We start from the raw sequence: 57,671 nt of genomic DNA, 5'->3' as shown, positions 1-57,671 counted from the left end.
GACATTTTTGCTACGAATTCCTTATCATGCAGTATAATGCTTGTTTGTGCACCTTTTTTAGGAGCGATTTCAATCCATCTCATTTGACCATTATCTTCTTCAGCAATAATTGTAAAGCCTAGTTTTTCTGTCCAAAAACTCACTGCCTCATCCTGATTATTGACATATAACATAACCTGACCCAATTGACTAAACATACGTTTTTCACTCCTTTAAGTTACCCTCAATAAACTAATTTACCCTAGTTTAAATCGTTATAAACTTTCGTTACATGGTGACCTTAACGAATTTCGGTGTCTAAACTCTACATAAATCATCCCAAGTACCTAAGTATATGGTCTTTAATTCTTCTTCTACAATTTGATTATGTGTCCTTCTAACAAAATATGACTTTGCATTTGGTCGGGAACTAACCGATTTAGAGAGTTTTTCATTTACGAAGTGTAGGGCCACACCATCATCGACACCATAACCTTCTTTTATTTTTCCTTCTAGGATTAATTGGTGATAAAATGGCCTTCTTTTATTTTCACCATCATAATGAGGGCAATTACTTCCTTTTAAAAAGCCTAGACAATCCAGTTTATATAAGGGTGCATTTAAGGGATCGGTTAATCCTTCTTCGAACCAACAGATTGCTCCCGCACTAAGGCCAGCAAGAAGAATTCCATTCTCATATGCTTGTTTCAAGATAGTATTTAATCCCCACTCCTTCCATAAAAGAAGCATATTTCTGGTATTTCCTCCACCCACATATACAACATCCTGCTCCAGAATATATTTTTCTAGATTCTTAAAATTCGGTTCAAATAAAGATAAGTGGGTTGGTTGGCAGGGAAGCGTATTAAACGCCTTATAAAACCGCTCGATATAGTTTGTTTGGTCTCCACTAGCAGTTGGAACAAAACACACCCTGGGGAAATCTTTGTTTACTTGAGCCAAAATATATTGATCTAACAAAAGATTATCCGGCTCCATCGAAAAGCCCCCGCCGCCCATGGCAATAATCTGTCTCATATCAGCTATCCCTCCTAGAATGTCTTTTTATATTAATTCTCCAAACTTATCCAATTACCCTTTTCACTTCAAAATCTATCTGATTTAAATTGGACATTCACCCAGCTGATTTAGCATGAATATCCTAGTAAACATCTACATTTAAAAGGAGTGTTAACATTTGAATCGTTTTTACACACATTCCGTTCAACCTGGGGATAATCTTTGGCAGTTGGCGAGAGCATACAAGACTACTGCAGAAGAGATTTTCTCAGTAAATCCTGGAATTAATCCATATTATTTGCGGGTTGGGGAACATATTAAGGTCCCATATAACCCACTAAAAAAAGATCGTTGCATTAGCCAAGCAGAGCTTGATTATCGTAACGATATGCGTAGCATGTGGGAGGAGCATGTTGCATGGACAAGGATGGCGATTATTAGCCTAACCTTCAATTTGCCCGATTTACAATTTGTCCTTACTCGACTCTTACAAAATGCAACAGACATGGGGAATATGATTCGTCGATTATATGGTGACGAGGCTGCAACCACTTATGGAAATTTAATTAAGGAACATCTTCTGATTGCAGCTGACCTTGTGAAAGCAGCCATTGCCGGTGACCAACAAGCTGCCAGTACAGCAGAAAAAAAGTGGTTTCAAAACGCAGATGAGATTGCAAAGTTCTTAAGTGGTGGGAATCCATATGTATCTGAAGAAGCAGTACGGAAGATGTTTTATCAACACCTAAACTTAACGAAACAAGAAGCCGTCTTTATGATTAATAAGGAATATCAAAAAGACATTGAAGTGTATGATAAGATTGAAAAGCAAGCTCGTGAAATGGCAGACATGATTTCTGACGCCATGGTGCTGCTGTATCCGGATATGTTTTGACGTTTTTCCCTCCTTAAAAGTAGGAGGGTTTATTTGTTTATATTTTAATTTTATCCAAATCTTTTAGCTGACCGAATGCGCGCACGCTCAGCTTCTAGCTCACGGTTACGAGGCTCCGCACTGGTCTCCAACGAGTTCAACAATTTACTCGTAATCAAAGCTATTTCATTGATTGCTTGATTAAATGCCTCTTCATTAATCTTTGATGGCTTGTTAAACCCTGTTATCTTTTTAACGTACTGCACAGATGCAGCGTGAATCTCTTCATCAGTGGCTGGTGGTTCGAAATTAAATAAAGTTTTAATGTTTCTACACATAAGTTATCCCTCTTTTCTTTTACTTTTTCATCAGATTATAAACCTACTATACACGATAGGTCCATGTTGATTAAACTCAGTGTCATTAATTTTATCAAAATCATTCAGTTTAAAAGCAGAATATCATCATAATCGTTTATAATGAAATTTATCTAAATGAAATAGAGATCAGGTAGGTAATTCAATGAAGGTATATCTATTAAAAAAGAAGTTTAAAGGATACAAAAAAGGAACACAGTTTTACCTCGTTGCCGAATCAGAATTTATCGGAGCTAAAGAGTTTGTTTTGAGAACGAAAGATTTAGCGAATCATATATCACTTAGTGAAAATGAATTTCTAACGTATTTTACTTTTATTAAAGATTCTTCGCCGTATTAGCTTAATTCATGTGGGTTCCGCTCTCACTCCAGCTGTTTTTTATCCAGTTTGCCAAGAGGTGTGTAGGGCAATTGTTCAACAATAGTAACCTCTTTTGGAAGTTGAAATCTGGCTACTCTTGGGCGGAGCCACTCCAGTAGTTCTTCCTCTGTCAGGACTTCATTTTTTTCTGGTACCACAAATGCTTTTAAACGCTGGCCAAATTGGACGTCAATTATTCCGATTACAGCCACATCGTGAATTTGCGGGTGCTTGATTAGTACCTGTTCAATTTCAATTGGATAGACATTTTCCCCACCGGAAACGACCATATCGTCTATCCTTCCACATAAAAAATAATATCCGTTTTCGTCTCGATAACCAGCATCACCTGTTTCAATCCAGGTATGCTTTCGAATCGACCAGTCACTCTTCATACAAAGCTGACCAATCGTGCCAGTTTGGACATCCTTTTTGTTTCCATCTAAAATACTTATTTTTAATCCCGTTATCTTCTTGCCAATGGTTGTTGCCGAATACCTTAAGTCCTGTGGGGTGGCGATGAAGTTCAAGCCAGTTTCTGAGGTTCCATATAGATTGTATAGAACAGGACCAAGCTTTTGGAATGTTTCCCGTACGAGCTTTGTCGGGAGCTTTGCTCCACCTGATGCGATACACTTGAGAGATTTTAATTGTGCTGGGTTTGTTTGTAGCATTTTTTGAAGCATTAATGGGACAACCGTGACAACCTCAATTTTATTTTGATTAATTAGTTGGCAAGCTTTATTTGTATCAAACCCGCTTGTAATCACCACTTTTTTCCCTAATGGTATGAATAGTAACAGAACGGCAATACCATATCCGTGATAAATCGGAGTTGCAATGTACGCATTACGATAGTCTAAAATTCGTAGTCGCTTGATAAAAGCAACAAACGGATTTAAATAATGAAAAAGGGATGGTTTGTGTGCTGCATCCTTTGACATTCCAGTCGTGCCACTCGTTTGAAGAACAAGTTTACTCTTTGAGGTTCTTGGTAAGTTTGCCTGATTTGCCTTCGATTTTAGGAAATTACTAATCGCTGGTAAATCAGAATGATAGCTTAGGACCTTTTGGTTAGAATAGTTTTGAATGATTGTGCTCAATTCATAATCATAGATAACTAGATTAAATTTGTGTCGCTTGGCGAAAGCATCAAACTGCTGCTTGCTGATTTCGGTATTTAATAAATAGATGTCTGCTCCAACTCGTGATACAGCAAAAATTGTTTTTACGAGTGAAGCATGGTTTCTACATAATACCCCTACTTTCATTCCGGGTTGAAGTTGAGTTTTTTCGACTAAAGACTGGGCGAGTTTCGTTGATTGTTCTTTAAGCTGTTTGTAGGTTAATGTTTCAATGTCGTCTGCGAGCGCAATTTGGTCGGTAAATTTCTTTTCCGCAAACTGCAAAAGTGTCATCAAATTGATTCCGCAAGTAAAAATAGAACCGATTAAATAATACAGCCCTGTTGGGGAAAGCAGCTTTATTTTATATAAAACATAAAAAAGTCTAATCAGTTTCATTTTGCTTCCCCTTCTTTGAAAAATCTCCTAGATTCGTTAGAAAAACAGAGGCTAGTTGTCCAAAAACTAACCACCATGGTTGGTATTTTTTCCTGCGCGAATACATCGACTTACAGATTATTTTTGCTGCATGCTTCTGTGACATAGCCGGCACGTTTTGATAACCTGGTGTGGGCTCAATCATTGGTGTTCGAACCAGCGGTAAATAGATGGTAGTAGTTGCGATTTTGTGTTTATGCAACTCGGGCAAAACCGATCTGAGCCATACATCAAATGCTGATTTGGATGCCTGATAGGCTGCGAAATATGGAACGGGTGCTAACTTGGCGTTGATAGTCGATACATTAATAATTTGCCCATTGCTATTTTGGAGCATTGGAATTGTTGATAATACTATTTTAACAGGCGCAAAATAGTTAATCGCCATTGTTCGTGTAAAATCATGAAACCGATCAAGAGATTCATAGATGGAGCGTCTGATGGAAAGGCCTGCGTTGTTGACGATGATATCTAAGGTATGGTGATTGTGTAAGAAGGTTAGAAAGTTGGCGAGCTCGTCCTCATTTCTTAGGTCAGCCTGAAAAATGCTCACTTTGGCTTTTTGCGTTTCAATATCGTTTTTGATATTTTCGAGCAAGGCGTCTCTTCTGGCGACTAGGATGAGATGGCATTGGATGTACGCTAATTGGTAAGCTACCTCTTTGCCGATACCTGAACTCGCACCAGTGATGACGATTGTTTTTCCAGTTAGGTGGGCTTGGAGCTTCTCTTTATTTAGGTTAGTAGGGAAAAACAAAAGTGATTTTAGCATTTTTCGCATTTTGGCACCTTTTTCGTTTAGTGTTGTTGGGATGAAGGACTTTTATCGGGATTGGGCAGCTCGTTTGGGTCTTCATCGGGCTTATGAAGAACCTTTCAGCTTGCCGTGAGATTAGTTCGGGCTTTCATTTAGTTTTCGATGATTTATGACCAAGTCTAGTTGCTCATGAAGACCATAATTTTCCTCTTTTTAGGAGGTTGATAGCAATCTAGACTAACTGGAGTATCATCATTTTCCTCTTTTCAGGAGACTGATAGCAATCTAGACGAACTGGAGCATCATCAATTTCCTTTTTTTAGGAGAACGGTAGAACTCTAGACGCCCGCGAGTAACATCAGTTTCCTCTTTTTAGGAGGTTGATAGCACTCTAGACGACCTGGAGTATCATCAATTTCCTTTTTTTAGGGGATTGATAGCACTCTAGACGACCTGGAGTACCATCAGTTTCCTCTTTTTAGGAGGTTGATAACACTCTAGATGCCCTGTAGTATCATCACTTTCCTCTTTTTAGGAGGTTGATAGCACTCTAGACGACCTGGAGTACCATCAGTTTCCTCTTTTTAGGAGGTTGATAGCGCTCAAGACGTCTCTAGACATCTTGATGACCACCGGAATCCTTTTCTAGAAAACTAAAGGACTCTAAGTGGGCAGCACAACAAGAAAACTAGAATTCTTTTATTAAATAAACAACTTCCTTTTCTCGCTCAACTTTGAATGTCAGATCATCTTCTACATATAAGACTGTTGCATACTCGGAGAGTGTTTCTCCTGATAAAGAAATTCCATAACCGACATTAGACGGATATCCATATACGTAGCACACTACTTTTCCATCCTTCAGAAACACGATTTGGTTCATGCCTTCGTTCACGGTTTCCTGGATTCGGTCCCACTTGTAGCCTACTGTTTCATAGATTGTATCCTTCGGTGTGTACGGGCTGAAGGAATAGACCTTGTCCCATTCGAATGGTGTAACCTCTTTTAAATTTATCGTTTCAACCGATTGTTGGATGGATACGACTTCTTCTTGAAGTATATCTTCATTCTTCTCCCATAAGTCCTTTTTAAATATAAGAAATAGTATCACTATGATTCCTAGAAGGACGATTGTCTTTTTGTACTTCATCAAACTTTCACCTCCACACATACTTCCACAAAAAAGGGCATTAATCCTGCAAGGATTAATACCCGAAACTACTCTAAATATCGTTCAATTGTGAACCAGGCATACAAGCGAACTATGGGAACCAAAAGGGCAACTATTCCGACAAACAGAAATGCTCCACCATCTAAAAATAGAATCATAGCTAAGACAAAGGCTAGAATCGCTTTAAGATTACCAGAGAACCCATTGATCGGTTCATTTCCAACAAATAGTGTTTTCCTGCCTTTTAATGTTCTTGAATAACACTGGTCATGGTAATTCGTGATATAGAAGAAATACGTTGCAACTACAAGATTGTTTTTATCTGTGATTTCTGCCGCACATTTTTCACAAAAAATGTTTTTCACCGTATCATCCCCCCGATAAATATGTTACTTTGTTTACGACTATTTCCATAAAAAGGGTTCATTCTATTTAACGTGGGTGGTCTAGTCTAGTTAATCGCTCGTCTAGTATCTCTTTCCACTCATCCGCCAGTTCTTCGACCGCCAAAATCTTGTTGATCCCTTCTATATCTCTTGGCCTCTTATAATAAATCTCATTTGCTTCAAGGATAGAGACTTGATTTGGATTTCGTTCTTCTAACGAAATCGTAGAATCCTTTTGTACGGTACCTTCTTTTAATACTCTCGCCAAGTAACCAGTAAAGCCCGTTTGGACCATCATCTTTAAAAGATAAGGATTGTTCGTCCTTTTTGTAATGGTGCTACACGGTATTCTTCCTTGGGTGATTTGAATAACTGCGTCACCAATTTGATAAATGTCCCCGATACATACATCTTTTTCTTCCATATGCGTTAGGGTTAAATTCTCCCCAAAGGTTGGAAGTGGAAACTGAACTAAAAATTCACTTCCCCATAATGCGTAATGTTCATACGGGTAAAAACATACTGCACGGTCAGGACCACCATGGTGCTTTAAATCAGCTACTCCATCTCCACTGAATCCGTCTTTGGTTAAGAAAGCTTCTTCCACTTTCTTTTTTCGGATTGCCGTTATGACTTCTTCATTTTCTCCGTATTTCATTTTTTCGGGCAGCCCAATTGAAAAATTCTTAATTTCGATTGTCATCACTATTTTCCCCTCACTATTAGTTTCTCTTTATGGATTCCTCCATCAGCCGATTCCGTGGACACTGTTACCTCAAATTCAGAAAACGAATCATATATGGCAAGTAAATATTTTTCTCATAAAAATGCACCCCTTTTTCCTAGAAGTTCCACAAGGTTGAAACATTTCCCTTCTAGGATTCTATTTTAAAAGGAGGTGCTCTTAGAACAATGTTAAATGTTCATATTCTCTATTCCAAGGATAAACGGTAATAGGAAAACAATAATTCCTACGATCATAATGATGGTACCGAAAAATTTGTTTGAGAACACATCATTATAAGCCACGCCTTGTTTTAGGAACAGATCGAGTAAGTTCTGCGCTTTCCCTTTAAATATGAGGACGCCAAAAAATATAAACATTAATCCAATTAACCATACAAAAAATACTTCAACAGGGATTTTTATCATCTCCTAGTAGAAAGATATTTACTGTTTCATACGGCTATCCTTTGTAAAAGTTACAGAATTAATCCATTCCAACTAGTCCTTTAAACACTTCTACCCCGATTTCAATAATTTCATCGCGGAAATCATATTCGTAGGTGTGAATGGATGGATGTTTCTCGCCATTTCCAATATAAAAATAAGCACCTTTTACAAGTTTTAAATAATGGCCATAGTCTTCTGACGCACGGTATGGTGAAGTTAGCTCACGTAAGGGTAGTCCTTTCTCGGTTGCAACACGGCGGACATTAATAACCGATTCCTCATGATTGACGGTTTCTGGAAACTCATCCCGATACTCAAAGCTAACGTTAATGCCATGCTCTTTCCCAAGTTGAGTCGCAAGATTCTCGATACTTTGCTGAAGGATATTTAGTTCCGCCTCTTTTTCCGCACGAATGGTTAACCGTAGAACACCCTTATGGGCTGAAATTCCATAATTCTCCGAGCCGATATCTACTTGAATGATCGTGCATAGAACCAGCCCGTCATATTTTTCAGGTGAAGTTAACCTTGGTAAAGTCTCAATGATTTTAGCGATTGCAAAAGAAGGATTGACTCCATCTTCAGGCTGGCTTGCATGGGCAGGTGAACCAACCATTTCAATGGACATCCCTTTTGAAGCACAGTGGGCTGTCCCATCGATCACATGCACGGCCTTGAATTCGATGCCCGACATATTGTGGTAGCCGTAAATTTCATCGACTCTTTCTTCAATCATTATTTCAGCGCATTCAATACCACCTTGCCCTGTTTCTTCTGCATGCTGAAAAAGGAAAATGATATTTTGATTCGCACCTTTTTGATCAACCTCAAGGGAAAATCCAGCTAGAGTGGCAGAATGACCGTCATGTCCACATTTATGTGATACTCCTGGATTTTTCGATTTCCATGGAAGTTCAATCGTTTCAGGAATTGGGAGGGCATCAAAATCAGCTCTAAATGCAATCGTAGGTCGGTCCTCACCAACTGCATATTTCGCATAAAAATATTTACCCTTGTCGATAATTTCAATGTTTGTTGTATGTTTTTGAAGAAAGTCGATCAAATGCTGTTTCGTCCAAACCTCTTGATAGGACAATTCGGGACGCATATGTAATTCATGACGCAACTGAATCGCCAACTTTAGATTTTTCTTATCCACTGTACTCTCTCCCTATTGGTTTTCCACTTCTCAACATTAGTTATCCTGCATAGCTTCATTAGAGCGGCAGCCGTTATTCATTTTCGTTATCCCGGAGTTTCTCTTTTTGTTCCTTTCGATAAAGAAGTCCTTCGTAAACGGATTGTTGAGGATTGTCCTTATCGTTTACCCAATCGGTAGATATTGAGTTATACAGATTACCCTCATTAAATTTATGTCCCGTAAACTCAAGAGGAATCTCCGCTCGAAATACGTCATAACCGCTACCCCCATCCACTTTTCTCATACTAAACGGATGGATATTCAGGAAGTCTACTAAAGCACCCGTTATTTTTTCGGACATCTCTTCCATATTTTCTTCATTTAGATCTGTAATGATAAAATTGGTTGTTTCTAGATACCCATTGAAATCCCATAAATTTGAATATTGGCCTTTCTCGATAAAAGCAAAATAATCTTTTATTGCTTTTTCCTTATCTATCGAGATACCAAAATGTTTTTTATACAGCTCTGGTGCATAATGAAGAAACGCAACATCCATATAATTACTATTCATTCCAACGACCGGTAATCCTCCTGCATCCCCTTGATAAAGGTAAGCATGAAATTGCAACTCAGGATTTGACTTGGGTGCTACTAGCAAGACATCATATCCTTCATCATTTACACCAACCACTTCAATGAATTCAAATTCTTCTTTATAATCACGCTTTAAATCCCCTAACGTAATCTCTACATTTTTCTTCCCACTTTTTGGTGCACAGGCTGCCAATATAAGGATACACATTAAAATGACAGCCCATCTCCCCTTCTTAAAATTAAACATCATCATTACTCCTTCAATTTATATGAAACTATCAATTTTGTATGTGGTAAATACTCAAAAGAAATATAACGCCCCATATGTTTGCTCTCAATTTTTGTTGATTCAAACCATTCACCGTTAACTTCCACCTCATTGGCCCAGTCTTTTCCAAGGTCATCTACATATTCAATGAATCCTTCTTCAGAAAGATAATCTCTTTGCATGACATGTGGTAAATCTTTAACATACGGAACGCTTACATATCCTAAAAATGCGGCAACAATTGCAAACGCAAATAGCGCCCCCGTTAACTTCATAAAACTCTTAACATCCTCAGACGGCTTACTCTTTTTATTTTTCTTAGGTTTTGTCTTTCGTTCACGAACTGCCTCAATTCCTAATGCCGTTATAATCCAAGGTATGATAATAATGGCCATCAGAACAACAGCCAAACAAAAAATAATCGTGAACCAATAATACCACATTCGATATTCACTCCCTCTGCCTATCCCTGCTAAATACTGTTAATTCCATTCTACTGAAAATTTGGGATTGAATAAATAAAAAATCGACGAGTGAAACACTCGTCGATTACATTCTTTATGGTTTTAAGATAACCTTGATACAGTTGTCTTCCCTGTCGTTGAAAATTTTATAGGCATGGCTTGCTTCATCTAGCCCTACCTTGTGCGTGATGATATCGGTAGGATCGAATTCCTTGTTGACGATTTTTTTGTAGAGCTCTGGCATGAAATGAACGACCGGAGCTTGTCCCATCTTTAATGTGATGTTACGAGAGAAAAATGCACCTAATGGGAACATATTATAGTTCGCTCCGTATACTCCCGTCAACTGCACTGTACCGCCTTTTCGAACAGCCTTTGTAGAAATTTGAATCGGGCCAAGTGTTCCACCTTGTAGCTTTAGCTTTTGCTCAATCAATTCGAGAGGTGATTTTTTACCGTCCATTCCAACACAATCAATTACGACATCAGCCCCGCCACTCGTGATTTCCTTTAAATGCTCACCCATGTCATCGTGCTGCGTAAAATCAAAAATTTCTACTTTGTTCGTAGCTTTTGCGTGTTCCATTCGGTAACCGATATAGTCCACCGCGATAACACGTTTGGCCCCTTTCATCCAGGCAAATTTTTGGGCCATTAAACCAACCGGTCCACATCCTAGAACGATGACGGTATCTCCCTCTTTTACGCCTGCGTTCACCACACTCCAATAGGCGGTTGGTAGAACATCACTTAAAAAGAGTAAAGCCTCATCTTCTAATTCACAGTCTTCTGGAATTTTAAAAGGAGTAAAATTCCCAAATGGAACTCTTAAGTATTCCGCTTGGCCACCTGGGTGATCCCCAAACTTTTCTGAGTAGCCAAAATAGCCACCTGAATCGTAATGAGGATTCGCATTATCACATTGACTTTCTAATTCATGTTCACAGTAATAACACTTTCCACACGCAACTGTAAAAGGAACAACAACACGGTCGCCCTTCTTTACATGAGTGACGTCAGGACCTACCTCTTCAACAATTCCCATTGGCTCGTGCCCTATCACATAGCCGTCTGGTAAAGGGAAATTCCCTTGATAAAGATGGAGGTCAGAGCCGCAAATGGCGGTTGAGGTGATGCGGACAATCACGTCATCGCTTTTTATAATTTTGGGGGCTTCTACTTCTTTAACCTTTACTTTATATGGATTTTGATACGTAACAGCCTTCATATTTACACTCCATTTCTTGATCGGTTTACAGGTTATTTTTTACGTCATGAGGGAAGTTATGCTATAAGCGTTTTGGCATAAAAATCCTGCGTTCGTAAAAGCTAAAAAATGCCGAAATAAAATAATTGACATACTTGTATATACAGGTTAAACTGAAAACGTAATCACAGCTTGTATATACAGGTTGTTTAATGAAAATATCCTTTAGTTTAAGGGGGAAAAAACATGAGTAAGTACACAGATCCTGCGAAGGAACTGCTGGACCATATTGGTGGGAAAGAGAACGTTGCCGCTGTCACACATTGTGCAACAAGAATGCGCTTCGTTTTAAACGATCCGAAAAATGCAGATATAGAAAAAATTGAAGGTATCGGGCTAGTAAAGGGTACTTTTACACAAGCAGGACAATTCCAGGTCATTATTGGAAATGAAGTCTCTACTTTTTATAATGAGTTCGTCAAACACGCTGGTGTTGAAGGAACGAGTAAGGAAGAAGCAAAAGTTGCCGCTAAGCAAAACATGAACTGGCTTCAACGCATGATGGGACATTTAGCGGATATTTTTACACCGCTTATTCCAGCCCTTGTCGTTGGGGGTCTGATTTTAGGTTTCCGAAATGTCATCGGTGAGATTGATTTAGTTGATAACGGTACAAAAACAATCGTGGAAACCTCTCAATTTTGGGCTGGTGTTCACGCATTCCTTTGGTTAATAGGTGAAGCTATCTTCCACTTCTTACCAGTAGGAATCACTTGGTCGATTACGCGTAAAATGGGAACCTCCCAAATCCTTGGAATTGTGCTAGGAATTACGCTTGTATCTCCTCAATTACTGAATGCATACGCAGTTCCAAATGCAGAAGAAATTCCAGTTTGGGATTTTGGATTCACAACCATTGAAATGATCGGATATCAAGCACAGGTTATTCCAGCCATTTTAGCTGCGTTTGTACTTGTTTTCTTAGAGCGTTGGTTACGTAAGATTTCACCAAATGCAATCTCAATGATTATTGTTCCATTTTTTGCACTCGTTCCGACTGTCTTAATTGCTCATACTGTTCTTGGACCAATCGGTTGGACAATTGGTTCTTGGATTTCTGATGTTGTATACACAAGCTTAACTTCAGCCTTTGGTTGGTTATTCGCAGCAATCTTTGGATTTGCCTATGCACCGCTTGTTATCACTGGTTTACACCATATGACAAATGCGATTGACCTTCAATTAATGAGTGAGTTTAATGGAACAAACCTATGGCCAATGATTGCCTTATCTAATATTGCTCAAGGTTCTGCCGTTCTTGCAATGATTTATATTAATCGTAAAAATGAAGAAGAAAAACAAGTTTCCATCCCAGCATGTATCTCTTGTTATCTCGGTGTAACAGAGCCTGCGATGTTTGGTATTAACTTAAAATACGGCTTCCCGTTCCTTGCCGCGATGCTCGGCTCAATGATTGCAGCCATCATCTCAGTAGGTAGTGGAGTTATGGCCAACTCAATCGGAGTTGGTGGAATACCTGGAATTTTATCCATCCAAGCTGGTGACTGGCTAATGTTTGCAATTGCAATGGGTGTTGCGGTTGTCGTGCCATTTATATTAACTGTCATCTTCGCAAAAGCTAATGTTGGTAAAATTTCATTCGGTAAAAAATAATAGTTGTGGGAGGGGAAAATTCCCCTCCCTTTTTTCGCATTAACGCGGTAAAATGAGAATAATTAAATATTTACATCGATTGGGGATTCTTTCATGAATAATAAGTATCTAACAATCTATAGCGATTTAGTAGAAGAAATTAAAAATGGAAACATCAAAGCGAATAGTCTTTTACCTTCTGAAAATGAATTAAAGGAAGTATACAATACCTCTCGCGAAACGATTCGAAAGGCATTGAATCTGCTTTCACAAAATGGCTATATTCAAAAAATGAAAGGCAAAGGCTCTATCGTGATTGACGTGAATAAGTTTGATTTTCCAGTCTCAGGGCTTGTGAGCTTCAGAGAGCTATCGGAAAAGATGGGAGAAAAGCCGATAACGAATGTGCATGAGTTGACGGTCGGTAAGCCAGATACATTCATTAAGCAACAGCTCCAACTCTCTAGTAAGGATCAGGTGTGGAAGATCATCCGTACTAGGGAAATGGGCGGCGAAAAAATTATTTTGGACAAGGATTTTATTTCGCGAAAGTATGTCCCGGAGCTTACGAAGGAGATTTGTGAGGAATCGATTTATGCCTATTTGGAAAATGAACTGAAGATTACCATCAGTTTTGCAAAAAAGGAAATTACGGTCGTGGAGCCAACAGACGAGGACCGCGAGCGACTAGATCTTGATGGGTTTCATAATGTCGTTGTTATCAAAAACTATGTGTATTTGGATAATGCGAGCTTATTTCAATACACAGAATCCCGCCATCGCCCAGACAAATTCCGATTTGTCGATTTTGCAAGGCGGATGCATGTGTAGATCGTAGTTGGTTTTTTTATCTGGGGCTAAGTAGTGTGAATCAAGGCGGTTGTGAAGTTCTCAATGTGGTTTGCTGGTTCGTATATGGATAATACTGGGAGATTGCGTGCTAGTTAAGGCCGTTATCTGGTTCACATATGGATAACTTTAGGCGATTGCATACAAGTTTATCCAGTTACCTAGTTCAGAAATGGATATTACTAGGAGATTGCGAACCTGTTTAGGCAGTTATCTAGTTCGTATATGGATAACTTTAGGAGATTGCGTGCTAGTTAAGGCAGTTACCCGGTTCACAGATGGATAACTTTAGGAGATTTCATACCAGTTTATCCAGTTACCTAGTTCGGAAATGGATATTACTAGGAGATTGCGAACCTGTTTAGGCAGTTATCTAGTTCGTATATGGATAACTTTAGGAGACTGCGTGCTAGTTAAGGCAGTTACCCGGTTCAGAAATGGATAACTTTAGGAGATTTCATACTAGTTTATCCAGTTACCTAGTTCAGAAATGGATATTACTAGGAGATTGCGAACCTGATAAAGCAGTTAGCCGATTTACAATTGGATAATTATAGGATATCGCTTTCCAAAAGGGCTCCAACTGGACCCCTTTTTCAATTTGTCCCACACAAAAAACAGGATGGCCCTTTAAAGGCTCATCCTGTTTTTTCGTTATTAGCGAACTGTTTTTAAAGCTCCGCTCCAAGATACAACTTGGTCTAACATTAAGTTTACGTTGTCTAGGTGTAGATCTTGTGGTTTGAATTCTGAACCATTTTCGAAATCTGTGAATAATGAAAGTGTTGGATGTGTACGAACGTCCGCGATCATTAATTCACCCATGATTCCACGTAGGTGTTCAGCAGCACGTGCTCCACCAGTTGAACCGTAGCTTACGATACCAGCAGCTTTGTTGTTCCAAGCTTCACGAGCTAAGTCTAACGCATTTTTCAATGCACCAGTGATAGAGTGGTTATATTCTTGAACGATGAATACGAATCCATCAAGATTAGCTAATTTTTCATTCCAAGCAGCGATTCCAGGTGCATCAGCCTCACCTAGGAATGGTAATTTGAAGTCTGCGATATCTACGATTTCGTAGTTTGCATCTCCACGCTTATCAGCGATTTCTTTTACCCATGCTCCTACTTGAGGACTTACGCGTCCTTGACGAGTACTACCTAAAATAATACCAATGTTTAATTTTTCGTTTGACATTACTTGTTCCTCCTTTTGTTGATTACCAAAAAGTTTATCTAATAAACCCATGATGTACTCTCCTTTTTATATATTAAAGGATATTTTTGTAAAATACCTTTAATTTATTTATCTCTGAAGTAAATATCTTAACTTCAAGATAAATCTTATAACAAAACAATTTTCTTGTCAACCAAAAGACTTTTAAATAATTCAGGATTTTTTTCAATAAATAAAAAAAGACCAAATCAAATTTGATTTGATCCCAAATGCTATTTATCGAATCGGGTTGCCTGCACGTATTTTTTCTGGAATATGTCTTCTAATCGCAAATATAAGTTCACCAAGAAAATACAAGGCAACTGTAGGCCAGATCAAAGCCCAGAACCCCCCGACAGCGCCATAAAAAGTGACAAGCATTGGATGAACATACGCTAGGCACAAGAGAGAGAGCGCAATCCAACAAATGGAATAGGAGAAGCAAATATGTCCTTGCAGTTGGAGCTTATGGCCTGAGTAGTCCCACCATTTCCGTCCGAAAAACCACTCAAGTAGGAATCCGCTGCAATATTCCACTAACGTTGGGATTAGAAAACAGAGAGTCAACACGAGTAACCAATGCATATCTTTTCCGATTAAAAAAACAAGCAACATAGGTGCGAACCCGTACATGGGCTTAAATGGCCCGAAGAAGAAGTTATCCTTAAAGAACACTCGCTTCCTTGCATAGCTATAGCTATTTTCCAAAAGCCAACCGAAAAATGAATAAATGGTAAAGAAAAAGACAATCGCCATCACTCCATCCCAGGAAAACAGGATCGGCATCTCAAAATCAAAACCACTAACTAAACCCTGAAACATTCACAAATCACCTCAAGGAAAATATTCCTAATTAGGATTAGCACACTCAAATGAAAATATACAAGTGTAATGTGGATTATCAGATCCCTGATAAAACATCATCACCCATCCCCCCAAAAAAATAGCGCCCGGTTCAATTTAATAGTTACCAGGCACTGCTTTTATCGGGTACGTTAGCGTGACGCTTTTGGAGGTTGGCACACGTCACATTTACGTTGATGATTATTTTTAAATTTTGTAAATGTCTTTTCAAAATTGTTCCCACATGCACATTTAAATAATAATTTTTGAGAAAAACCGTGATATTCTGTCGAGAGCAACTTGCTCTCGGAATTTTTCTCAACAAATTCGTTAATTTTACCGATTGTCCATCGTTTATTCATTCTTATACACCTCATATATTAGTTCGCTAGACCAAGTCTTTTCTAAGCATCCGTTCTACTTAGCCTCTAATTATAGCATGTACTGAAAAGGAATTAAATATGGGACGAGGGACCTGTCCCCGCGACCCACCTCAGTTAATCTTCTCTTCTACGTTTTCTATTACGGAATCAATATCCGCATAACCATGATAACGAACATACATGACATTTTTATCTTTTGACGCGAATACTTCTTTCATTTCCTCATCTTCGTGAACAATCAAAAGGTCAAAATCTGGATGCTGCTTTTCAACATACTCTTCAACGGCATTTTCATGCCTATACCAATCTATCAAATCAAACACTAGATTATCCGCAATCGCTGGAATACTGAGTTGATAAAAGTTTGTAGAAATACTTGGTGAATATTCACCGCTTCCGTCCTTCCAAGTCTCCCCTGGAACTACTCCGTTTTCGTCTGTTTCATATTGAACGGGTGCAAACGGACTCCAGTTATATGAAATCCGATTCGACCAGTCCACATTATCGCTCATATATTCAGATTCTCCACGAGCTAAAGCAGGGTTCTGCTCGACATCTGCTAATCTCACAATCGGTAAGTTCGGACTCTCTACTGGCAATGTTTTCACATCCATTTTAACCAGTTGTGTGAAAGGAACGATAGCAGTGTGGCCTGAAACGACCATAAAAAGAAAAGCGATCACCGTATTTATTCGATGGTGCTTCTTCCATGGGGCATGATGATCAATCGGTTTTCCTTCTATTAATTTCTTTCGTAATGCACGAATGGAGATGGCTGCTCGTAGGGAGTTAAAGGCCTGATATCCAATAATAATAGATAAAATTGTTTGTACAAGAACTGTCCCCTCAACCAAATGGTAGATTGGTGCACCACCAAGAAACCAAATTGAAGATGCCATTCCCATGATTAAAAGCACTGCAACAACAACAAAACGAGCAGTTGAGGCTAATTTTTTGTCCAGTGCCTTTAATGTATACGATTGCTCGGCAGGGTCTGTATGTAGCTCTGGTGCCTCACGCTCTACTGGTGATGAGAATACATGGAAACCTTGATAGCCCGTTACATAATCCCATCCACTTTCCGCATACATCTCAATCTGTTCGGGTTTCATATTTCTTTTCATTGAAACATCGATTCTATATCGCATTTGTTTTGGCTCACCTTTAACAAAATGAGCAAGATGAATTCCCATCCTTTTAAAATGGTATCCCTTTGCTGCCATGTCAGCAAACCAACTTTCATGCTCCCCAATTCGCCAATAATCACTAGGACGAAGTTTACGGACGATCTTATTCATGTTCGTCACCCCCCTCTAAAATCTTCCCATCCTGAATCTGGGATTTTAATCGACTGTACTCCATTCGTAATGCTTGCTCCCCTTCTGGCGTAATTTCATAGGTTTTTCGTCGCCCATCATCTTCTGCTAATGAAATCAGGCCGTCCTTCTGCATCCGTGAGAGCACTCCGTATAAAGTTCCTGGGCCCATTTTTACCCTACCATTCGAAACATCCGTAATGGCTTGCATCAGCTGGTACCCATGATTAGGATGCATTAACGCAAGTAAAACATAGTACATCGCTTCCGTCATTGGCCCCCCATTATATGCCATTCCTTCCACCTCTTCTTTCGTGGGACACAGGTCCCCTGTCCCAAATGGGATGATAATCTGTCACCACATCTTACACCGTTATTATGTACCTCGATATTATGTATCGCGATATATCGTATGGCATAATAGTACTTTAAAAAGTATCTCATGTAAACTATAAAAAAAGCGATTGCATTCATTTTGTTGCAATCGCAAAAGTAATTAAGTCTTTTTAGGTTTAGGTAAACAATCTTCCTCAGGCTTTATGTGAACCTGTTTCCAAGGCTCATTTCCTGCTTTTCGAAACTGGGCAATTTCAACATCAGTTCCATTCGTTAATGTAAAAAAGAGAATACAATAATCTGCTCCATCCTTACCATGGAAGCAAATCGTTTTCATGTATCCATTTTTCATCGTTGGGTACAAATGCTGAATCATTTTACACCATTCGCCATATTTTATTCCTACTACCGATTCTGCATCGTGGTCCCAGCCATGATATGGGGCACATAAAAAATCTTCTCCAGTCTTACTTATATCCGAAATGCGAAAGCCTTCTTTTTCGTGTTCCAACTGGATAAATCCATAATAATAGCCAAAATACTCAACCATCAGGTCTTCCCGCAACTCTATCGTTTCAATTTCATAAAAAAATCTGATTTCCCTTTTTCCATCTGGCACTCGACAAAGCTTTAGCAAACTCGTATGCCCGATCCCAGCAAACGAATCTATATATTTTTCATAGCTTAGTTTATTTTGATAGGCTTTGGACAAAAAATTATAGGCAATTGGAAATGGCATCTGACCGTTACCGATGGAGCCGCAACTCCTTTTTCCTACACTTGCTGCCTCTCGTAAAATACTAAAATAGTTGATAAGTGTATCTTCAGGGGTTCTCGTCAATTCTTGTGGTAACCGGATTTGGTCATATGTTTTATCATAATAAGGATCGAAGAACTTCCAATTATTAAATCTTAGATTTAAAGCTTTCAAGCAAGATGGACGAAAATACTTTTGATGATAAGAATTGATGTCCATTTGATTCCGATTTCGCATATTCATCACCCTGGTTTCAGTTTATGAGCGAGTGTAGGAAAGGTGTTTTTCATCAATCTTCAACAACAAAAAAAGGTACATAAAGGACAGGTCCCATGTCCCAACTGGGACGAGGGATGTCCTTCGTGTACCATTTTATACTCCGCCATATCTTCTTTTGCGTTGTCGGTATTCTTGTAATGCATTCATGAATTCATCCTCATCGAAATCTGGCCACAGTACATCGGTAAACCAGAATTCGGTATAGGCCAGCTGCCAAAGGAGGAAGTTGCTCAGGCGTTTTTCCCCGCCGGTGCGAATCAGTAGGTCCGGCTCTGGCAGATCTGCTGTATATAGGTATTGATTAAACTGCTGTTCATCAAGATCATCAAGACTCAATTTATCATTGTTAATGTCTTTAAGCATTGTTTTCATGGCAAGGAGTAGCTCATGCCTGCTTCCATAGTTAAGGGCAAAATTCAGCAGAAGTCCGTCATTGTCTTTCGTCCGTTCGATTGCATACTGAATCGCTTCACGTGTATGGGACGGGAGATTCTCCATATCACCGATCGCCTCAATCCGTACATTGTTGGAAATAAGTTCTGGTAGATAAAGGTGAAGAAACTCCTTGGGCAGCCTCAAAATAAATTCTACCTCAGGCTTTGGACGCTTCCAGTTTTCCGTGGAAAACGTATATAAAGTCAAAACCTTCACATCAAATTTAACTGCGGCCTTTACGGTCTTTAAGACGGCCGAAATCCCTTCCTTATGGCCAGCAACTCTAGGCAAGCCTCGCTTCTGAGCCCAACGGCCATTCCCATCCATAATAATTGCAATATGTTCCGGAGTTTGACCTTCAGGATAATCGAATGATTCTTTCGCTTGCTTCTGATTAAAAAAAGGAATTCTCATTGCCATATTTTTAACTCCTTAAAAATTAGTTTTTCCAGTGGGTCGTAGGGACAGGTCCCTCGTCCCATTATTCGTCACTTCGGTACTCTAATAGATCCCCTGGCTGACAATCCAAGGCTTTACAAATCGCTTCTAATGTTGAAAAACGAACCGCTTTTGCCTTTCCATTTTTCAATATGGAGAGGTTAGCCATTGTGATTCCAACTCTTTCCGATAGTTCGGTTACGCTCATTTTTCTTTTAGCCAACATTACGTCAATGTTTATTATAATCGCCATTGTTATCACCTCAGACCGTTAAATCATTTTCTGTTTTTATCTTGATCGCTTCTTGTAAAAGTTTTTTGAGTAGAGCCGCAAAGACTGCAACCACCATCGAAGCACCAACAATGACCAATCCGATTAATACGAGACCTGGTGCATCATCCCACTGCGCTACGATAAACACGAATGGTAAAGCTAATACATATAAACCACAAATCGTGATGGCACAGGTTCTAATTTTCTTTAGAGCTATTACTGAAAGATCCGAGAAAGCAATGTTTTTGTCGATATAATTTAAAAGCCTGAACGCTTGGTATAAGGCAACGTAAAACGGAATCGCTGAAACATACATGAGAGTTAATATACCCAGTACCATATATCCCAACGTTGCTCCATCTGCTGCTTCTTCAAATGCGATACTCGCAATCCGTGGCAGTCCAAATATGCACAGAGCTAAAATGGGAATTCCTACTATAATAACGGCCAACCTTAAAAAACGTGTTGAACTTAGTTTCATAACCTACACCTCTTTTATTTATTGTCCATTTAATTTACCACACATTTTATCGTTTTACAATAAAATATTATTGAAACTTATTCTGTTTTTGTTGTTTATGGGATTATCCTTTTCATCTTTATTAGGCACAATAAAAAGCATTTCTGATGAGTGAAATGCTTTAAATCTTCGGCTCTATATAGTAAGGATAATCAGAAGTTAATCATTCAATCCCTTTCCATTAAGAATTTGCTCGATATATTTCTCAACCCTGGACTCTCGAGTTTTTGATTGTTTAGCTCCGGAAAAATAAAGGATATATGCTCGTTGGCGTCCCGGAGTTAATGCTTCAAAAGCCGTTTTCAAGCGGGACACTTCATCAAATTTCGTTTGAAGTTCCACAGGGATTGTAAAATCGGTTGTCTTTTTATGTTTGACTTCCAAACCTTCTTGTTCCACTTTTATAGCTTCCTGTATATAGTCCTTCAAAATACTTTCCATTTCAATGATTTCCTGAACATTGGTAAACCTTATTTGACGCTGTGCCTGTGAATTCTCACCAGGTTTAACAAGTACACCATTGGGGTCCTTTAACAAGGCACCCTTAAAAAACATCAGTGCACAGTATTCTTTAAAATTTTGTATAATCGCGATGTTCTTTCCTTGAGACGTATAACAAGGCAATCTCCACTTTAATTCTTCAGTCAAACCGCAGTCAAGATTGATCATTCTCAATTTCTCAAACTCTTCTTTCCACTTCTTTTCCTTATATATAAATTCATCAACCTTAGGATTCATTCTACTATTAGTCATCAAAGAACACTCTTCATTTCTTAAATTTCGTTTGGTCATCGGTTCCTTGTCCCATTTGGGACGAGGAACTTATCCCTGTGTCCCGGGTCTATTTTATCATTTCCCAAAAATGCATGGCTGCTTTTGAGGTTGGCACATCTTTCAATTTCAGCATTACGGGTTCTAGACTAATATCAAAATTCTCGAACTCGTAAATCTGTAGATGCTGGTAAAATAATGATTTATAATTCATTCTTGGAATGATGGAGATTCCTAACCCACGATTGACAAGTGCAACAACCATGGGAATATCTTTGCATTCAACAACAATATTGGGTTTGACTTCATGGTCTTGAAACGCTTTTAATATATTTTCATGAAAGGTGTGACCTTCCATCGCACCTAGCATGATAAAAGGAAGGTGAGCAATTTCATTAAAAGTAGGCTGTGCTGAGAGCTCACTTGTTAAGCTATTAGGAACAATGAGGATGGCAGGTTCTTTCTTCAGCGTCTTCATTTCAAATTGCTCTGCATGACTCGGTCTAAATAGTAACGCAAGATCAATCTCTTTTTGTTTTAACTTTGCTAATAAACTTTCCGAGTCCCCAGAAAAAATGTTAATTTTGATTTGAGAAAACTGTTCTCTAAAGTCTTCAATGTAATCAATCAACATATTCGAACATGCTGATGAGACCCCTATACGTACTGTTCCCGCGGTACCCTCTTCTATTTCATGAATCCGTCTTTTCACTTCTTCCATTTGACTTACTAATTGTTCAGCATATTGATATAACAGCTGGCCTGATTCGGTTAATTCCCATTTCTGACGATACCTATGAATTAATGTAGTACCTAATTCTGTTTCTAATTTTTTTAATAGCTGACTTAACGGCGGTTGTGCGATATTTAGTACCTCGGCTGCTTTTGAAATATTCCCTTGTTTAACAATTTCCCTATAATACTGTAACTGACGTATATCCATTTTTAAAAGCTCCATTATATGTTTTTATATATGACTTATGTACTAAATATATATTATTAATATACCATTTCCCATGATAATATTGAAGTTGGACTATTTTTTAGAGGAGGATTATATGAATCATAGAAATGTGACCATAAAACGGCTTAGTTTGTACATTATTGGCTTGTTTTTCCTTTCACTTGGTGTCAGCTTTTCCATACAGGCGGACCTTGGTGTTTCACCAGTCTCGTCTTTAGCCTATGCATTTGCGCTTGCTTCAGGGTTATCGGTCGGAATGATGACCATAGTTGCAAATGTTTTATTTATTATTATCCAAGTAATACTAAGTAAACAATTCAACTTCAAAGAATCGATCGTTCAATTAGTGATCGCGTTTTTATTCGGCTTCTTTATGGATTTAACCCTATACCTTGTGCAACTCGCGCCAATGCCTGAGTCGATATTCATGCGATGGGCTTTTTTAATCATTAGTTTGTTCGTAGTTGCAATAGGTTTACTTGGTTATTTCACTGCGAAATTCCCCTTAATGCCTTACGATCAGTTAACGTTTGTGATAAGCGAAAAATTTAAGTTACCTGTTGGTAGAGCTAAAATTTCAAGTGACTTACTTAATGTTTGTGTAGCAGGAGTTGTCTGTGTTGTCACGATTCAATCATTAGGTGCAGTCGGGATTGGTACCGTAGTTGCTGCATACTTCATTGGTAAAATTTTAGGCCTGTTCATGAAGCATTTCCAAAAACCCCTGTCCCAATGGATGAATAGAAACAATGTCAATGAGGCGGTTGAAAAGAAAAACACGAGTCTTTCGTCTTAAGAGGAAGATTCGTGTTTTTCGTTTTGTAGTAATATGATGTAAACTCACTTTCGCCTAAGAATATTTCTTGGGGCTGACGGTACGATTAGGGTCTAATCTTACCCTCACACATGCTTCTCCCTCCAACCGAGGGTACGATTAGGGTCTTTTCTTACCCTCACTCTTGTTCAACCTCGCCACCGAGGGTACGATTAAGCAGTTTTCTTACCCTCACTCTTGCTCATCTCCGTCACCAAGGGTACGATTAAGGTCTAATCTTACCCTCACTCTTGCTCATCTCCGCCACCGAGGGTACGATTAAGGCCTAATCATACCCTCACTCTTGCTTCCCCCACCAACCGAGGGAACTATTAAGTTCCTTTCTTACCCTCACAAAAACAAATCACGCTACAATGGGCACGATTACCGAATATATCTCCCAAACTAAAAAAAGCGCCCGCAAGGACACTTTAATAGATTTATACATATCTCCAAATATACACGCCAACCGCAATCAATGAGAGCAGTATTACGATTGTATAGATGAGGGTCAGGGTGATGCTGTTTCTCTTCGTTTTTTCGCGGTAGTTTGCGTCCCCTTTTCCTGCTATTAACATGGTTCCAATTAATGCAGCGATTCCAAGGATAATAACGATAGTAAACGCCGTATTCACTTTACTGTTTCACCTCGATTATAAAGATGTCTCATTTTCGATCATAGCCTTTTTCGGGAGCTTTTCGCTTGTTTCTTGAACGATGATCACAGCTGCAATCACCATGATAATCCCAACATATTGCCACATTTGCAAGGTTTCTTGAAAGATAAAAAAGCCAATGATTGCTGCAACAACTGGTTCTATCGTTGCAATAATTGAAGCACGGCTTGACTCAATATACTGTAAGCCTTTTGTATATAGGATAAACGCCATCATCGTTGATAGAAATCCTAATCCGATTATATAAATCCAAGCTTTAATATCCGTAAACAGATTCGCTACAGTCCATATCCCGCTGAACGGTGTTACTGCAACCGCAGCAAAAATAAACGTATACACTGTGACAGTAAGTGAATCATATTTTTTAAGCGCAAACTTGCCAAAGATACTATAAAGCGCATAAAAGAAACCGGACCCGATTCCCACCACTAGACCAAAGAGAGAAATCGTACCTGAAAAGTTTGGAAAGACTCCTACAACAAAGGCACAGCCCACAATGGTTACCACAAGTGCCAGGACTTTTCGGGTGGTGAGTTTCTCTTTAAATAAAATTCTAGCAAATATCGTGACAAATGCTGGTGCGGTATAAAGGAGAATCGCAGCAACAGAAATCGAAGTTTCCTCAATCGCTACAAACATGCACCAGTTAAAAAAGACAATACTTATAATACCTGTACCAAAAAAATATTTGCTGTCAGTTAGCTTCATTTTGAAGGCACTCGGATTTCTCAATAAAGCATATGTAATGAGAAAAATAGAGGCTGCGATTGCTCTCACAGCAACAACCTGTAGTGGTGTAAAGCCTATTGCGTACAGATTGCTTACAAATAAACCGATAATGCCCCATAATGCCGCACCTGCTGCAATTGAAATCCCCGCCGTCTTTTTGTTCATTAGCGTTTCCCCCGATGGACGTATTGCCAATATGTTACCAGAATTCAAAAAATTTTAAAAGTAAATATACCATTTTCGCATTACCCAATTACACAAAGTCACCTAAGGTTTCAATTTTACATACCAAAAAAGCTGAGTAAACTCCAATACTCAGCTTTTCCTTTTGTAATTTCTTATCTTATAGGCACTTCAATCGTTTCGTCATTTAATAGCACTTTAAGGACCAAAGGTTTATCTGTTTCTGAAACAGGTGTTGGAACTTGGAAATAGATATGAACATTCCCTTTTGTCAGCGGATTCACACTGGCACCACCAAACTTTGTACCTTCCTCTTCCTCTGTTGCTGCTAAACTTTCAAACTCATGCTTGCCATCGTATAGTAAAAAGAATTTAACAGGCGCAAGTTTGTGTCCATAGTTAAAAATATCCGTTGTATCGTTATTGATGGTACCTGTTATATGAAGATAGATTTGAGAATCTGCATTCGTACTGCGTGTTGCCCAAATATCATCGGGCTTCGGATTGGAAACAGAAAACTCTTTTACAAACGACGCATTCGTAAGCGTAATCTCTACAGAGTCATTATCATAATAAAATACCTTGTCGGAATCAAATAAGTTCTCAGCAGGTTGTGTTTCTTCTTTCTCATCGTCACCGGAAGCTCTAAAAACTTCTGCTTCCTTGCTTTTTGTTTCTTCACTATCTTCTTCTGTTTCTTTCGTTTCAGTGTCTTCTTCCTGAGTATTTGTTTCTTTTTCCGCTACATCCGTATTAGACGTATTTGACAGGTCGTCACTTTTCTTCGATGCTTCATTCGAACTACCACAAGCTGTTAATAGTACTGCTAATACCAATGTAAAAAGTATACTTCCCCATTTTTTCTCCATCATATTCCTCCTATAAACCCACTCAAAAACTAATTATAGTATCCAAATTTTGGGCATACAACAGGATTGGTTAAAAATAGGAAATAAATCCCTCTTCTTAAATTTCAAAGACTAGACCTTTTAACTATATCCAACTAAAAACACATACTTACTGCCTACTTTTTTTTAAAAAATTCCCTTACCCTGAGTAAAAATAATACTGATTTTTTCCTTTCCGTTTTGCTTCAAACATGGCCATATCGGCATGTTTCATGAGGACCTGCGCTGTATGGCCATCCTCTGGATAAAAGGCGATTCCTATACTCGAGGTCACGCTAACAGAAATGTCTTCGATAATGACGGCTTCCTGAATGGATTGTATGATTGTTTCGGCAAATTGCCTTGTCTCCTCTACATTTGTATTCGTTAGAAACAGATTAAACTCATCCCCCGCCATCCTTGATAGAATCCCCTTTTCTGGCAAAAGCTCCTTTAAGCGCATTGATATACGTTGAATGAAGGTGTCACCCACATCATGGCCATATGTATCATTAATCGCCTTAAACCCATCGAGATCTAAAAATAATAATGAAAGAGGTTGTCTCCTTTCGATCGCCACATTTAGTTTTTGAGCAAAGTATCTCCGATTTGGCAGGCCTGATAAAGGGTCATGGAAGGCGAGTTGTTGCATCATATCCTCTGCTTCTTTTCTAGCAGTAATGTCTGTAAAAAACACTTGGACATATGTTTCCCCTTGCATTTCATATGGGAAACCAGAGACTTCAACATAAATAGACTGCTTATCCACCCGGATCATTTTTTCTTCGATTGCTCCAACCGGCTTATCGTTTCGGATTGACTTCCATCTATTTTTAATAATTTGATGATAATCGGGGTGTATGAAGTCGAGAAAATGCTTTCCTACGACTTGACTTGAAGAAGTGCCACCTAAAATTTTGATACCGGTAGGATTAATATAATGAATAATGCCAAACTTATGGATGGTGATCCCAACTGGGGCTAATTCTACTAATCGCTTGTAATGTTCTTCGCTCACTAATAGACGATTTCGCAGTCTATCGTCTCTGCTTGCTTGAAAAAGGAGCAATACAAGCAGAATGAGAATAAAAATCGTAATAGCCGTTGCGATTGTATACCCAGATAAAACATATCCTGAATGGCCACCTCGATGATAAAAATCGACTATTTCGAAGGTCGTTGCACTCATTCCAGTGTAATGCATGCCTGCGATTCCTGTGCCTAGAAAGATGGATCCGGCAAATCCAAACCAAGCTTCATTTCTATATTTCGAAAATAGCCAGAATGTCACCGATGATCCGATAAACGCTGCTAAGAGAGAAAGTAGCATAAGTAGAGTTGCATAGGATAGATTGGCCTCCATTTGCATCGAACGCATGCTTAAAAAATGCAGCCCAAAAATACCAAGACTCAGCAAAAAGCTACTAGTCACCACTGTTCTCGTTTGTTGCCCTTTCGAGATAAGAGAAAAGGCAAGCAGTGATAACATCACAATTAGAAATAAAGACGCTAGGACGAGCCAAGTATTGTAGGTGACGGTTACGTTTATATGGACTGCAAGCATCCCGATAAAATGCACCGCCCACACACCCCCGCCCATTACAAACGAGGCTGAAAGCAGCCAAAACATATCTCTTTTTGTGCTTTTCATATTTCGCTTTATTAAATGAAGGGCAACATATGAAGTAAAAATACCAATCAGTATCGAAAGAATAACCATCCATAAGTGATACTCTGTCTCATAACTACTTTGAGTTGAAAACAACATTATAAAACACCTTTTCAAAAGATTTGGGGCGATGCCGTCACCACCTTATTATTAGGATGGTTTAATAGGGAAAATACATTCAAAATAGGATCGAATTCAATATAAAAACCCACGAAACTTGTGAGTTTCGTGGATTACAGGTTTACCTTTTTTTTGCCTTTGTAGCACTGCCTCTGACAATGAGCTTTGTGTGAATGGTTATTTTTTTACAGATTTCCCGCTTAGTTGCAATTCGCTCAAGTAGTAAGTCGACCGCAGATTCTCCCATAATCTCCGTGTACAATTTTACGGTTGTAAGCGGTGGCATCATGTATTGCGCAGATGACACATCGTTAAAGCCGACGATGCTTAGGTCCTCTGGTATTTTAACACCTAATTCATAAGCAGCCTTGTAGCAACCGACTGCAATTGAATCGTTTGCGACAAACACCGCGGTTGGTTTTTCGTTCTGACTAAGCATCTCCTTAAGGATCTGATAGCCATCCTTTGGATTATAGCCGCCAATTTTAACGAATTCCTCATTAAAAATTCCTTTTTCCTTTAAATAGCATTCAAAGACATCCTGTCGTAAGTCCTTGAACCGATTACCATACATATCTGTTTCAACTCCACCGATAAAACCTATGTTTTTATGTCCTAGGTCAACCAAATAGTTGAGCGCCGTTTTCGTCGCAGAGGTAAAATCGATGACAACAGCATCAAAACTATCCTCATCTGGATTTGAATCCACAAACACCGATGGCTTATCAAAGCTCTTAATCAATTCAATGTCTGCTTTTTTAAAGGTTCCAAGGCAGATGATTCCGTCCAATTTTGATAGACTTCTTTTTGTATCGTCTTTTGTAATTTTTAATAATTCCATCCCCAAGCTTTCAAGCTTCTTTTCTAATGCAACCCGAATTGAAAGATAATAGGTGTCGACTAATTCCTCTTCTAGTGAATAGGAATAGTAGAGCCCCACTATCCCTTTCTTTTTCGTTTTTTTCTTTTTCGGGGTAACGACATAATTTAGTTCCTCTGCCGCTTCGAAAATTCGCTTTCTAGTCTCCGGTGCAACGTTTAACGTTTCATCATAGTTTAACACCCGAGAGACCGTTGCCATGGAAACCTGCGCTAAATCTGCTATATCTTTAATTGTCGCCATATATCATACCCACTTTTTTCTTTATACTTCCATTTTAATACAGATGATCAATTGTTACACTGCTTCTTTGTAGCTTTTTTTCCTTATAAATTTCAATTTTGTTTCAGAAATGATGATGGCTACAAGGATAATAATGGCTCCGATGATCATTCTTGTAGTTAACACTTCACTTAGAATGATAACGGAGAATACCATGCCCCAGAATGCTTCTGTTGATAAAATGATGGCCGCATTTGTTTCGGTCGTGAATTTCTGAGCGACTGTTTGTAGTAAAAACGCAATTGTTGTGGAGAAAACCCCTAAGTACAGAACCGCCGATACTCCTTCAAAACTAGCCGTAAAATTCATTTCTCCTTTGAAAAGGACAACGATGAAACCCAAAACCGTGGCAGCCGCCATTTGAATAACCGTTAATAGCACTGGGTCTTCATCCTTCACAAACTGTGCCGTGTAGAAAATATGAAATGCGAATGCAACCGCACATAACAAGGTCAAGAAGTCTCCAAAGTTAATGCCGCCTGAGAGCTGAAGTGATAACACTCCTATTCCGGTTATCGCAAGCACTGCGCCCAAGAGCTCAAACTTATCCATTTTTCGTTTAAAGATAAAGAAAGCAATAATCGGAACAATTACCACATTTACCGCCGTCAAAAAGGCATTTTTCGATGGTGTGGTATAGACTAACCCGACTGTTTGTAGAGCAAATGCTAAATATAGAAAGATTCCAATGATTGAACCCTTGATTAACGTACTCTTTTTGATGTGTTTTAGTTTCTTAAAAAAGACAAGACTTAACAAAAGAACACCAATTAGGAAACGGATTGCTAGAATTTGATAAGGTGTATAATGTTCCAGCGACACCGCGCTCGCCACAAACCCGCTTCCCCAAATGATGGCTACTATCGTAAGACCTATTTCCCCAAAATGTTTCCGCATGTAAACCTCCACCTATTGGGAATCAAGGGACAGGTCCCTCGTCCCATTTTTTTAGATTCGTGGGACAGGGGACCTGTCCCCGTGTCCCATTAATTGAAGAAAGACGCTTGATGTCCATGTGAAGGAGGTATCGACGAGCCCTGTTCCGTTATGAGGGTCGAAGTTTTCTGCCATTCCGCCGACAAGTGTTAGATTTAAGTATTTCTCTCTAATTCTTTCTCCAATTTCACTGTAGCCAAAACTTTTTAATGAATCAATAAAAAGATAGGTGACTGGTGCCCAAATTGGTCCAAGCCAGTAGCCATTTTCCTTATAAAATGGACTTGATGGCATTTCTGTTGCAAATCCATATTTCGTTTCAAAGGTTTCCGTAAGGTCCTCCACAAGCTGATCCATCACCTTTTTATCAAGACGATACCCGATCAGTACAGGCAAACGCAGAATCAAGCTTGAGCGAATGTCAATCATTTCAGCATTCTTACCAACACGCCCAAAGAATCCATTTTCGTCGTACAATCTATCCATTAATAAAGCAAACATTGAATCTGCTTTTTCTGTAAATTGCTTCGCTTCTTCCTGCTCTCCAAGAATGCCCGCAAATTTCGCTAAAATATCATATGTTCTTATTAAAAAGCTAGCAAGGTCTGGTGCTTCAACCGGCATACCACGATGAAATAAGGACGCATTGTCCCAGCCGGAATCATTGCCGTGCTTATAATGTGGAAGTCGACCTTCATATGTTCGATATAGGTCAAAATACTTTATAACTTTTTTTGTAGATTCATAAACCTCTCTTAAGCGGTTTACATCTTTAAAGTAATCATTTTCTTCCATGAGTTTTTCATAAACATATGCAAAAATCGGAGGCTTAATACAGTTATAGGATACAAATTTATCATTCACAAAATCAGGGTATGCCCCAGATTCATCCTGTGTATCGATAAAGATTTTTAATTGGGAATACGCAAGTTCAGGATACTTAGCTCCTAAATTTAATGCATTGAAACAATTGTCCCAAGACCAAATATTGTACATCCACAGCTTTGACATATACATGGCGTAATCTTTTAAAAGGCCATCTGGGTGAACGACACTTGACCACGTGATATACGCCGCACGGTCAATCGAAGCTTGGTAGACTTCATTTTTCTCTGTGATATTTCCGACCCACTCTTGATAGAGTTTCTCGACCTTGTCTTTACCCGCTTCAAAGCTTACATATTCTTTCGGCTTAAAAACAGTCCGATAGCTCTCAATCACAAAGTGGCCATTACTCATGCGAATGTCGATAAAATCATTTCCGATGACATTCCATGGTGCTTCAACTGACATTTCTCCGCTGAGCTTGCTGATCATCAGCTTTAATTCCTTCGGATAGATATGATATTCATACATTCCATCCTCATATTCATGCAAGGTATCGTATTTTACTTTGCTTGCCTGCAAACGTAATTCTACTCCACTGACTTTCATATGGAGCTCGTCCTCTTCCGGAATGATGATTTCCGCATATTTTCCTAAGTCCTCAACTAAATAAAAACGCAAGGACGCTTCAGTTGCGAGGATATCAAATTCTTTTTCAACACCATCCAGCAAAAGATCCAATTTAAAAAGCTTTGAGGGTGCGTCATCCCCACCATGAACATCGCGTATATAAATTTCTTGAGAATCCTTCTCCTGTGACACGCAAAAATAAGAACCAAATCTAGAAAAAGGAATTTCTCTAATATCCAAATTCATCTATCATTCTCCTTTATGAAAGAAGCAGGGTTTCCCCTGCTCTCTTAACGTGCTGTGAAAAATTTACTTTCTTCTACTAGGCTATCCTTTTCAATCTTTCTTATTTCAAATTGAAGGCGGAAGTCCTCAATCACGGTTCGATATGGAGGTAACTGCTCTTCACCACAGCTATTGCTTCCAACACCACTTTGCTTATAATCAATGGTCAACACATTGAATGGTGACTTCTTGATTTTACCGCGGTGCTTCGCCTCTTCAAGAGCATTTGTTTCATAATCATGAATCGTGAAGTCATACTCTTCTTTAAAATTAATCAGGTACTTGTGGTCACCTTTTGCTAGCGCTAGGAAAGAGGTATCACATCTTGATCCATTTTCCTGTGGATACACATAATCAGTGTGCATGTCTTCAACAGTCTTGTTGTAGAGTCCAATTGGTTGGCTACGTTTCGTATCCTGATAGGATTCAGAATCCCCACGACCATACCAAGTAACATGGTTGTAATCTTGGTTAAGGTTCATTGTTACTCCAATACGTGGCAGCATTTCTGGAATTTCTATGCCGCGTAGAACTTTTTCACCTTTTAAATCAATGTTTAACGCACCATTTTTTGTGATACGGTAATTGTATGTTAAATGGAAGCCCCATGCTTGGTTTACAGTTGATAAATACTTCGTGATAACCACGTCCACATGGTTTTCAGACACCTCATAAGTGACTTCGCCAAGCTGTTCTTTTGTATTTTTAAGGAAGTACTTGTTAATCCAGTCATCCTTTTTATACATATCATTGTCGATGATTGCTCTCCAAAGCGTTACTTCAGGGCCTTTGTTAATAATCTCTTCCCCTTCAAATTCGAAGGATTCAAGTGTTCCGTACACATTTGAGAAAACAACCTTGAACTTATCATTTTCAATTTTAAGCTGAGCTGCTTCGTCTTCAATAACGAATTCAGATCCGATTGACGCGACAGGTTTTACACTTTTTTCAAGTTTCGTAGAATCTAGTAAAAAGCTTTCCTTTGTAATCTCGTGTCCTTTTTCCGCATGGAGAGTATCTTCAGCTTCTCGATAACTTAGGTAGATTCGAACATCGTCATGCTGTGCAGCTTTTGCTACATCGATTGGTAACGTGATTTCTGCTACATCATGAGCTTGGATGCTCGGTAGTTTGATTTCTTTTTCCTCGATAAGTGTGCCGAAGGATTTCACTTCGATATGAAGCACGATGCCACTGATGTTTTTAAAATCGTATAAGTTCTTCACACGAATTTTTCCTTCTGCTACGTTTACTTCCTCCGTCACTATCGGCTCGATGACCTTTTTGTATTCAATTAGTCCTGGTGATGGCGTTCTGTCTGGGTAGACAAGCCCGTCAATACAGAAATTTCCGTTAGTTGGGAAATCGCCGTAATCACCGCCATATAGATAGTGCGTTTCACCATTTTCATTCTTCGTTTCAATTCCATGGTCACACCATTCCCAAATAAAGCCACCTTGTAATCGAGGGTACTTTCGCATTAATTGTTGGTACTCTGTTAAACCACCAGGGCCATTCCCCATCGCATGTCCATACTCACATAAAATATGAGGCTTCTTACCTTCTGCATCTTTACCGATTTCTTCGAGTGGTTTTAAGCGAGTATACATGGTTGTGTAAACATCACTGTAAGCTGCAACTCTGTCACCCTCATAATGTACGAGTCTAGTAGGGTCGATTGCCTTAATCGCATTGTACATCGCTGTGAAGTTGCGCCCAGCTCCTGACTCATTTCCTAATGACCACATCACAATACTTGGGTGGTTGCGATCTCTTTTTACCATACGAACTGCACGGTCTACATATTGTTTTTCCCATAATTCATTATCGGAAATCCAGTTATAGTTACCGGTGTTTTCGAAGCCATGGCACTCAAGGTCCGCTTCATCTATTACGTATAATCCATATTCATCACATAAATCATAAAATACATCATTATTTGGATAGTGTGCTGAACGAACAGCGTTAATATTATACTGCTTCATCATTTTAATATCCTGAAGCATGTCTTCATAACTTACCGTTCTACCTGTCTTTGGATGTGAATCATGACGGTTCACCCCGTTAAAGAAAATGCGTTTTCCATTGACACGAATTTCATTGTCGATGACCTCAATTGAACGGAAACCAACGCGAAGCGGCACAATTTCCTTATCACCATTTGGTAAACAATATTCAAAAACAAGATGGTATAGATTTGGCTCCTCTGCATTCCATAAAAGCGGCTTTTCTATTAATTTACTAGTCTCGAATTTTCCGTCAGCCACTTCGATGTCAAACTGATCCACTTTCTCATCTCTGTGATATAGAGTTGCAAATAAACCTTTTACATCGTTTGTTAAAAATTCACCACCGACTTTCAAGGTGAAATTTTCATAGTTTTCATCAGGCAGTGTTTCCACAAAAACGTCCTGAAGCGTATTTTTGTTGATTTTAAAGAGCTCCACACTTCTAAAAATACCTGAAAGCCACCACATGTCCTGGTCTTCTAAATAAGTGCCATCAGAGAACTGATACACCCTTACCGTTAGGCGGTTGCTTCCTTGTTTCACATACTCCGTAATGTCAAATTCAGACGGTACTCTAGAAACCTTGCTGTAACCGACATGCTGTCCGTTCACATATAAATCAAATGCAGAGTCAACCCCATTGAATTTTAAAATAAGGGCTTCGTCGTCTACTAAATCAGAAACCTCTAACTCTCTAAAATAAATCCCTGTTGGATTTTCCTGTGGTACAAATGGTGGGTTGATAGCAAATGGGTACAAAACATCTGTGTAATGCATGTTTCCGTAACCCTTGATTTGCCAGCTAGATGGTACTTCGATATCGTCTAAACCTTCGACTGCGAAGTCCTCCGCCTCAAACCCCTTTGGTGAAAGCTCTGGTGCATCTACAAATAAAAACTTCCACACGCCGTCAAGCAATGTATAGCCCATACTATTTTCTTTGTTAAACGTTCTTGCGTTCTCTTTTGTTTCGTATCTATAAAAATCTGTATGTGCAGGGAGTCTGTTAATCCCAGTCAGATGGATATTCTCCCATCTTTTCATCTCTCGTCGCATATTATCTTCCTCCGCATTTCTGTGCTGATATTATTTAATAGAACCGCTAATTCCCTCGACAATATACTTTTGTGCAATCAGGAACACGAGAACTGGTGGAATAATCATGACTAACGTAATCGACATAATTGGTAGAATTTGAAGGTCATGAATTCCTTTAAATGCTGCAAGTCCTAGTGCTAATGTATATTTTGATTGATCTTGAAGGTAAATTAATGGACCTAAGTAGTCGTTCCATACTAATAAAATATTTAATACAGCAATTAGGATAAGTGGTGCTCTCATAATCGGTAAGAATATTTTAAAGAAAATCTGGAATTCGTTTGCTCCATCAATTCTTGCTGCATTTTCAAGATCCTTCGGTATGTTCATTAGGAATTGTCTTAATAAAAAGATATAGTAAGCTGATCCAAAAAACGCTGGGACAATTAATGGTTTTAATGTGTTAATCCATCCGAAAAAATTGAATTCCATGTATAACGGAATCATCGTTACGTCCCAAGGTATCATCATCGTTGCAAGCAACAAGATGAAGAGTCCATTTTTATATTTGAAGTCATATCTTGCAAATCCGTAGGCTACTAGAGAGCAAGAAATCAACTGCCCTAACGTTGTCATCACGGTTACGATGACCGAGTTTTTAAAATAGGTTCCAAACGGTTGACTGTTCCAGGCATCCATAAAGTTTCCCCACTGTGGCACTTCTGGGAAAATCTTTGGTGGGAAGCTAAACACTTCAGCCTCTGTTTTTAACGCAGAAAGGATTACCCACACAAATGGTAGTAAGAAGTAAAGTGAAAATAATCCAAGAAGGCTGTACATTATGATTTTATATTTCCTCGACATCTTCATTTTTTCTTCTTCCCTTCTTTTTTCACTTCATTTTCGTAAAATACCCATGTGGATGATGATTTAAAGATTAACATCGTTAAGATTAAGATGACGATGAACATAAACCAAGCGTTTGCACTTGCATATCCTAATTCATGGTGTTTGAAGGCGTTGTTGTACACGTATAGTCCGTAGAAATAGGTTGATTTTAACGGACCTCCACCGGTTAAAAGTAAGACTAGGGTTAATTGTTGCAGTGCGGCGATTACCGATGTAATCACGTTGAATAAAATTGTTGGTGTAATACTAGGGATTGTGATGCTGAAAAACTGACGAAACGGACCCGCACCATCAATTGCTGCTGCTTCATATAATTCTGGCGGGATTCCTTTAATGTCTGTGTAAAAGATAAGCATCATTGTTCCGACACCCCAGGCACTCGCAATAACGATTGTCAGGATTGCCCACTTCGGATCGACAAGCCATTTTGGCCCTTCAATACCAGCTAATGAAAGTAGGTAGTTTAAAATTCCATATTCAGAGTTAAAAATCCAGCCCCAAATAATTGAAATTGCAACTCCGGATACAACCGCAGGTAAATAGAAAATGGTACGGAAAATTTTCATTCCTTTTAATGGTTGAGTAATGAGGAGCGCTAAGATTAGGGCAGTAACTAAGTTTAACGGCACAAAAATCGCGGCAAATTTAAATGTAATGGCTAAAGATTTATAGAATTGTGGATCGTCAGTGAACATCGTTTTATAGTTGTCGATACCCACAAAGCTTGGTGCACTTGTAATTGGCCAATCAAAAAAGCTCATGATTAATGAAAAAGCTAATGGACCAAGAGTGAACACCAAAAATCCGATTATCCAAGGTGAGATAAATAAATAGGGTACTTTCCTACTTACCAGCTGATAGCTATTCGCTTTCTTTGTTTTATTTAACATAAGATGACCCCTTATTCAGATTAGAAAATAGGGTAAAGCACTGTACAAGTGCTTTACCACGTTAAGTTTTTTACTGAGCAGCGTCCTTTAATGCTTCTTTAGGATCTACCATTGTGCTTGGGTTAAAGATCGATTCGAATACATAATTTAGATTGTCGGAGACCTGACTCCAGTCCTCTACGATAAAGGAAGCAGGAGTATAGCCCTCACTCTTTTCTAACATGGAGTAGAACACACTCTTCATTTCGTGTTCCTCAAGCTTTTCACTTTCTACAACAGATTTTAGAACTGGTAGTTCGAAATCAATTCTTGCTTTGTTTGCTTCTTCGCCAGTCCAGAATTTAATGAACTCAAATGCTTCTTCTTTGTTTTTAGAATTCTTAGAAATAGAAATTCCTGAAGAACTTAAGATACTAACACTTTTTCCATTTTCAAACGTCGGTAATTCAACTACACCATAATCAATTCCAGCCTCTGTTAATGGGTTAAGTCCCCATGCACCATATACAAACATGGCAACTTTACCAGATTTCATTTCTGTAGCTCCAGAACCCTCAGTTGGAATCGCATAGCCTTCTTTCGCCATGTTTTGGAACATCTCAAACACTTCAACTGATTCTTTTGAATCAAGGTTTCCTTTTAAGTTTCCTTCTTCATCAACGTATGCTGCGTTGTTACCCCATAAGAACATTTCGAAATCATATGGGTCAGGCTTTCCTGAGAAAGCAAATCCAGTAACCTTTGAATCTTTGTTTGTTATTTTCTTAGCTGTATCTTGAAGATCTTTCCAAGTCCAGTCTGCTTGCGGATATTCAACACCGGCTTCGTCAAATAGAGCTTTGTTGTAATAAACAACATGTGTTGTGTATCCAACTGGTAATCCAAGGATTTGGTCATCCGCTGAGTTATAGTTCCAAAGAGTTTCATAGAAATTGTCTTTGTATTCAGCGCCTTCTTTTTCAATGTAAGAATCAAGTGGCTCTAATGCATCCTTGTATTGTGGGTAGTTCCACATATACATAATGTCCGGAGCATCCTTCGCACCCATACCAGCTGTGATTTTTGTATCATACTCACTTCCGTATGCTTCTAAAACAACTTCAATATTTTCGTGAGTTTCATTGAATTTGTCGATCATTTCTTGCTGTAAGTCAACATCGTCACCAACATCCCATGTAGCAAATCGAAGTTTTACCTTCCCATCTTCGGTAGTGTCACCACTGCTTTCCCCCGATGATGAGCTACAACCCGCTAAAAGTAACATTGCTGCGATGAATAAAAAGAAAATAGATTTAAATTTTACTAGCTTCATAATTGCGCCTCCTTTTTATATGACACCTTCATTATATTCTGACTTTTACTAAATGTAAACGGTTTTATTATTTATTTTACTAAAATTTATTTTGGTATAAAATGGGTTATATTGTAGTGTTAGTAAGGTTTTACAGGTATTTATTAGTTTAGTAAAAAAGAGAAAAAGAGTTTTCTTTTTGGTGAAGTGTACGTATCGGATTAGTGAGTTTTAGTAAAAATGAGGCTCGGATGGGGCGCTTGTGGGTCACGGTGACAGGTCCCTTGTCCCAGTGAAGTAAGTCGTCGATAAGGTTTTGTCCGATATATTTTGTTTTCCGTCCGATATATTGAAAGTTATGTCCGATAAAGTTGAAGCTCTGTCCGATATCCGTTCAACTTCGTCCGATATATTCCTATTTATGTCCGATATCCTGAATACAGTTTGCCTTCTGGGTAGTCGAAGGGCTTTTATATCGATTACGTTTCGATTCTTATAAACTTTTCAAAAAAAAGCCGATTCCTCTTCTACTGAGAAATCGACTTCTTGTTTATTGGGTTACAGGAACCCCTTGATTATAAAGTTGGGACAATGGACCTGTCTCTCTACACCTAGATTGGACTAATCGTAAATTCAAATTCCATGTCTTCGTTTGGATTTAACAGGTATTCTGGGTGAACAGGTGCTCCCCAGCTATCGTCTCCTCCAACGCCCATTTGTTTGCCTGCCACAGTTACAACTGTGTAGTGTACATTTGGCAGTTCATAGTGATGAGCGGCATTTTCTAGTTCAAAGGCCGTGTAAGGTGAAAAATTACATTCTACTGGACGAGATGTTGAAGCAATTTTAATTCCTTGTCCTTCACGGTTTGTGAGGTTTACCCAACGTACTCCTGTGCGATTGCCAGACTCTTGCGGTTTTACATATCCAGACAGGTTGTCTGCAACTGTATTTTTAAATACCCCGAGCCTTGCGCCAGCAGCACGGTCTGAATAATTTTCTTCCGGCCCCATCGCGTACCACTCTAATTGGTCATAATCAGCAGAAACCTTAAATGAAAGAGCAAAGATTGGCATTTGTGGAAGGTTGGCAGCGCCATGATAGTTTGATTTTACACGAACACTTCCATCTGCAAATACAGTAAATGTATTCTTCACTTCAATTTCCGAGTGGATCGAGAATTTATAGGTGAAAGTAACCTCTATACGGTCCTGTTTTTCCTCTACATCCCATCCAATCGATTTACGAGCTAGACTAGCTGCATACCAGCATCCAGATTCAAACCCTTGAGCAAATCCTCTATCATTGTCGGTTGTTGCTCTCCAGAATAGTGGAAGTAGTGGTGCCTCAATCATCTCTCTACCTCCATATTTCATCGAAATCAGACTACCCGCCTTGCGACAGAACATGATTGTAAAATCAGTACCATGTATACCCACATTCTGTGTTCCGTATGCTACTCGTAGATTCCCGCTAGGAACTTTTGCAATCTGTTTTTTCTCTTCAAACACAAATTGGCCAAAAGCAATCTCATAACCAGCATCTGCCCAATACTCTTCTTCTTTCAGTTTAAAAGATGTATGGATGACATATTCACCTGCTTCATCAAGTAAGTCTGTTGGCCAATTAAATTCAGCTCGACCTTCACTTTGTGCAGGAATCACCACCGTTTGGCCTCGATTTCGGTGCAATTCTTTTCCATCTAGGAATAAAACGTACTCTAGTTCATAATTTGATGTATCTTCAAATAGATTTTCATTTTTAATCGTTACGCCTGTTTTATCAACAGTAAGTTTGATATTTTGATAGAGATATTTTACTTCTTGCATCTTTGGTGAAAGCTCGCGATTAGCATAGACAATGCCATTTGTACAGAATCCATAATCTGTAGGGCGGTCGCCAAAATCTCCTCCGGTCGCAAGAAACTCCTGACCATAACGGTCTTTTTTCACCAAGGATTGGTCAATATAATCCCAAATAAATCCACCTTGGTACATCTCATATTTATTTTCAAGAGCCGTGTATTTGTGCATGCCTCCAAGGGAATTCCCCATCGCATGTATATACTCACAGCTTATATAAGGCTTTTCAGGATTGTCCGTTAAATATTCCTCAATATCCGCAGGCTTTGCGTACATCCGGCTTTCCATATCACTTGTGTCGTTGTAGTCACGATTATGGAACACACCCTCATAGTGGACTAGTCGGCTTGGGTCAACAGATTTGAAGTAATGAGTAACATTTAAAATAACCTCACCTGCATATGACTCATTCCCACATGACCATATCAAAACGGAGGGATGGTTTTTGTCTCTCTCCAGCATTGAAACGGCTCGATCTAAGACAATATCATTCCATTCTGGTTTGTTCCCAGGGATATTCCATGATGGTTCTACCTGCCCCATCTTCTGCCAGGATCCATGTGTTTCCAAGTTCATTTCATCAATCACATAGATTCCGTATTCATCACATAACTCATACCAATAACTTTGATTTGGGTAATGTGCGGTACGGACTGCATTAATATTGTGTTGTTTCATTGTTTTAATATCCCAAAGCATGTCTTCCTTTGTAATCGCACGGCCGCTCCGATGGTTGAATTCATGACGATTGACACCCTTAAATACGATTCTCTCGCCATTGAGTCGCATGATTTTATCCACAATCTCAAACTTACGGAATCCAACCTTTTGTGGAATAACCTCAACAAGTTCCCCTGAAGCACTATAAATTTGGATAAAGAGTTTATACAAATACGGATTTTCCGCACTCCACAACGTTGGAGCTTCTACCTCCATCGATACTGAACCCTTTTCATCCGTAAGCGCACTACTAGTTTTTTCTACTCTGTTCCCTTCTTTATCACAAAGCTCAGCTACAATTTCGGAGCCAAAAGGGATATTTGGTAGAAGCTTATAATCTACTTTTAGCTCTGCCTTTTTAAACGATGAGTCAAGATTTGTATGAATGTGGATATCCTGTGCATGAATCTCAGGAACTGTATAAAGATATACATCTCTAAAAATACCAGAGAATCTCCAAAAGTCCTGATCCTCAAGCCAACTCCCGGTGCTACGTTGGAACACCTCTACTGCTAGTTTATTTTCCCCTTCTTTTATAAAAGGAGTTAATTCAAACTCAGCAGGTGTGAAGCTATCTTCGCTATACCCAACAAATTCACCATTCAACCAAACGTAGAATGCAGACTCTACACCTTGAAATGAAATATACACAGGTTTGTTTTCCATATTCTCAGGTACTTTAAAGTCCTTAACATAGCTGCCAACCGGGTTAAAATCCGTCGGGATTGCTGGAGGCCGTATATCTTGATGTCCATCCCACGGATAAATTGTATTCACATATTGTGGCGTTCCAAATCCTTGTAATTGAATGTTGCCCGGAACGGTAATATTTTCCCAAGCTGAACACTCAAAGTCCGTTTCGTAAAAACGCTCTGGTCTTGAATCAGGGTTGATTGAATAATGAAATTTCCAATTTCCGTTCAAGTCGTAACGCATCTTCATTGCAGATGCTTCTTTCGCTTCCTCTAATGTTTCATAGTAAGTGTGGTCAGAATGAGCTGGTATTCGGTTCACTGCAAACACATTTACATCGGTTAGCCAATCGATACTTGGAGTTTGAACTCGTTTCGTTTCTTGAATTTGAGTATTCGACATCATCATATTCTTCCTTTCTATTCGTCTACCAAATGGTGTTAGTTATTTTACGGACCCCATCATTCCTGCTACGAAATGCTTTTGAAGTAGGAAGAAGATGAGGGCTGTTGGTAATGTTGCAATCACAATCGTTGTCATAATCATCCCGAAATCAGGTGCATGACTCGAACCAAGATTCGAAATAAGCAATGGAATCGTATGGTTTTCTGGTGACTGTAGCACAACGAGTGGCCACAGGTAATTGTTCCAGCTTGCCATAAACGTTATGATGGCTGCCGCCGCATAGGTTGTTTTCATCGTTGGTACATAGATACGGAAGAATACACCAAGCTCTGTTAAACCATCCATTCGTCCCGCTTCTAGTAGCGCTTTTGGAAACATCTTTGTATTCTGTCTAAAGAAAAAGATCAGAAATGCCGTTGTAATACTTGGCAACATAGCAGCCGTTAACGTATCTATCCCAATCCCAGGTGCATATTGAGAAATAGTCCCAAACATCCGGAAGAGCGGAATCATCAGTGCAGCAAAAGGAATCATCATCGACAGAAGCAAGATATTAAAGACTACATCCTTTGCCTTACTACGGTAGATTTCAAAGCCATATCCTGCAAGCGACGCAATGATTAGAGATAAAATGGTCGTTGCGATCGAGATAATGGCTGAATTCATTAACGCTGGAACAAGGTTGACCGAATTTAATAGGTTCTGGAAGTTTTCCAGCAAATGTGTTCCAGGCAATAACCTCCCATTTGTCACATCAACAGATTTATTTGTTGCACTAACAATCATCCATAAAAATGGGAAAATAGAGATGATCGTAAAAATCGATAGAATGATATAAACGAAAGCCTGTTTTATTTTATGCATTTTTATCACCTGCTACTTTGAACTGAATGATCGAGAAGAAAATGATCATAATTACGATTGCATATGACACTGTCGCAGCATAGCCAAAATCAGGAGTATATTTAAATGAGAGATTATAAATATACTGAGAGATTGTTAATGTTGCATTACCTGGTCCACCCTTTGTTATGTTCATTACTTCATCAAATAACTGAAGCGTACCAATGGTTGATGTAATCGATGTAAATAAAATAATCGGCTTTAGCATTGGAATTGTAATTTTAAAAAATTGTTGAAAAGCATTTGCACCATCAATCTTTGCTGCTTCATAAATAGAGTTATCCACATTTTGGAGTGCAGATAGATAAAAAATCATATTATAGCCTGTCCAACGCCATGTGATTGCGATAATAATCGTTACCTTTGCCCAAAAAGGATCTGTTAGCCATTGAATTGGTTCTGCGATGAACGACAGGTTGATCAGCATTTTGTTAATGATGCCATCTGTACTAAATAAATATTTGAAGACGACCGAATACGCGACAAGTGACGTAATACACGGTAAAAAGATAGCCGTGCGAAAGAATCCTTTTAGCTTCAAATTTTTATTATTTAACAAAACCGATAAAAACAATGCCAGAATGATCATGGCAGGTACTTGGATGATTAGGTAAATAACCGTATTTTTCACAGCCGTTATAAACGTCGGATCCGTAAACAACCGCGCGTAATTGTCAAAACCTACAAACTGCAGATTTGTTCCAGCACCTGATTGAAAAGATAGAATGAGCGCTTGGACCATTGGATAGAAATAAAATATACAGATCATGACCGTTGCTATTGAGATAAACGACCAGCCGATTAGCCCATTTTTAAAACGGAGTTTGTTGTTATACTTTCTTGGTTTCGTCTCTAAGTTCTGCTTCGTAGTTGCTTGTATCACTTCTCTCAACTCCCTACTTATCTATATAAGAATAGCCCCGGAAGAGCCCACCATTATTCGTACAGGTGAAGCCGGCGAGTTCCGAGGACTATTAAATTCGAATTTATTATTTGATTTGTGTTTCCGCTTGTTGTTGTGCATCTTCTAGGACTGTGTCTAAGTCTTGTCCATTCAGATAATTTTGCATTGCCACTATTAAAATACTTTCAATCGCATATGTGTGCATCCCATAGTTTACTTGTGGAATTTCTTCAGCCCATTTCGAAAAATCTGAAACAATAGATTGACCACCAAAGAATTCATCTGTTATCTGATAAGCTTCCCCTTCTGTAGCTGGGGTATAAGTACCGATTACCCCAATTTCAGTTACTAATTTTTGATACAAGTCTACATTTGAACCAAATGTCTTTGTAAGGAAATCAACTGCATTCTCTTTACCAGGAACATTTAGAACATACCATGATGCACCACCTAGGTTGGATGCATTTACAGATTCAATGCCTGGTAGAGTTGGATGAGGTACGACAGCCCACTTACCAGACTGAGAGCTTTCGGCTTTGATGGAAGGCGTAATCCAGTTCCCTGTTGTTACTGTCGCAACTTCTCCACCGTTAAATGTAGCCAAGAACTGATTCCAGTCTGAGTGAAAATTCATTAGGTCGTTCTCAACAAGTTCTTTATAAATCTCAAAAGACTTTTTAAGAGCCTCATTATCAGCTATATATGGCGTAGTCCCATCTTCCTTAACGTACCACTCACCTGCTGACTGAATCATAGTATGAATAATTCCTAACTCATTTGGGTCAAGAGTAAGCAATCTCTTACCCGTTGCTTCTTTTACTTTCTTCCCAATTTCAATGTATTCTTCCCAGTCGATGTTTTGTAAATCTTCAACCGTATAGCCCGCTTCTGCTAAGTAATCTGTTCTCACGTATAATCCAGTTACTCCTGAGTCAAATGGAAGACCGTAGTTTTCGTCATTTACACTCGTTGCTTCTACTTTATATGGAACAAAATCTTCTGTTTTATAAGTTCCAGTAAGTGGATGGAACATGTCTGGATAAGCTTGTAGAAAACTTTGTGCACGATAATCTTCAATTAATACGATATTTGGTAATCCCTTCGTTGTACCAGAACTTAAGCTCGTATTCAGCTTTTGCACAATGTCATCTTGCGCATTTTCAATGATCTTGACGTTGACGTCTGTATTTTCAGCAGCATACGCTTCTTTTGCTAATTCAATTGCTTTAATGTTAAAGTTTGGATCCCATGCCCAAACGGTAATCTCATTTGAATCTGAGCTTCCCTCCGGTTCAGTACTATTCGAAGACCCCGAAGAACACGCAGCCAACACAAGCATGCTAACCATCAATAGTGCAAATACTTTCTTCATGTTTAAATCCCCCTAAGAATGTCTGTTAATGTAAGCGTTATCCTCCTTACATTTTCTATGTTATCATCACGTAGAGCGCATGAGTTAGGACGATATTTTTGTAAATTTGTGATATTTTTGTATGTTGGTTGCGCTTCCATTTATTGACTTGTATTATCTTTAGGATTTGTGAAAATTTTTAGTTTTTTTGTATTGGAAGTGTGATACGAACCTTTGTCCCTTCACCGATAGTACTTGAAATCGTCACACCAAAGTCTTCCCCATATAATAGCTGGATGCGTTCATTGACATTCCGAACACCGATTCCACTGAACATCTGTTGTTTGCGCTTCGTATCCGGTAGGTTATGATCGGTAGTCACTTCCATTCCGTCACCATTATCAAGGATCTCACAAATGAGGGTATCTTCTTCTTTCCAAACGAGAACATTAATTGTCCCACCACTCTTTTTATTGAAACCATGGAAAAAGGAATTTTCAATAAATGGCTGTAAAATGAGTTTTGGAATTTGGACATCGTTACACTCCGGACCGATAAAATAATTCACTCGAATTCGCTCACCATATCGTTTCTGATTAATGAAGGCATAGCTTTTTAAATTATCGATTTCTTGATCCACGGTGATCGTTTCACTAATATTGCCAATGGTATTTTGGAGAAGTGAGATTAGCGCATTGACTGTTTCGGTTGCCTCTTCTTTTCCACCTTGCTGCACCATGAACTTGATTGAAGTTAACGTATTATATAAAAAATGTGGATTGATTTGTTGCTGGAGTGCTGCTAATTCTGCATTCCGTTTCTGTTTTTGGCTCAGCACAAGTTTGTCTACATACTCATGAAGCTCATCAAGCATTGAATTGAAGGCTTGACCAATTTGACGTGTTTCATATGTACCCGTTACCGGTATATAATGATCAAAGTCATTTTTGGGGGTATTTTCAATTTGCTTTACAAGATTTGTCAACGAATTGGTCAACCTTCTTGAGGCAAAAAACACAATGATAATCGCTAGGATCATAAATAGTACGCTGATCATGACAATTGATTTTTTATCAATGATATCCTTAAAAGCTGTTTGTTTATCAATTAAATTGACCAAATACAAATTTAGGGTAGGGCTATATTCAGTCATAATAATATGATCCTTGCCCTTAAATTCTGTATTCATGTAATTCTTTTGTTGATCCTCTAATTGGATGGCATAGTCCAGGAGCTCTACTTCTTTTTTCCCAATGAACTCCTCCCGATTACTAGATAAAATGGTCCCCGCCTGATCCATCACTAGTACATCATTCCCTAAGCTCGTGTAGCTACTATAAAACTTTCGAAAATCTTCTTCTAGAATCGTAAAGTACATGGATCCATAAACATAGTTTGATGTTCGTTCCATGAATGCCTTTGAAGCAATAATGAATCGATCATCCTCTTGTTGTTCAAGATGATAAAGCAGTCTTTTAGGTTGTTTTAGTGTAGCTGTAGTGATGAAATGATTCTGCAGCTCTTCATCTGATAAGGCCCATGCAGGTCGATCCGTTGCATAAATAACACCATTTATCCCATGGACCAAAATGCTTACATTATAAGCTTCTACACTGGATTTTATCGTTTCTAATTGTGAGTTTACTTGATAATAATAGCTGCCCAACATACGATTTGAGTGATTACCTGTGAGAAAACTCTTAACCGTTCCGTTTTGCAAAAGGTTATTCGAAGCAATCACAATCGAATAATGAAAAGTTCCTAAACTCTCCTTTATCTGATCCATCACCTTGCTATTGTTAAAACTAAACCGCTCGACAAAAAACTTCTCTGACATGCGTAAAGTGGTCCAGGATATCAATGAGGAAACCGTAACTATAATCACGATGGTAAGAAGAAACATTTTATAAAACAGGCTATTATGTCTAAATCGATTACGTAAAATTCTCATGTACATCTCATCTCTTTTTTCGTCTAAATTTACTAGGTGACATTCCGTGTACCTTTTTAAACACTTTACAGAAATAACTATGGTCCGAATAACCAACCATTCCACTAATTTCTGAAATGGGTGCCGTATCCTTTAGGAGGAGCTGTGAGGCTTTTTCAATTCGAACCTTATTCAAATATTCTATAAACCCTTCTTTATTATGAGTAGAAAAATAGCTAGATAAATACGAAGGATTAAAATGGAAATGCTCGGCTACACCAGCAAGGCTTAGTGGTTCCGCATAATGGTCTTCAATATATTGCAGGAGCTTTTTCATATTCAAATTAATAGGTTGATTCTTCTCCGATTGTAAGCATTTGTTTACTTGTTCAATAAAAGTCATTAGAATATCGACTGTTTCAGTAGACGATTGAGCTTCATTAATCGACCTAAAGTATTCATACTTGGCATTCTCTATTTCCGAGAAATCGTACTCCGTATTACCAAAAAGAACGGTCATGTGAAAGATGATATGTTCGAAGAATGATTTAAACTCAAATACATCTGTTGTATAGATTGTAGAAAATGAAGTTACATAATCCTGCAAATAGCTAAAAGCTTCTTGGAAACGATCTTGCTTACATTCATTTGTGAACCACTCTATTTTAAAGGGTTCAATGTTAAGTATATCTCTTTGTAAATCTTGTGCCCGTAAAAGAGGGATGTCGGGAAAATAAAATCGATATTGCATTAGTTTTGAAACCTTATCCCGATAAATGAGTCCAATCTGTGAGAAGTCAGCGAACGGATCACTTAGAACAAATCCTGAATCCTGTTGGCTTTCCGCCATCATGTTTGCAAAATCGACGACCCTTTGGGTGTGGTCTTTTTTTACATTCAGAAGAATGACGGTTTCGTCTTTATTAAAAGGAATCGTGTGATAGATTCCTTGGTCTACAAAAGATTGGAATTGTCCGGTGATACGATCCTGAATTTGGCTGCGTTCAACTCTTGGAAGGTTCCCACTAAAAACAACCCCTAATAGATAGAAACAGTCATAGGGAAACATCCTAGATATCAGTTCGGGATCGTAATCTGTTTCATATCCTGACATGATCTTATCAATGACATGATTGATTGAAATGTAATCCTGCTGTTTTGTCTCAATAGAATTTGCGGAGGGTATCCTGTTTACTGCTTTAGTAAGCACGCTTAATAGTGAATGAGCATCCAGCTTGGGCTTTAATATATAATCAACAACTCCACTTTGAAAGCTAGACCGAACATAATCAAACTCTCCGAAACTACTTAAGACGATGACTTCAATCTCTGGATATTTTGACTTCACGATTCTTGTCAATTCTTCTCCGTCCATGATCGGCATGACAATATCGGTAATGACGATTTGGGGTTGCGTTTGTTCAATGATTTCAAGCGCTTCCTTTCCATTCGAAGCTTCTCCCACAATTTGAAAACCTTCCCCCTCCCAATTCACATAATGTTTGATCCCCTGTCTAATTAAGACTTCATCATCAACAATCACAATTTTATACAATTCCTTTGTTGCCATTTGTTGTTCACCCTATTTGCAAATTTTTATACCTATTATACACATCAAAACGAGGAAACCGAAAAAAAGTGGTTTATGCTAATGCAAAAAAGCCGATTCCCTTAAATCCGGAAATCGGCTCTATGCTTTTTGGGTCACGGGGACAGGTCCATCGTCCCAACTGGGACAAAGGACCTGTCCCTCTGTCCTTAAAGTGCTTCTTTTATTACTTTTTTGTAATACATCACGGATAGGATACCGAAGATGGAGTAGAGCAAGGTGTATAGAACCATGACGATGATCATCGGGGTCCAGAGTTCGGTACCGAACCAGAACCAGCCTGATTTCACGGCGAAATAACTATGAGATAGCCCGACCACTAATGGTATTCCGAAGTTAAATAATTGTTTGATTTTGATACCATTTATCAGGTCCGTTCTTGTGAAACCTAATTTACGCAAAATCGTGTAGCTTCCTTTTTCCTCTTCGCCTTCATCCATCTGTTTGAAATAGAGAATACAACCTGAGGTAACTAAGAAGACCAATCCAAGAAATCCGACGATAAACATCATCATGCCCATATTTCTTTTTTGGTCGGTAAAGGCATCCATTTGTGATTCATGCGCCGCCCATTTTGCTATATCTAATTCATGAAAAATATCGTTTGCCTTCTGTAGGTCATCTCTTTCATCGATATCAATCCCAATTGATATCGTAAATTCATCGGCTATTTCTGGGTCAGCATCAGAAGCTAATTGCTGATACACTGTATCATCCACAACCGCGACCGGTAATCCGCCATTTGTTAAGCGTAATGGAAGTACATTTTTTTCTTCAAATCCTAAAAACTCTAAATCAATCGCTGTTGTTTTACCTTTCACGGTAAATTTCCCTTTATTAAAAGTCATAAATGACTGGATAGCAGAGTTATTATTGACAAATATCGATTCATTTTCAGCAACTTCAAGATCATCAACTGCATCATCCGAAACAATAACCAATGGCATTTGATCGATACTATCCGAACCTGACGGCTGCTCAAGACTAATTTCGAGTATCTTTGTTTGGTCTGAAATCACATGTAAAAATTCAACTTCTGTTTTATTGTAGCTAATTTGATTTTTATCCAAAGCTTCGATAAATTGGCTAGCACGCTCTTCATTTGGGATCGAAAAGTCGTAAACGACAGATTCCGCCGCTGATTTTTCTGCTGAATAATACGAAATATACGTAAGTGACAGCAATCCGAGAGATAAGGCCGAAACCGTTGTAATGACTGTTAGTAAAATGGAATTAGACTTCATCCGAAACATAATCGACGACAGTGACAATACTTTATTCACCGTCAGATACCCGTTATTCTTTTTCCGTATTAGATTAAAAACAAACCGAATTGATCCTTTGTAAAAAAAGTACGTTCCAATAATAACAGATCCTAAGATGGCTAACATAGCCATAAACAATGCTTCCATTGTCGTAAACTGTCCATCGAATAGCTTGGTTGATAAATAATAGCCAAAGATGATGAGCCCAAGTCCGAGTACACCGATCACTACTTCAAGTACGGAGACCTTACGTCTTTTATCTTCTGTTGTTGAACTCGTATTAAATAATGTTAAAATTTGCTGTCTTTTAATAAACAATGCATTTATCGCCATGATCACCACATAAATAGCAGCAAACACTAGCACCGTTTGAACAAGAGCTTCAGGTGAAAAACGGAGCTCGGCAACCTCATTGATCCCAATAATTTTTAATAGAATCATCATTACAAGTTTTGAAGATACAAAACCGAGAAAGATTCCGATAATCATTGATCCGAAATACAGAATCATGTTTTCGACACTTAAAATCCAAAACGTATTTCCTTTTGAAATCCCGACTAATTGGAATAACCCAATTTCCTTACCACGACGCTTGATAAACAATGTATTGGCATAGACGAGAAAGACCGTGACGATGCCTATGAGCATGACGGACGCAGCCTTCATCGCAGCAGCACCCTTAATCGACCCTGCCGCTTCATCCATCGCTGGGTCGTACTGCAACGTGACAAAGGCAAAATACAACGCAACACTAAAAACGAGGGCAAACACATACAAATAATAGTTTTTGATGTTTTTTACTAGATTTCGGAAGATGAGGCTTTTAAAGCTCATGCTGCACCCCACCTAACACAGCCTGGGTCTTAATGATGTCATTGAAAAAGTCCTGTCTGTTCTCCTCGCCTCGATTTAATTTCGTGAAAATTTGCCCATCTCTGATAAAGATAACCCGGCTACAGTAGCTTGCTGCTTGTGGATCATGGGTGACCATCACTATGGTCGCTTCCCGCTTTTCATTTAAATCACTTAGTTTATTTAGTAGATCAGAAGCCGACTTCGAATCAAGCGCCCCTGTTGGTTCATCCGCAAAGATAATACTCGGTTCATGTACGAATGCACGTGCTGCTGAAGCCCGCTGCTTTTGACCTCCTGAAATCTCGTTCGGATATTTATCTTTCACTTCGAAGATTCCTAATTCCTTTGCCACATCCTCGAACATGATTTGTGCAGCCTTGGGCGAAATCTTATTTACCGTTAGTGGTAACATAATATTTTCTTTGACTGTTAATGTATCTAATAGATGATATTCCTGAAAAATAAACCCGAGGTGCTGTTTTCGAAATTCTGCAAGTTGTTTGTCCTTCATACTTGTGAATTCCTTACCTTCCACTCGGATTGATCCTGAGCTCACGCGGTCAATGGATGAAAGTACATTAAGTAATGTTGTTTTACCAGAGCCTGAAGGACCCATGATTCCAACGAACTCACCCTTTTTAACCTCGATATCAATTCCCTTTAGAACCTCTTGGCGGTTCCACTTGTTTCCGTATGTTTTTACAATTTTATTAGCTTCTAAAATGTTCAATTGTATCAACTCCTTACCTCTAGCATAGACGGGATTGCGCTATTTTTCCTTCGAATCACCGAACAAAACATGAAAGCATGTGACATTCTTGTCACATGCTTGTTAGTTTGAGAAAATCATTTTTTCTTGGAAAAGTTAGTGTAAAAGTTGTTCCCTCTCCATATATAGAGTGGACATCTATCCTAATTTTTAACGGCTTTGCTGCATTTTTTGTGAGATAGAGACCCATACCAGTTGCCGCATGATCCCGATGATCAGTTGTAGACGTGAAGCCTTTTTCAAAAATGCGAGCTAGGTCTTTCTCCTTAATGCCACGTCCGTAATCTTTGATTTCTAGAACCACTTGGTCATTTTTTTGATAACTAAGGATCTCGATATCGGCGTTTTCACTATATTTTACCGCATTGGTTAAGAGTTGCCGCAACATAAATTGTAGCCACTTTGCGTCAGAAACCACCTCTGAAACCTCCAGCGACATATCAAAGCCAATCCCCTTTTGAAAACACCATGATTTTAACGATTGAATTTCTTGAATGAGTAGCCCTTTCAAATCAACCTTTTCTATGTACAGGTCGTTTTCCATGAAAGGGATTCTTCGTCCGTGCAACTGCAGATCAAGTAGCAAGTGAATCCGAAGCCATTCTGACATGAGCTGCTCCTTTAACGTGTGTTCCTCCACTCTCTCAATCATTAATTTCATCGTTGTCAGTGGCGTTTTTACTTCGTGAATCCAAGATAATAATTCATCTTTTTCCTGTTCAACACTCGTTGCGTAACGACTTATTTCCTTTTTATAAAAATGATGATGCTGGTTAAGAGCCGATTCTACCATTTTTTCAAAGGGTGTGTTACTTTCTTGGAGACTCTCCATGCCTACAGCCGGGTCCCATTCTTCTATCTTTTCATAAAACGAAGCTTCCCGATTATAACGAATGACGAGAAATAAAATAAACACGACGAAAAAGACAAAAACAATATAGAGAACCGATCGAAATGACAAGGATGAATCAAGATACCCAATCAGCAGGATTAACACTTGAAGAAAGCAGAATAATAGAATCCAACTGCGTCTTTCTACGAGAAATTTCTTCATCATTTAAGCGCCATCCTTTTCCCTAGCCATATATCCTTGTCCCACTTTTGTTTCAATATATTGCCCTAGGCCGATTTCTTCAAGACGCTTTCGTAATCGATTGACGTTTACTGTTAGGGTATTGTCACTTACAAATCGTTCATCATCCCACAGGCTTTTGATGAGCTCCTCACGGCTGACGATTTGGTTCACATTTTCGATTAGGACTTTCAATATAAACATTTCATTTTTGGTTAATTCAATTGTTTCAGTGTCCTTTTGCACGGTGTTTGTTACGTAATCAACAGATGCCCCATTCCAAATTTTTAAATGAATTTGCTGTTCAAGGCTATAGTTGTAGACTCGTCTAAGGACGGCCTGAATTTTCGCAATGAGCACATCAAAATGAAACGGCTTCTGAACAAAATCGTCCGCCCCAAGCTGCATCGACATGACCATATCCGTCGGGTGGTCCCTCGACGACAGAAAGATAATTGGCACCTTGGAATGCGTTCGAATCATCCGACACCAATGAAATCCATCAAATTTCGGCAACTGAATATCGATAATGACCAGGTCGGGCTGAATTCTCGTAAACTCCTTCATCACATTGCTAAAATCACCGATCCCGTACACATCATACGACCACTGCAACAACCGCTCCCGAATCTCATTAAACAACGCCACATCATCTTCAATCAACAAAATCTTAAACACACTACCACCATCTATCTGGGACACAGGAACAGGTCCCGCGTTCCACCATTTTATGGGAAACACTCCCTCATACTCCACTCTAATAATACCATAAACTACCACAACAAGCCTGAACCCTCTGATGGATTCAGGCTTCTATATATTTGTCCCGACGGAACCGAAAGTTTGTTTATTTCCTCGTTTCATTGACTGTACCCGTGCCCTTAATCTCTACTTCAACAGATATATTAATATCAGATTCTGCTAGTGCTTCACCCCAGTTATCCTCAACCTTTTTAAAATCATCGTACTGATAGGCTCTAGCGTAGATTCCAAATCCAAATGGGTCGACTTTAAGACCTTGAATTTTTTTAAACAGTTCCTCATATCCCATCTTCAACCGGTCTTCAATGGTCTTTTTGATTTCCTTTTCATGGGATATCATATCTACTGATAATAAGCTTTCGAGAACAACGATGGACATGGAGATTTTGACATCGAACTTAAACCCGTCCTTGTCACGCGATGTTTTAACTTTGGACTTCACCGTTTTCACTTCAAAACTCAAATCATTTTTATGAAAAATCCCCTCCTCTTTTTCAGTCGGAATCGTAATGGTCGTATAACTAATTTGATGTTTCCGATTATGCTTTAAAAAGAGGTATAACGTAGATTCCGATAAATCAAGAGAATCCACATATTTTCCACGATCGTTAAGTAACGCGGTTCCAATTACTTCAACCTTTTTCCCCTTTTTCACATTGGCTAAAGCTGGTGTCACTCCCTTATCGAAAAATTCAGTATGGAGCTGTTGGAGCGTCCCTTTTTCCGTTCTTGTTCGTTTATGATTTTTATCAATGACATTCTTCAAGTACATCGCAAGAAATGCATTGCTTTCCGGCTCATAGTTAATGACTTCGGATACTTGACCGTCTACAATAACCACTCTTGTATTAATCGAAAAATTACTGTTCCGGTACATTGTATCTAGTATAGGAAACCAGTCCTCATGTTCCACAACCCGTTTTCCCAGTAAAAGGATCTGGATTTTGGCACCCGATACCTCACCACCTGTCACTGCATCAAAAAATTTTCTAGAATCTCGAATTGTATCAGCCTTTGTGTGATATGTATCCGTTTGTGCCTTTGCTCCCTTACTAAATACAGGACTTGACTCATAAAAAATGAGGTTATTATCCTCATCAAGATCAATCCCAAAGACGAAGACAATCGTCGTATCCTCTAATGGAACTTGGTATCCACAGCTTGTAAGCATCAATACAAGTGGAAGAAACAAAAGAGTACGAAAACAACGTTTCATTTCAAGCTCCTCCTCTTTAATAGACCGTGTATGAGGACATACCCCCATAAACAAATAGGGAAAGCATACGAAAAGAGATAACTTAGTCTATGTAATTCCTTACTCCAAATCAAATTCATATGTGCGGAGGGAGGAAACAAAATAACATATATTACACTAATAACTAGGAACCAGAATAATAGTTTTGAGTGTTCCTTTTTTCCTAATATCCAGCTTGTACTATACACAGATACGAACAAGAGCGGAAGGACTTTTGTAGACATCACAAATATATAAAATGCGAACACTACAATCTCTAATCGCTCGACAAAGGTAAATTCGATAACCTTCAAGACTGTAATGGTTGGTTCATTAAATTTTGTAATTTCATCAGGACTAAAAATCACAAATGCTACAACCGTAATAATTAAATAGGCAATCATGGTAATTGTATTGGCAATAACAACCCCAATTGAGGCCATTTCCTTTTTATGCAAAAAAGGATATAGGAAAAAGGCGATATCAAATCCAACATATGCAATGATTGTGATATTCACAGTTTTCATGACGGGATGCCAACCTTCCTTTAATAGAGGAAGAAGATTTAGAATTTGGCCATCCTTAATAGAATATGAATATAAGATAATAATCCAAAGCGTCATAAAAAAAATAACCACCGAATATCTGCTTATAATTTGAATATTGTTACGGACCAATAAATACGTTGGAATAGATAACAATACCATGAGTAAAGCTATGGAAATTCGCGGTAAGACCCACGATTGTATAAACATTGCTTCTGTAATAAACGAGTAGAGCGCTAATAAACCAAAATACAAAGCAAGGATCACCCCAGCCACTTTACCAACCCACTTACCGAAGTAATGTGTCAACAGGTCAAGAATCGTTCCATTCGGGTGTTTTTTCATAATTTGAATAATAACTAAACTAGTAACTGTAGCAAAGAACCACCCTATTATTATGCCAATCCACCCATCAGTCCCTGCCTTTTCTGCTAAGTCTCTAGGTAAGGTAAGGACGCCAACGCCTACTTGAACACCATGAATTAATAAGATGTACTGGACGATTGAAATTTGTTTACCTTGAACATTCATCATTTTTTGTCACCCTTTGGACGGCTAGAATTCGCCCTTCTCAATTGAATGGCCAAAGAACTTACAGGACGTTTGAGGGTTGACCATTGCGGGAAACGTATAAACAAATCCTTCCAGTCTTGAATTCGTAAGGGTGAAACTGGACTTGCATAGGAAACACCAAGTGACTTTAGCTCAATAAGATGAACGATTAATGTCATTAAACCTACACTTAATCCAACAAAACCAAATAAGGAAGCAATAATCATCATAGGAAATCGGATAAGCCTGACGGAGGCCCCCATTTGATAATTTGGAATGATAAAAGAGGCAACTGCTGTTATAGCAACAACAATGACCATAATATTACTAACGATTCCGGCCTGTACGGCAGCCTGACCAATGACAATACCACCTACGATTCCTATCGTTTGGCCAATTTTGGCTGGTAGTCGAATTCCGGCCTCACGTAGCATCTCCAGGGCAATTTCCATAATTAATGCTTCAATGAACGGTGGAAATGGTACTCGTTCCCTCGACACCCCGATAGACAAGAGTAATTTTAAGGGAATTACCTCAAAATGAAACGCAATTACCGCAATATAAGTCGCTGGCAAAAAGATCGCCGTAAAAAAACCAACATACCTTAACAGTCGAATAAAGGAGGCGACCAACCAACGCGACGTATAATCATCCATGCTCTTAAAAAAAGAAAAAAACGTTGATGGTGCCACTAAGACATTAGGTGCTCCATCCACCACCATCACAATTCTTCCCGCCAAAATTTCTAAAGCTGCAAAATCAGTTCGCTCCGTAATAAGAAATTGCGGGAATGGAGAATAGGGATTATCCTCTATGTATTCTTCTAATACGATACAATTTGTAATACTATCAACCTTAACCTGTTGAAGTCGGTTTTCAAGTTCCTTAATTAAATCCGGATTGGCAACATCGTCTAAGTATAAAAGGGAGACCTTTGTTTTTCCTCTCTCACCCATGTTGTATTCATTTATTTTTAAACGTTGATTTTTTATATGTTTTCGAATGAGTGCAATATTTGTACTTCCAGATTCCGTAAACCCGATATGCTCAGCATAAACGGAAGACTCAATCGGAGTATCTTCAATTGATCGTTCTGGCCATTTTCCTGTATCTAGAAGAAATGCTACTTGGGAACCGTCCACAAACAAGACACTTTTCCCATGTAAAATATCGTCCGTGATTTTTGACCATGTAGTAACTTCCTTGATTTGGGTGACTGATACCTTAGGTGTTAAATCCTCATGAGTAGTATCAACATGAAATAACAATGGTCTTAATACATGCTCGCTGACCACCGTAGAATCTGTAAGGTCACCTAAATAAACGAGTGTAGCTTTCGAATTTGTTTGTTTAATCACAAGGTTGGTCACGACTAAATCAGGAGTTTTACTAAAAATGCTTTGTATTTCATTGACGTTATCTATTAAATGCAAGCTTATCGGTTCCTCTTGAGGTCCTGAATTCTCGTTAGGATTGGTTGGTTGCTGTTGTGTTTCCTTTTTATACTTTTTAAAAAAAGACATATGAAAACCACCTACGATATGATGGTTTAGTATGCGACAAAGACTGGAAAAACATGCAAAATAGGAACCGGATCATGCCTGGCTTTTCAATGATGAATGGTTACACCTGTGATGTTTTGTACGGCTTACCCTAATGCAACGTCAAGTATCATCATCACGACAAATCCAATCATTAAGCTCATGGATGCGAGATCTTTATTGCCTTTTTCCTGTGAACTTGGAATTACTTCTTCTGCGACAACGAAAATCATCGCACCAGCAGCAAAGCTTAATGCGTACGGAAGCAATGGTGCAATGAAGGATACCGCAACTGCCCCTACAACAGCCGCAATCGGCTCGACCATCCCTGAAAATTGCCCGTAAAAGAAACTCTTTCGTCGAGACATACCATCGCCTCTTAACGGCATTGAAACCGCAATACCTTCAGGAAAGTTTTGAATGCCAATTCCAAGCGCCAAGGTCAATGCCCCCGCTAAAGAAGCTTCCGTTCCGCCATTAGCAAGGGCACCAAACGCGATTCCAACAGCCAGTCCCTCAGGAATATTATGAAGTGTAATCGCGAGGACTAAAAGCGTACTTCGTTTTTGACCTTTCGAATGAAAGCCTTCTGCGTCGTTGATTGGTGCATTTGGGTGAAGATGAGGCAAAATCTTATCAATTCCCCATAGAAAAATGCCCCCTAACAGGAATCCGGACGCGGCAGGAAACCAAGCACCGATTTGATTGTCGCTAGACATCTCAATCGCAGGGCCCAATAGCGACCAATAACTAGCCGCTATCATTACGCCCCCAGCGAAACCTAACATACTATCCAAAAGACGCTGATTGATCGTCTTTGTTGCAAAAACGAGGGTCGCCCCCAGTGCCGTCATCCCCCATGTAAACAAAGTCGCAATCAACGCTTGCATAACCGGATGAAAATTCTCGAAAAAGTCTACCATACTCAAGAACTCCTTCTTAACCAACTATATGATAGTTTAGCTTAACCAATTTTAGGGTTAAATATGGTGTAGAGGTCGGGATATGAGGTAGAGTTTGGTGGATATGGGGTAGCGTTTTATTGATATCGGACAGTGATTTCGGGATATCGGACAAAGATTGACGGATATCGGACAAAGTTCCCTGGTTATCGGACAGAGACTGATGGATATCGGACAAAGTTCTCTGGTTATCGGACAGAGATTGATGGATATCGGACAAAGTTCTCTGGTTATCGGACAGAGATTCATGGTTATCGGACAAAGTTCTCGGGATATCGGACAAAGTTCCCTGGTTATCGGACAGAGACTG

54 protein-coding genes (1 of these 54 only partly in view) are annotated in these 57,671 nt (G+C 38.9%); 6 read left to right on the top strand and 48 right to left on the bottom strand.

The features are described from left to right. On the bottom strand, positions 1-197 hold the 5' portion of the coding sequence (locus CKK03_RS04450) for a VOC family protein (RefSeq protein ID WP_099361415.1). The gene continues 181 nt to the left of window position 1, outside the view; the window shows 197 of its 378 coding nt (coding positions 1-197); it begins with the start codon at positions 195-197; its stop codon lies beyond the left edge, outside the window. Positions 198-297: 100 nt separating this feature from the next. Then, on the bottom strand, positions 298-1,017 hold the full coding sequence (locus CKK03_RS04445; protein WP_099361414.1) for a Type 1 glutamine amidotransferase-like domain-containing protein: 720 nt from the start codon (positions 1,015-1,017) through the stop codon (positions 298-300). A 244-nt stretch (positions 1,018-1,261) separates the two neighbouring features. Here CKK03_RS04445 and CKK03_RS04440 point away from each other — a divergent pair, with 244 nt between their 5' ends. Beyond that, positions 1,262-1,894 (top strand): hypothetical protein, encoded by a 633-nt coding sequence (locus tag CKK03_RS04440; RefSeq protein WP_425432845.1) that lies wholly within the window; start codon positions 1,262-1,264, stop codon positions 1,892-1,894. A gap of 50 nt (positions 1,895-1,944) precedes the next feature. Here the strand turns inward: CKK03_RS04440 and CKK03_RS04435 are convergent, their stop codons facing one another. Continuing rightward, positions 1,945-2,211 (bottom strand): DUF2277 domain-containing protein, encoded by a 267-nt coding sequence (locus CKK03_RS04435; RefSeq protein ID WP_099361412.1) that lies wholly within the window; start codon positions 2,209-2,211, stop codon positions 1,945-1,947. 184 nt (positions 2,212-2,395) lie between these two features. Here CKK03_RS04435 and CKK03_RS04430 point away from each other — a divergent pair, with 184 nt between their 5' ends. Then, the gene (locus tag CKK03_RS04430; protein ID WP_099361411.1) at positions 2,396-2,590 is read left to right on the top strand and encodes a hypothetical protein; all 195 of its coding nucleotides are present in this window, start codon (positions 2,396-2,398) and stop codon (positions 2,588-2,590) included. Positions 2,591-2,613: 23 nt separating this feature from the next. Here the strand turns inward: CKK03_RS04430 and CKK03_RS04425 are convergent, their stop codons facing one another. The 9 genes from CKK03_RS04425 to CKK03_RS04380 all read right to left on the bottom strand — a co-directional run bounded on the left by CKK03_RS04425 (position 2,614) and on the right by CKK03_RS04380 (position 11,358). Continuing rightward, complete coding sequence (locus CKK03_RS04425; RefSeq protein WP_180271147.1) at positions 2,614-4,134, bottom strand: AMP-binding protein; 1,521 nt, start codon at positions 4,132-4,134, stop codon at positions 2,614-2,616. Then, positions 4,121-4,954, bottom strand: coding sequence for an SDR family NAD(P)-dependent oxidoreductase (locus tag CKK03_RS04420; RefSeq protein ID WP_099361410.1), 834 nt, complete (start codon positions 4,952-4,954; stop codon positions 4,121-4,123). Before CKK03_RS04420 ends, CKK03_RS04425 begins: the two co-directional genes overlap by 14 nt. Before the next feature lie 664 nt (positions 4,955-5,618). Next, entirely contained in the window at positions 5,619-6,080 is a 462-nt protein-coding gene (locus CKK03_RS04415) for a hypothetical protein (protein WP_099361409.1), read from the bottom strand. Positions 6,081-6,148: 68 nt separating this feature from the next. After that, positions 6,149-6,466: a hypothetical protein gene (locus CKK03_RS04410; RefSeq protein ID WP_099361408.1), complete on the bottom strand. Its 318-nt coding sequence runs from the start codon at positions 6,464-6,466 to the stop codon at positions 6,149-6,151. Positions 6,467-6,533: 67 nt separating this feature from the next. Next, positions 6,534-7,190 carry an MOSC domain-containing protein gene (locus CKK03_RS04405; protein ID WP_099361407.1) on the bottom strand — a complete coding sequence of 219 codons (657 nt, stop codon included), beginning with the start codon at positions 7,188-7,190 and terminating at the stop codon, positions 6,534-6,536. 507 nt (positions 7,191-7,697) lie between these two features. Continuing rightward, the gene (locus CKK03_RS04395; RefSeq protein ID WP_099361405.1) at positions 7,698-8,819 is read right to left on the bottom strand and encodes a M20 metallopeptidase family protein; all 1,122 of its coding nucleotides are present in this window, start codon (positions 8,817-8,819) and stop codon (positions 7,698-7,700) included. A gap of 73 nt (positions 8,820-8,892) precedes the next feature. Further along, positions 8,893-9,645 carry a hypothetical protein gene (locus CKK03_RS04390; RefSeq protein WP_099361404.1) on the bottom strand — a complete coding sequence of 251 codons (753 nt, stop codon included), beginning with the start codon at positions 9,643-9,645 and terminating at the stop codon, positions 8,893-8,895. Positions 9,646-9,650: 5 nt separating this feature from the next. Further along, positions 9,651-10,109 (bottom strand): hypothetical protein, encoded by a 459-nt coding sequence (locus CKK03_RS04385; protein WP_099361403.1) that lies wholly within the window; start codon positions 10,107-10,109, stop codon positions 9,651-9,653. Positions 10,110-10,224: 115 nt separating this feature from the next. Beyond that, positions 10,225-11,358 (bottom strand): zinc-dependent alcohol dehydrogenase, encoded by a 1,134-nt coding sequence (locus CKK03_RS04380; RefSeq protein WP_099361402.1) that lies wholly within the window; start codon positions 11,356-11,358, stop codon positions 10,225-10,227. 225 nt (positions 11,359-11,583) lie between these two features. On the opposite strand from CKK03_RS04380, the gene treP reads away from it, so the two are divergent. Both treP and treR read left to right on the top strand, forming a co-directional pair. Further along, entirely contained in the window at positions 11,584-13,011 is a 1,428-nt protein-coding gene (treP, locus tag CKK03_RS04375) for a PTS system trehalose-specific EIIBC component (RefSeq protein WP_099361401.1), read from the top strand. Positions 13,012-13,104: 93 nt separating this feature from the next. Then, positions 13,105-13,821 carry a trehalose operon repressor gene (gene treR / locus CKK03_RS04370; RefSeq protein WP_099361400.1) on the top strand — a complete coding sequence of 239 codons (717 nt, stop codon included), beginning with the start codon at positions 13,105-13,107 and terminating at the stop codon, positions 13,819-13,821. 675 nt (positions 13,822-14,496) lie between these two features. Here treR and CKK03_RS04365 read toward each other — a convergent pair. The 11 genes from CKK03_RS04365 to CKK03_RS04315 all read right to left on the bottom strand — a co-directional run bounded on the left by CKK03_RS04365 (position 14,497) and on the right by CKK03_RS04315 (position 22,352). After that, positions 14,497-15,090, bottom strand: a complete 594-nt coding sequence (locus CKK03_RS04365) for an NADPH-dependent FMN reductase (RefSeq protein WP_099355375.1) — start codon at positions 15,088-15,090, stop codon at positions 14,497-14,499. A gap of 204 nt (positions 15,091-15,294) precedes the next feature. Further along, on the bottom strand, positions 15,295-15,879 hold the full coding sequence (locus tag CKK03_RS04360) for a putative ABC transporter permease (RefSeq protein WP_099361399.1): 585 nt from the start codon (positions 15,877-15,879) through the stop codon (positions 15,295-15,297). 173 nt (positions 15,880-16,052) lie between these two features. Further along, complete coding sequence (locus tag CKK03_RS23960; RefSeq protein WP_099361398.1) at positions 16,053-16,262, bottom strand: hypothetical protein; 210 nt, start codon at positions 16,260-16,262, stop codon at positions 16,053-16,055. Between the two features lie 131 nt (positions 16,263-16,393). After that, positions 16,394-17,581 (bottom strand): DUF2812 domain-containing protein, encoded by a 1,188-nt coding sequence (locus tag CKK03_RS04350; RefSeq protein ID WP_099361397.1) that lies wholly within the window; start codon positions 17,579-17,581, stop codon positions 16,394-16,396. Next, entirely contained in the window at positions 17,574-17,894 is a 321-nt protein-coding gene (locus CKK03_RS04345; protein ID WP_099361396.1) for a PadR family transcriptional regulator, read from the bottom strand. Before CKK03_RS04345 ends, CKK03_RS04350 begins: the two co-directional genes overlap by 8 nt. Before the next feature lie 201 nt (positions 17,895-18,095). Continuing rightward, positions 18,096-18,929 carry a hypothetical protein gene (locus CKK03_RS04340; RefSeq protein ID WP_099361395.1) on the bottom strand — a complete coding sequence of 278 codons (834 nt, stop codon included), beginning with the start codon at positions 18,927-18,929 and terminating at the stop codon, positions 18,096-18,098. 135 nt (positions 18,930-19,064) lie between these two features. Then, complete coding sequence (gene uppS / locus CKK03_RS04335; RefSeq protein ID WP_099361394.1) at positions 19,065-19,826, bottom strand: undecaprenyl pyrophosphate synthase; 762 nt, start codon at positions 19,824-19,826, stop codon at positions 19,065-19,067. A 61-nt stretch (positions 19,827-19,887) separates the two neighbouring features. Continuing rightward, positions 19,888-20,097, bottom strand: coding sequence for a helix-turn-helix domain-containing protein (locus tag CKK03_RS04330; RefSeq protein ID WP_099355368.1), 210 nt, complete (start codon positions 20,095-20,097; stop codon positions 19,888-19,890). A gap of 10 nt (positions 20,098-20,107) precedes the next feature. Continuing rightward, a complete protein-coding gene (locus tag CKK03_RS04325; RefSeq protein ID WP_099361393.1) occupies positions 20,108-20,599 on the bottom strand; it encodes a DUF2975 domain-containing protein in 492 nt (163 codons plus the stop codon). A gap of 198 nt (positions 20,600-20,797) precedes the next feature. Then, positions 20,798-21,391 (bottom strand): YdeI/OmpD-associated family protein, encoded by a 594-nt coding sequence (locus CKK03_RS04320; RefSeq protein WP_099361392.1) that lies wholly within the window; start codon positions 21,389-21,391, stop codon positions 20,798-20,800. Positions 21,392-21,479: 88 nt separating this feature from the next. Next, entirely contained in the window at positions 21,480-22,352 is an 873-nt protein-coding gene (locus tag CKK03_RS04315) for a LysR family transcriptional regulator (protein ID WP_099361391.1), read from the bottom strand. 115 nt (positions 22,353-22,467) lie between these two features. On the opposite strand from CKK03_RS04315, the gene CKK03_RS04310 reads away from it, so the two are divergent. After that, entirely contained in the window at positions 22,468-23,169 is a 702-nt protein-coding gene (locus tag CKK03_RS04310) for a YczE/YyaS/YitT family protein (RefSeq protein WP_099361390.1), read from the top strand. A 458-nt stretch (positions 23,170-23,627) separates the two neighbouring features. Here the strand turns inward: CKK03_RS04310 and CKK03_RS04305 are convergent, their stop codons facing one another. The 25 genes from CKK03_RS04305 to CKK03_RS04185 form a co-directional block, all read right to left on the bottom strand. Continuing rightward, the gene (locus CKK03_RS04305; RefSeq protein WP_099361389.1) at positions 23,628-23,822 is read right to left on the bottom strand and encodes a hypothetical protein; all 195 of its coding nucleotides are present in this window, start codon (positions 23,820-23,822) and stop codon (positions 23,628-23,630) included. Positions 23,823-23,840: 18 nt separating this feature from the next. After that, a complete protein-coding gene (locus tag CKK03_RS04300; RefSeq protein WP_099361388.1) occupies positions 23,841-24,758 on the bottom strand; it encodes a DMT family transporter in 918 nt (305 codons plus the stop codon). Between the two features lie 173 nt (positions 24,759-24,931). Continuing rightward, a complete protein-coding gene (locus CKK03_RS04295) occupies positions 24,932-25,645 on the bottom strand; it encodes a hypothetical protein (RefSeq protein WP_099361387.1) in 714 nt (237 codons plus the stop codon). A gap of 178 nt (positions 25,646-25,823) precedes the next feature. Continuing rightward, complete coding sequence (locus CKK03_RS04290; protein ID WP_099361386.1) at positions 25,824-27,431, bottom strand: sensor domain-containing diguanylate cyclase; 1,608 nt, start codon at positions 27,429-27,431, stop codon at positions 25,824-25,826. A 142-nt stretch (positions 27,432-27,573) separates the two neighbouring features. Beyond that, positions 27,574-28,575 (bottom strand): LacI family DNA-binding transcriptional regulator, encoded by a 1,002-nt coding sequence (locus CKK03_RS04285; protein WP_099361385.1) that lies wholly within the window; start codon positions 28,573-28,575, stop codon positions 27,574-27,576. A 54-nt stretch (positions 28,576-28,629) separates the two neighbouring features. Next, positions 28,630-29,511, bottom strand: a complete 882-nt coding sequence (locus tag CKK03_RS04280) for a DMT family transporter (protein ID WP_099361384.1) — start codon at positions 29,509-29,511, stop codon at positions 28,630-28,632. A 51-nt stretch (positions 29,512-29,562) separates the two neighbouring features. Beyond that, complete coding sequence (locus tag CKK03_RS04275; protein WP_099361383.1) at positions 29,563-31,251, bottom strand: amylo-alpha-1,6-glucosidase; 1,689 nt, start codon at positions 31,249-31,251, stop codon at positions 29,563-29,565. A 44-nt stretch (positions 31,252-31,295) separates the two neighbouring features. Continuing rightward, positions 31,296-34,355: a glycoside hydrolase family 2 TIM barrel-domain containing protein gene (locus tag CKK03_RS04270; RefSeq protein ID WP_099361382.1), complete on the bottom strand. Its 3,060-nt coding sequence runs from the start codon at positions 34,353-34,355 to the stop codon at positions 31,296-31,298. A 30-nt stretch (positions 34,356-34,385) separates the two neighbouring features. Continuing rightward, complete coding sequence (locus tag CKK03_RS04265) at positions 34,386-35,207, bottom strand: carbohydrate ABC transporter permease (protein ID WP_099361381.1); 822 nt, start codon at positions 35,205-35,207, stop codon at positions 34,386-34,388. Beyond that, positions 35,204-36,136, bottom strand: a complete 933-nt coding sequence (locus tag CKK03_RS04260) for a carbohydrate ABC transporter permease (RefSeq protein ID WP_099361380.1) — start codon at positions 36,134-36,136, stop codon at positions 35,204-35,206. The genes CKK03_RS04265 and CKK03_RS04260 overlap by 4 nt, the downstream gene beginning before the upstream one ends. 70 nt (positions 36,137-36,206) lie before the next feature. After that, the gene (locus CKK03_RS04255) at positions 36,207-37,448 is read right to left on the bottom strand and encodes an ABC transporter substrate-binding protein (RefSeq protein ID WP_099361379.1); all 1,242 of its coding nucleotides are present in this window, start codon (positions 37,446-37,448) and stop codon (positions 36,207-36,209) included. Positions 37,449-38,038: 590 nt separating this feature from the next. Further along, the gene (lacZ, locus tag CKK03_RS04250) at positions 38,039-41,104 is read right to left on the bottom strand and encodes a beta-galactosidase, LacZ type (RefSeq protein ID WP_483866639.1); all 3,066 of its coding nucleotides are present in this window, start codon (positions 41,102-41,104) and stop codon (positions 38,039-38,041) included. 42 nt (positions 41,105-41,146) lie between these two features. Further along, positions 41,147-41,971 carry a carbohydrate ABC transporter permease gene (locus tag CKK03_RS04245; RefSeq protein ID WP_099361377.1) on the bottom strand — a complete coding sequence of 275 codons (825 nt, stop codon included), beginning with the start codon at positions 41,969-41,971 and terminating at the stop codon, positions 41,147-41,149. After that, positions 41,964-42,779 carry a carbohydrate ABC transporter permease gene (locus tag CKK03_RS04240; protein WP_245864029.1) on the bottom strand — a complete coding sequence of 272 codons (816 nt, stop codon included), beginning with the start codon at positions 42,777-42,779 and terminating at the stop codon, positions 41,964-41,966. The genes CKK03_RS04245 and CKK03_RS04240 overlap by 8 nt, the downstream gene beginning before the upstream one ends. Before the next feature lie 220 nt (positions 42,780-42,999). Next, entirely contained in the window at positions 43,000-44,286 is a 1,287-nt protein-coding gene (locus tag CKK03_RS04235; RefSeq protein WP_099361376.1) for an ABC transporter substrate-binding protein, read from the bottom strand. Positions 44,287-44,464: 178 nt separating this feature from the next. Further along, a complete protein-coding gene (locus CKK03_RS04230) occupies positions 44,465-46,216 on the bottom strand; it encodes a sensor histidine kinase (RefSeq protein WP_099361375.1) in 1,752 nt (583 codons plus the stop codon). A 7-nt stretch (positions 46,217-46,223) separates the two neighbouring features. Beyond that, on the bottom strand, positions 46,224-47,765 hold the full coding sequence (locus tag CKK03_RS04225) for a response regulator transcription factor (protein WP_099361374.1): 1,542 nt from the start codon (positions 47,763-47,765) through the stop codon (positions 46,224-46,226). 188 nt (positions 47,766-47,953) lie between these two features. After that, positions 47,954-49,903, bottom strand: coding sequence for an ABC transporter permease (locus CKK03_RS04220; RefSeq protein WP_099361373.1), 1,950 nt, complete (start codon positions 49,901-49,903; stop codon positions 47,954-47,956). Beyond that, entirely contained in the window at positions 49,893-50,654 is a 762-nt protein-coding gene (locus CKK03_RS04215; protein ID WP_099361372.1) for an ABC transporter ATP-binding protein, read from the bottom strand. Before CKK03_RS04215 ends, CKK03_RS04220 begins: the two co-directional genes overlap by 11 nt. Positions 50,655-50,745: 91 nt before the next feature. After that, the gene (locus tag CKK03_RS04210; RefSeq protein WP_099361371.1) at positions 50,746-51,750 is read right to left on the bottom strand and encodes a sensor histidine kinase; all 1,005 of its coding nucleotides are present in this window, start codon (positions 51,748-51,750) and stop codon (positions 50,746-50,748) included. Next, a complete protein-coding gene (locus tag CKK03_RS04205) occupies positions 51,751-52,443 on the bottom strand; it encodes a response regulator transcription factor (protein WP_099361798.1) in 693 nt (230 codons plus the stop codon). 169 nt (positions 52,444-52,612) lie between these two features. After that, positions 52,613-53,743, bottom strand: a complete 1,131-nt coding sequence (locus CKK03_RS04200) for a Ger(x)C family spore germination protein (RefSeq protein ID WP_099361370.1) — start codon at positions 53,741-53,743, stop codon at positions 52,613-52,615. Beyond that, positions 53,740-54,840: a GerAB/ArcD/ProY family transporter gene (locus CKK03_RS04195; protein WP_099361369.1), complete on the bottom strand. Its 1,101-nt coding sequence runs from the start codon at positions 54,838-54,840 to the stop codon at positions 53,740-53,742. Before CKK03_RS04195 ends, CKK03_RS04200 begins: the two co-directional genes overlap by 4 nt. Further along, complete coding sequence (locus tag CKK03_RS04190; RefSeq protein WP_099361368.1) at positions 54,837-56,381, bottom strand: spore germination protein; 1,545 nt, start codon at positions 56,379-56,381, stop codon at positions 54,837-54,839. The genes CKK03_RS04195 and CKK03_RS04190 overlap by 4 nt, the downstream gene beginning before the upstream one ends. A 125-nt stretch (positions 56,382-56,506) precedes the next feature. Further along, a complete protein-coding gene (locus tag CKK03_RS04185; RefSeq protein WP_099361367.1) occupies positions 56,507-57,322 on the bottom strand; it encodes a ZIP family metal transporter in 816 nt (271 codons plus the stop codon). Positions 57,323-57,454: 132 nt separating this feature from the next. Between CKK03_RS04185 and CKK03_RS23575 the strand changes: the two genes are divergently transcribed. After that, the coding region (locus tag CKK03_RS23575; protein WP_218962797.1) for a hypothetical protein at positions 57,455-57,671 on the top strand (217 nt) is incomplete at its 3' end.

The sequence above is a fragment of the Fredinandcohnia onubensis genome (assembly GCF_002734215.1).
GTDB lineage: Bacteria > Bacillota > Bacilli > Bacillales > Bacillaceae_L > Ferdinandcohnia > Ferdinandcohnia onubensis.
Note: the sequence above shows the minus strand (reverse complement) of the source record. Positions and strands in the feature narration are given on the sequence as shown.

Excerpts from the sequence above, each read along its gene's own strand:
- CKK03_RS04445 (WP_099361414.1), bottom strand. The coding sequence starts at position 1,017 with ATGAGACAGATTATTGCCATGGGCGGCGGGGGCTTTTCGATGGAGCCG.
- CKK03_RS04435 (WP_099361412.1), bottom strand. The coding sequence starts at position 2,211 with ATGTGTAGAAACATTAAAACTTTATTTAATTTCGAACCACCAGCCACT.
- CKK03_RS04430 (WP_099361411.1), top strand. The coding sequence starts at position 2,396 with ATGAAGGTATATCTATTAAAAAAGAAGTTTAAAGGATACAAAAAAGGA.
- CKK03_RS04425 (WP_180271147.1), bottom strand. The coding sequence starts at position 4,134 with ATGAAACTGATTAGACTTTTTTATGTTTTATATAAAATAAAGCTGCTT.
- CKK03_RS04420 (WP_099361410.1), bottom strand. The coding sequence starts at position 4,954 with ATGCGAAAAATGCTAAAATCACTTTTGTTTTTCCCTACTAACCTAAAT.
- CKK03_RS04415 (WP_099361409.1), bottom strand. The coding sequence starts at position 6,080 with ATGAAGTACAAAAAGACAATCGTCCTTCTAGGAATCATAGTGATACTA.
- CKK03_RS04405 (WP_099361407.1), bottom strand. The coding sequence starts at position 7,190 with ATGACAATCGAAATTAAGAATTTTTCAATTGGGCTGCCCGAAAAAATG.
- CKK03_RS04390 (WP_099361404.1), bottom strand. The coding sequence starts at position 9,645 with ATGTTTAATTTTAAGAAGGGGAGATGGGCTGTCATTTTAATGTGTATC.
- CKK03_RS04385 (WP_099361403.1), bottom strand. The coding sequence starts at position 10,109 with ATGTGGTATTATTGGTTCACGATTATTTTTTGTTTGGCTGTTGTTCTG.
- CKK03_RS04380 (WP_099361402.1), bottom strand. The coding sequence starts at position 11,358 with ATGAAGGCTGTTACGTATCAAAATCCATATAAAGTAAAGGTTAAAGAA.
- treP (WP_099361401.1), top strand. The coding sequence starts at position 11,584 with ATGAGTAAGTACACAGATCCTGCGAAGGAACTGCTGGACCATATTGGT.
- treR (WP_099361400.1), top strand. The coding sequence starts at position 13,105 with ATGAATAATAAGTATCTAACAATCTATAGCGATTTAGTAGAAGAAATT.
- CKK03_RS04365 (WP_099355375.1), bottom strand. The coding sequence starts at position 15,090 with ATGGGTTTATTAGATAAACTTTTTGGTAATCAACAAAAGGAGGAACAA.
- CKK03_RS04360 (WP_099361399.1), bottom strand. The coding sequence starts at position 15,879 with ATGTTTCAGGGTTTAGTTAGTGGTTTTGATTTTGAGATGCCGATCCTG.
- CKK03_RS23960 (WP_099361398.1), bottom strand. The coding sequence starts at position 16,262 with ATGAATAAACGATGGACAATCGGTAAAATTAACGAATTTGTTGAGAAA.
- CKK03_RS04350 (WP_099361397.1), bottom strand. The coding sequence starts at position 17,581 with ATGAATAAGATCGTCCGTAAACTTCGTCCTAGTGATTATTGGCGAATT.
- CKK03_RS04345 (WP_099361396.1), bottom strand. The coding sequence starts at position 17,894 with ATGGCATATAATGGGGGGCCAATGACGGAAGCGATGTACTATGTTTTA.
- CKK03_RS04340 (WP_099361395.1), bottom strand. The coding sequence starts at position 18,929 with ATGCGAAATCGGAATCAAATGGACATCAATTCTTATCATCAAAAGTAT.
- uppS (WP_099361394.1), bottom strand. The coding sequence starts at position 19,826 with ATGGCAATGAGAATTCCTTTTTTTAATCAGAAGCAAGCGAAAGAATCA.
- CKK03_RS04330 (WP_099355368.1), bottom strand. The coding sequence starts at position 20,097 with ATGGCGATTATAATAAACATTGACGTAATGTTGGCTAAAAGAAAAATG.
- CKK03_RS04325 (WP_099361393.1), bottom strand. The coding sequence starts at position 20,599 with ATGAAACTAAGTTCAACACGTTTTTTAAGGTTGGCCGTTATTATAGTA.
- CKK03_RS04320 (WP_099361392.1), bottom strand. The coding sequence starts at position 21,391 with ATGACTAATAGTAGAATGAATCCTAAGGTTGATGAATTTATATATAAG.
- CKK03_RS04315 (WP_099361391.1), bottom strand. The coding sequence starts at position 22,352 with ATGGATATACGTCAGTTACAGTATTATAGGGAAATTGTTAAACAAGGG.
- CKK03_RS04310 (WP_099361390.1), top strand. The coding sequence starts at position 22,468 with ATGAATCATAGAAATGTGACCATAAAACGGCTTAGTTTGTACATTATT.
- CKK03_RS04300 (WP_099361388.1), bottom strand. The coding sequence starts at position 24,758 with ATGAACAAAAAGACGGCGGGGATTTCAATTGCAGCAGGTGCGGCATTA.
- CKK03_RS04295 (WP_099361387.1), bottom strand. The coding sequence starts at position 25,645 with ATGGAGAAAAAATGGGGAAGTATACTTTTTACATTGGTATTAGCAGTA.
- CKK03_RS04290 (WP_099361386.1), bottom strand. The coding sequence starts at position 27,431 with ATGTTGTTTTCAACTCAAAGTAGTTATGAGACAGAGTATCACTTATGG.
- CKK03_RS04285 (WP_099361385.1), bottom strand. The coding sequence starts at position 28,575 with ATGGCGACAATTAAAGATATAGCAGATTTAGCGCAGGTTTCCATGGCA.
- CKK03_RS04280 (WP_099361384.1), bottom strand. The coding sequence starts at position 29,511 with ATGCGGAAACATTTTGGGGAAATAGGTCTTACGATAGTAGCCATCATT.
- CKK03_RS04275 (WP_099361383.1), bottom strand. The coding sequence starts at position 31,251 with ATGAATTTGGATATTAGAGAAATTCCTTTTTCTAGATTTGGTTCTTAT.
- CKK03_RS04270 (WP_099361382.1), bottom strand. The coding sequence starts at position 34,355 with ATGCGACGAGAGATGAAAAGATGGGAGAATATCCATCTGACTGGGATT.
- CKK03_RS04265 (WP_099361381.1), bottom strand. The coding sequence starts at position 35,207 with ATGAAGATGTCGAGGAAATATAAAATCATAATGTACAGCCTTCTTGGA.
- CKK03_RS04260 (WP_099361380.1), bottom strand. The coding sequence starts at position 36,136 with ATGTTAAATAAAACAAAGAAAGCGAATAGCTATCAGCTGGTAAGTAGG.
- CKK03_RS04255 (WP_099361379.1), bottom strand. The coding sequence starts at position 37,448 with ATGAAGCTAGTAAAATTTAAATCTATTTTCTTTTTATTCATCGCAGCA.
- lacZ (WP_483866639.1), bottom strand. The coding sequence starts at position 41,104 with ATGTCGAATACTCAAATTCAAGAAACGAAACGAGTTCAAACTCCAAGT.
- CKK03_RS04245 (WP_099361377.1), bottom strand. The coding sequence starts at position 41,971 with ATGCATAAAATAAAACAGGCTTTCGTTTATATCATTCTATCGATTTTT.
- CKK03_RS04240 (WP_245864029.1), bottom strand. The coding sequence starts at position 42,779 with ATGATCTGTATATTTTATTTCTATCCAATGGTCCAAGCGCTCATTCTA.
- CKK03_RS04235 (WP_099361376.1), bottom strand. The coding sequence starts at position 44,286 with ATGAAGAAAGTATTTGCACTATTGATGGTTAGCATGCTTGTGTTGGCT.
- CKK03_RS04230 (WP_099361375.1), bottom strand. The coding sequence starts at position 46,216 with ATGAGAATTTTACGTAATCGATTTAGACATAATAGCCTGTTTTATAAA.
- CKK03_RS04225 (WP_099361374.1), bottom strand. The coding sequence starts at position 47,765 with ATGGCAACAAAGGAATTGTATAAAATTGTGATTGTTGATGATGAAGTC.
- CKK03_RS04220 (WP_099361373.1), bottom strand. The coding sequence starts at position 49,903 with ATGAGCTTTAAAAGCCTCATCTTCCGAAATCTAGTAAAAAACATCAAA.
- CKK03_RS04210 (WP_099361371.1), bottom strand. The coding sequence starts at position 51,750 with ATGATGAAGAAATTTCTCGTAGAAAGACGCAGTTGGATTCTATTATTC.
- CKK03_RS04200 (WP_099361370.1), bottom strand. The coding sequence starts at position 53,743 with ATGAAACGTTGTTTTCGTACTCTTTTGTTTCTTCCACTTGTATTGATG.
- CKK03_RS04195 (WP_099361369.1), bottom strand. The coding sequence starts at position 54,840 with ATGATGAATGTTCAAGGTAAACAAATTTCAATCGTCCAGTACATCTTA.
- CKK03_RS04190 (WP_099361368.1), bottom strand. The coding sequence starts at position 56,381 with ATGTCTTTTTTTAAAAAGTATAAAAAGGAAACACAACAGCAACCAACC.
- CKK03_RS04185 (WP_099361367.1), bottom strand. The coding sequence starts at position 57,322 with ATGGTAGACTTTTTCGAGAATTTTCATCCGGTTATGCAAGCGTTGATT.